This is a genomic window from Shewanella sp. 30m-14, assembly GCF_052977125.1.
This window is the reverse complement of sequence record NZ_JBRILW010000015.1, coordinates 57,672-115,342: the sequence shown is the minus strand read 5'-3', so window position 1 is coordinate 115,342 and position 57,671 is coordinate 57,672. Positions and strand designations below refer to the sequence as shown.

Genomic DNA, 57,671 nt, shown 5'->3' with positions numbered 1-57,671 from the left:
ATATAGCGACTCTTTTTCTTAGATTGATTACGCATGAGCACCTACAGACATCAATTACCCAAAATAAATGTTATCAGTCTTCATTCGAAGGCTAACCAACTTTGGGGCATTTTCAAGTCAGAAAACTAACTCTTCAGCCCAAATCGAAGAAGAAAATTAACCAGTGCAGATACGAATGAAGCCGTCGAAAACAGGGATGTTTTCGTTGAGCCTACAAGGATGTACTTGAGGCGTGCTTCAGCAGTGTCTGTACATACCCCGCTGGAGGCGATTGATAGCCATGAAGCTATAAGTTCAAACACTCTACTTGGTAACACCAACCCAAAATAAATGTAATTAAGCCTTCATTCGAAGGCTAACCAACTTTGGAGAAAAAGCTATTCACCACAGAGGACACGGAGATCACGGAGAAGAGCAACAATCGAGGCCTGTTAAGCTCTTCATCGTTAACTTTATCTTTAGCTATAGCTCCGTGAACTTGGTGAAAGCGCAGCGCTCCGAGGTGAGATTAGTGCTTTGTAAAAAAAGATGTAAATGCTAAATGTATGCGTTAGGTAAACACACTTTGGGGCATTTTCAAGCTAGATAGCAAACCACTACGGCCTAATAAACACACCAATTATCCCGTGTAGATACAGCTGCGGGCTTCGGTTTCAGGGTGAGGTATCTCAAAGAGATACTCTTCGAACGAGAGGCAGGATGCCGAACTGGCCTTTAAACATGGATGTTGTTTGTCATCGCAGAGCTTACAGGGATTGTACTTGCAGCGTCTCGCAGCAGTGTCTGCACATAAGGTCGTTCCTTCACATCCATGTGAACACGACATTCGGACGTCCTGTCCAGCACCCGCTGCAGGCGATTGATAACTCTAAAGCGACAATTGAGAACTCGCTTCCCCGTAGCAACTACCCAAAAAATGTAATCAGCCTTCACTTGAAGGTAAACATGTTTTGGGGCAAAAGTGAGTTACGACACTTATAGATAACACCAAGTACCCATCTGAGCCGTTAGGCGATTTTTATTGGAGTATGAGGCCCGTATCTAATGCATGTAACTTCACCGCTGTAAGCTCGGATGTGGTGCGAAGCGCCACGACGTTAATGTTCAAACGAAGTTTAAACCGCTATCCTTCAAGCGGAGCTTAACCCTAAGGTTATTAGCTAACCTCAACCACAGTTGAAGTCACACTACCATCTCGCAGACGCGTAGTTAGCGTGTCACCAATACGGGTATCACTCGGTGATTGCACCACTTTACCTTCACCGGTTAAGGTTATGCTGTAACCACGACTTAATGTGGCTAATGGGCTCACAGTGTCTAACTGCTGCGCTCGATGGACGAGACGCTGCTCACTCATCTTTAACTTATCAATCATGGCGTTATTTAACTTAGCGCTCAGATAACTTAAACGCTGGGTTTCAAGGTCAAGTCGATGTTGTGGTGACTGATTCGCTAAGCGATTACTTAAGTTCTGCTGCTTTAAGGTATAAGCATGTAACTTGGTTTGCATGGCTTGCTGTAAGCGTAACTGCATTTCATCGAAGCTTTGCTCATACATCTGTAGGCGGCGCTGCGGATCTTGCTTTTGCAGGCGGTGCTCGGTTGACTGTAGCTGGCTTTGCTTTTTTAACTGGTAATGCAGCCAAGCCTGCTTTAGGCGTGAAAGCTGTGATAACAGTTTTTGCGCTTTGTTGTCGGCATCTTTTGATAATAGCTCGGCGCCAGCAGAAGGCGTTGGCGCGCGAAGATCGGCCACATAATCACTGATGGTCATATCCACTTCATGGCCAACAGCTGATACCACCGGAAGACCACTGTTATAAATAGTGTGGGCTAAACCTTCGTCATTAAAGCTCCATAAATCCTCGAGTGAGCCACCACCGCGAGTCACCAGTAAAACGTCTACCTCGCTGCGGGCATTAGCCAGATTAATGGCATCGCAAATACTTTTTGCGGCGTCAGTGCCTTGTACAGGAGTGGGGTAGATGATGACTTCAATTGATGAGTCGCGGCGTGCCAGTACATGCAAAATATCGCGAATCGCAGCGCCAGTAGGTGAGGTCACCACACCGATTTTTTGGATATTTACAGGCAGTGGGCGTTTAGTGTCGCTGGCAAATAAGCCCTCGGCGGCAAGCTTCATCTTTAACGCTTCATATTGCTGGGCGAGCAGGCCATCACCTGCAGGCAGCATAGATTCAATTAGCAGTTGGTAGTCACCGCGAGGCTCATACACACTGATATTGCCTTTTACTAAAACCTGTTGGCCGTTCGCTGGGCGAAAGGTCACGGCCTGGTTACGGCCTTTAAACATGGCGCAGCGAATTTGTGAAAAATTATCTTTGAGGGTTAAATACCAGTGGCCAGAGCCCGGCGCTGCAAAGTTTGAAATTTCAGCATTTAGCCAAATTCGGCCAAGCTGCCCCTCTAAAAGTTGTCTAACTTCGCCGTTGAGGCGAGAGACGGTATAAACATCGTTTTTTGGGCTTTTCATAATTTTTTTACACACAAATGCGAATTAGTGTCTATTTTCCATTTACCAACCCATATATGCAAGGTATAATCTCGCCGCAATATTTCACCTCTAATTCCTACTCTCTTGGGGAGATGTTGCATGTTAAGATTGAAAAAAGAAGCGTTAACTTTTGATGATGTGTTGCTGGTTCCAGCGCACTCTACCGTCCTCCCAAATACTGCTGTGTTAAAAACACGCCTGACGAATAAGATTGAGTTGAATACTCCAATCGTGTCTGCTGCTATGGATACCGTTACCGAAGCTCGTTTAGCGATTGCGATTGCGCAAGAAGGTGGCTTAGGTTTTATTCATAAAAACATGACGATTGAGCAACAAGCTGAAGAAGTTCGCAAAGTAAAAATTTACGAAGCGGGCATCGTTCAGCAGCCTGTAACCGTGACCCCTACAACGACGTTAGCCGAGCTTAAGGCGCTAACTGAGAAAAATGGTTTCGCTGGCTATCCAGTCGTCAACGATGCACACGAATTAGTGGGTATTATTACTGGCCGTGACGTACGTTTTATCACTGACTGGTCACGTACGGTTGATCAAGTGATGACACCTAAAGATCGTCTAGTCACCGTACTAGAAGGGACTAAACTTGATGAAGTTCAAAAGCTAATGCATTCTCACCGCGTTGAGAAAGTGTTGGTTGTTGACGACAACTTCAAGCTTAAAGGTCTTATCACTGTAAAAGACTTCCAAAAAGCAGAGCGTAAGCCTAATGCATGTAAAGACGAGTTAGGTCGTTTACGTGTTGGTGCAGCTGTTGGCGCTGGTCCTGGTAACGAAGAGCGTGTTGATGCACTTGTACTAGCAGGTGTTGATGTGTTGCTTATTGACTCATCGCACGGGCATTCTGAAGGCGTTTTACAACGTATTCGTGATACTCGCGCTAAATATCCAGATTTACAAATCGTTGGTGGCAACGTAGCGACAGCTGAAGGTGCACTTGCACTGGTTGAAGCCGGTGTTAACGCGGTTAAAGTGGGTATTGGTCCAGGGTCAATCTGTACGACACGTATCGTAACTGGTGTAGGCGTACCGCAAATTACTGCAGTATCTGACGCCGCAGCTGCTGTTAAGCACCTTGATATTCCGGTTATCGCCGATGGCGGTATTCGCTTCTCTGGTGACTTAGCGAAAGCATTAGCAGCGGGCGCATCGTGTATCATGGCAGGCTCTATGTTCGCTGGTACTGATGAAGCACCGGGCGAAACTGAGTTATATAACGGCCGTGCTTATAAGTCATACCGCGGTATGGGCTCACTAGGCGCCATGACACAAACTCAAGGTTCGTCTGACCGTTATTTCCAAAGTGATAACGCAGCAGACAAGCTGGTACCTGAAGGTATTGAAGGTCGCGTAGCTTACAAAGGTAAGTTAAAAGAGATCATTCACCAGCACATGGGCGGTTTACGTTCATGTATGGGCCTAACGGGTTGTGCAACAATTAAAGAACTAAATGAAAAAGCGGAATTTGTGAAGATCACTGCAGCTGGCATGGGCGAGTCTCATGTTCACGATGTAACGATCAGCAAAGAAGCGCCTAACTATAGCACTCGTTCTTAATTCGTATTTTAGATATTAAAGGCGACAGTTGATGTCGCCTTTAAATTAAGCCAAGTAGAAGGTCCGCAGAGCACTCACTGCTTGGTTAGTTAACAATGAAAAAATAGAGATAAGGTACCCCATGAGCAACATTCATGAGCATAAGATCCTCATTTTAGATTTTGGATCGCAATACACTCAGCTAATCGCCCGTCGTATTCGTGAAATCGGTGTGTATTGTGAACTTTGGGCTTGGGATGTTTCTGAAGAGCAAATTCGTGAATTTGCACCCAACGGCATTATCTTAGCCGGTGGCCCAGAAAGTGTTACCGCTGAGAACTCACCACGCGCTCCAGAATATGTGTTTAACGCTGGCGTTCCTGTTCTAGGGATCTGTTACGGCATGCAAACCATGTCTGAGCAGCTTGGTGGTAAAGTAATTCAAGGCGTTGGCGAAGGTGAATTTGGTTATGCACAAGTAGAAGTGCAAACTGAGTCTTTACTTTTCAAAGCCATTGAAGACGCAGTAAGCGAAACGGGCAAGCCACTACTTGACGTGTGGATGAGCCATGGCGACAAAGTGTCTGCTATCCCAGAAGGTTTTGTTGCTGTTGCTAAAACTGAAACGTGTCCGTTTGCCGCTATGGCCAATGAAGACAAGCAGTTCTACGGCGTTCAGTTCCACCCTGAAGTGACTCACACTCGCCAAGGTAAGCGCATGCTTGAACATTTTGCGCTAGAAATTTGTGCTTGTGCTGCAAACTGGAAACCAGCTTCAATCATTGAAGATGCGATTGAGCGCTTAAAAGCACAGATCGGTGATGACGAAGTTATTCTAGGTCTATCAGGTGGTGTTGATTCATCTGTGGTGGCAATGCTGCTACACCGCGCGATTGGTGACAAGTTAACGTGTGTGTTTGTTGATAACGGCTTACTACGTCTTAACGAAGCTGAGCAAGTGATGGAGATGTTTGGTGACCACTTTGGTTTAAACATCATTCACGTTGACGCTGAAAACCGTTTCTTAGATGCAATGGCTGGCGAAGCGGAACCTGAAGCTAAGCGTAAGATCATTGGCCGCGTATTTGTTGAGATCTTCGACGAAGAATCTAAGAAATGCGTTAATGCTAAATGGCTTGCTCAAGGCACTATCTACCCAGACGTGATTGAGTCTGCTGGTAGCGTAACGGGTAAAGCGCATTGCATTAAGTCTCACCATAACGTTGGCGGTTTGCCAGATGATATGGAAATGGGTCTGGTTGAGCCACTGCGTGAACTGTTTAAAGATGAAGTACGTAAGATTGGTCTAGAATTAGGCCTGCCATACAATATGCTTTATCGTCACCCGTTCCCAGGACCTGGTCTTGGTGTGCGCGTACTAGGCGAAGTGAAGAAAGAATACTGTGACTTGCTACGTTTAGCCGATGCGATTTTCATCGAAGAGCTACACAAAGCTGACCTGTATAACAAAGTTAGCCAAGCATTTACTGTGTTCTTACCAGTGCGTTCAGTTGGCGTAATGGGCGATGGCCGTAAGTATGATTGGGTTGTATCGCTTCGTGCGGTAGAAACTATCGACTTTATGACGGCGCATTGGGCACATCTACCTTATGATTTCCTAGGTCGTGTATCTAACCGCATCATTAACGAAGTCGACGGTATTTCACGTGTGGTTTACGATATTTCTGGTAAGCCACCTGCAACGATTGAATGGGAATAAAGGCTAAGGCCTAACCCTAAAACGTTCAGACTAATACCGATGAGAAAGGCGCGCACATAGCAATATGAGCGCGCTTTTTTATTGGGCATTATTTGTCTAAAGTTAGTCACGCTTCTAATATAAATAATAAAGGGACTTATATGTATTAAAAGGAGTTTGCCTATGCGCTATAGAGCTGAAGTAGATGGATTAAGAGCGTTAGCGGTGATCCCCGTTATTTTGTTTCATGCAGGCTTTAGCGCGTTGAGTGGTGGCTTTGTTGGGGTAGACGTGTTTTTTGTGATCAGTGGTTACTTGATCACCAGCATTATTTTAACTGAACTTGAATCTAATCGATTTAGTATTATTAATTTCTATGAACGCCGGGCGAGAAGGATCTTACCGGTACTCTTCTTCGTGATCTTAGTGTGTATTCCTTTTGCCTGGCTTTGGTTAATGCCGCTGGATCTTAAGGACTTCTTTCAAAGCATTATTGCCGTTGCAACGTTTTCATCTAATATCCTTTTTTGGCTAGAAAGTGATTACTTTGACACAGCTGCTGAGCTCAAGCCTTTGCTGCACACATGGAGTTTGGCGGTTGAGGAGCAGTACTATATCTTTTTCCCGCTGCTGCTAATGTTCCTATGGGGGAGAGGAAAACGGGTTATTCTTGGGGCTTTGGCGATTATTTTCCTGCTGAGTTTATCGTTAGCCCAGTGGGCTGCTTACAATGCACCAACAGCGAATTTTTACTTGTTACCGACCCGAGGTTGGGAGTTATTAATTGGCGTTTTCGCGGCTTTTTTCTTAAATCAGCAGCAGGAGCTCCCCCAGTGGATGTCGCCAAAGCTTAATAATTTTGTGAGTCTATTTGGGTTACTGCTGATTTTATTTTCCGTATTGACCTTTGATTCAAGGCTCCCTTTTCCCAGCGTTTATGCTTTAGTTCCCACCGTTGGTACAGTGTTAATTATCGTATTTGCTCAACAAGGGACTTGGGTTCAGCGATTTTTAAGCTACAAGCTTTTTGTTGGTGTCGGCCTGATAAGCTATAGCGCTTATTTATGGCATCAACCAGTGTTTGCATTGGTAAAGTACCGCAGCTTTACCGAACCCTCTCATGAATTGATGCTATCGCTGTGTCTGGGTGTTGTTGTGTTGTCGTATCTGAGCTGGCGTTTTGTCGAGATCCCTTTTAGAAATAAGCAGGCCTTTAGCCGCAAATTCATTTTTGTCAGCGGTGGCGTACTGACTGCGTTGTTTGTGGTTGCGGCAGGTATTGCGGATAGTAAGCATCTCTATAGGTCAAACGAGGCTTATTTGGATCTAATGGTTAAATCTTATCAGCCTGATAACCGAGAGTTGGGGGCAAATAGTTGGGACTATTTACGCGCATTGAGTGGTAACCAAGATTACGGCGTGGATAAGAACCTCTATGACAGAACTCAGTGGTTTGACGCTGATGACGACAGGCAACGATTATTAATTGTTGGTAACTCTCACTCTAAAGATCTATTTAACGTGCTGTCGAGCAGTGAAGCGAGTTTAGCGCAGTTTCAATTAGCTCGCTTTGGCACTGAAATCGGTCATATCGATGAGTCATTTTTTAGTTCGCCTAACTATCGCTTAGCCGATACGATTATGTTGGCCTCACAGTATAAACCGCAGGATTTGCCGCAGATAGAAACGTTAGTGACGCGTTTGATAAAAGATAATAAAAAACCCATTTTAGTAAAAAATATCTATGAATTTGAAGAGTTTGGTCAGCGTACTTATGCCGACTTTCTGTTCCATCTTTTAGTAAAAGATCGTGGGGCTAATAATATTTCAAGCTTAGATATCTCAAAGATTAATCAAAAGCACTTTGAGCAGTTCTCGCACCGAGAGGTTAAGTTGTTTACTCAAGAAGCCAACCACACTCTTACTACGCTTGCAGACAAATACCCTCGCGTGACTCTGTTAGACCGAATGGATTATGTTTGTAATAAACATAAGCAAACTTGCTACGCTATTGATGATGACTACCAGAAGTACTTCTATGACTATGGCCATCATACTGTGGCGGGGGCGATGTTTTTTGGCGAGCGAGTTGATGAGGTAAAGTGGCTAGGCAGTATCTAGTGGCTTATTTGTGCGATTGATGTCACCCATAATATTTTGAGGCTGATATTTTGAGGCTAGTATCTAGAGCTAGTATTTAAATCCTAGTATTAGAGCCTAGTCTCTAGCACCAGAGTGTGATGAAAATTACCGATAGATAACTCGAAGGGTTTAAAGCTTGATATAATCGCGCCTCATGCAATCAAGCTAAGATTTTAAATAGTACGGTTAGCAGTATTTATAGGTTTTAGATAAAGGTTAGGGGCGTAAATTGTCACAAGAGCAGCAAGATATTCATTTCATGAAGATGGCGATGGATATGGCAATAAAGGCGGAAGAGAGAGGCGAAGTACCAGTCGGCGCGGTACTGGTTAAAGACGGTGACGTTGTCAGTGCTGGTTTTAACTTTAGTATCGGTTTGCATGATCCTAGCGCCCATGCCGAAATGCAGTGTTTGCGCCAAGCCGGGCAGATAATGCAGAACTACCGTTTACTCGATACCACCCTGTACGTAACTTTAGAACCCTGTGCCATGTGCGCTGGGGCTATTGTGCATTCAAGAGTGGGTCGATTGGTCTTTGGTGCTAAAGATGAAAAAACCGGCGCTGCTGGTACGGTTATCGATATTGTGCGTCATAGCGCGTTTAATCATCAGGTTGATGTTACATCAGGCGTGCTTGAAACTGAGTGTAGCGAGCAGCTCAGTGCTTTTTTTAGGCGCCGTAGAAAAGAGATCAAAGTGGCCAAGGCGCTAGCCAAACAGCAGGCTTTACAGTCTGATGCTAAGGGTTAAAAAACGCATCTTCTGCGGGTTTAATAAAAACAAAAAACTGCTTTTGTCTATTCAGTACTTTTTGGTGGCGTGTTTTCAATTGACTACGACGACGCGCTGCAACATTGTTAATTGTTCTTTTTCTCATATTTGCCTCACTTACATTGATGCGGTAGACATTTCTTAAATGGGTGTTGTTGATGCTGGCTAATCTTTTATTCACTGTTTAATTGTATTATTAATCTCCCTAAATGAGAGAGATTAAGCAATGTACCTTATCTTAATTTAGGTTTATCAAGTTGTAGTGTAAAAGTCTACGTGAGTGTTATTAATCTTTGATTAAATGAAGTGTTTGATTGAGTTTAAGCCGATATCTGACTTTTGCTGACGAGTTTTACTGAGCAGGGCTGTTAATTTGTAAAAGGCTGTTTATTGGCTCAAGGCTGTTTATACGCTCAGGGCTGTTTATTGGCTCAGGGCTGTTTATTGGCTCAAGGCTGTTTATACGCTCAAGGCTGTTTATTGGCTCAAGGCTGTCTATTGGCTTAAGGCTGCTGCGGCTGTGAAACGTCAAGCTTAGGCTCTTGAGTTTCGGCTGTTTGGAGGGGCTTTTTCTTGAGCTCAAGTAAGCTATTTTGATTATCAATCCACACTAAGGTGTCGTAATAACGACGAATGCTATCAACATAATGCACCGCCTCATTACCACGGGCATAACCGTAGCGGGTTTGCTTGTAGTACTGACGTTTTTGTAGCAGTGGTAATATGGTTTTTACATCACTCCATGCGCTCGGGTTTAACCCCTGAGCCTGAGCAAGCTTTCTGGCATCCTCAACATGGCCAAGGCCAATATTATAAGAGGCGAGAGCAAACCACATCCTTTGGCTTTCAGGAATCGAATCTGGCAGGCGCTCGAGCATGCTAGTCAGGTATTTCGCCCCCCCTTTAATACTTTGGTATGGGTCGAGTCGGTTTTTAATTCCAACCTGTTTTGCTGTCGGCAAGGTCAGCATCATTAAACCACGTACACCAGTGGGTGAGCGAGCATTAGGGTTCCAGTGCGATTCTTGATAGGCAGTCGCGGCCAATTTACGCCAGTCTATATCGCCAGCATGTTTTTCAAAGGTCGCCTGATATTTGGGTAACTTATTATCAATCGCGCGAATAAAAGCACGAGTATCAACATAATCAAAGCGCTCAACATGGGCAAAGTATTTTTCGTCAAGGTGAGCTAAGGTACCGTCACGCTTCTCTTTATGCCAAAACGCAAGGAGTTCGCTCATCAGCTTGTCACTATTGTTCGCAGGTAACAGCCAAACCACAGGTTGCTTACGCTTAAGAATTAATCCTTCACGCAGTTCTGGCATAAAACGTCTGTTGATATCGAAACTGGTAGAGTCGGCAATCGTATAGGGAATATCACCCGCGGCAATCATCATGAGTAGCTCTTCAGAATCTTTGTCTTTTTCTTGATTCCAGACTAAATCGGGATTGGATTTTTGCAGCTCTGTTAAGGTGTCGACAAAAGACGAGTCAGTCGTCACTGTGATTTTGCCATCAAGATGATTAATGTTTTTTGGCACAGGCGTACCTTGGCGATAGACCAAGACCTGATTAACACGATAAAGCGGTGGTCCAACTCTAAATTGTTCTCGCCTTGCTGGCGTATCTCCAAGACCTGCGGCGATGATATCAATTTCACCACTTCGCATCGCAGCGTATAGCTCACTAATCGTGGCGTAGGGCTGCATCTTTAATTCGAGATTAAGATACTTAGCAAAGCGCTCTGCCATCTCATAATCGTAGCCAGAATCGCCTTGGCCAGAGGTAAAGAAGATCTGTGGACCATATATGGTACCCACATTTAACTCAGTCGGTTCAGGGACAAAGACTGGCTTTTCTTGTTCCACGACAACCTTCTGGCAGGCAGCCAGTAAGGTGATACAGCATAGAATAAGTAACAGTCTTTTCATGGGTTATTTTTGTTAGCGCTTAACTTAAATTATAAGGAATATAAAGAAATAGCCGTCGATTATAACACATTCTTGGTTGCCGTAAAAAAATGGCATATTTGCTGTTGCTGTTAGATCCAGTATGAACCTAAATTGTTTTTTTGCTGGAAATCAGCGCATTCAATAGCAAATAAAATCGAGGCGCTTTTTCCTGTACAGGAAACACTGTTTTCTATAGCGACTGCTGATGATTTGTGACAAACATTTCCCTATAATAGCGCCAGATCTGACCCTGCAATTATAATATATAAGGTGAAAAGACGTGATGGAGATCATCCGCGGAGCCCCTGCACTTTCGGCGTTTAGAGTACAGAAGCTGATGCAAGCTTGTGAATCGGCAGCACTGCCAGTGCGCCAAATCTATGCCGAGTTTATCCATTTAGCTGATTTGAACGAGCAGTTAAATGAAAATGAAAGTCAACAGCTTGAAAAAATCTTAACCTACGGCCCCGCTATCGAAGCGCACACGCCAGAAGGCTATCTCCACTTTGTCACCCCCCGTCCCGGTACCATCTCTCCTTGGTCATCAAAAGCAACAGATATCGCCCACAATTGTGGTCTGAATAAGGTTAAGCGCCTAGAGCGTGGTATTGCCTATTATGTTGTGGCCGACGAGTTATCTACCGAACAAACTAAAGCGTTAACGGCGCTATTACACGACCGTATGGTTGAAGTAATGTTGCCAAATTTTGATAGCGCTAGCGTATTGTTTGCTCGCACTGAGCCGGCAAAGTTCACCAGCGTTGATGTGCTTGGCGAAGGTCGAGTTGCACTTGAGCAAGCTAACACTAAGCTAGGCTTGGCATTAGCCGATGATGAAATTGACTATCTAGTAGAGAACTTTACTCGCCTAGGTCGTAACCCAAATGACATCGAGCTAATGATGTTTGCTCAAGCAAACTCAGAGCATTGTCGTCATAAAATCTTTAACGCAGATTGGACAATCGATGGTGAAGTGCAGCCAAAGTCTTTGTTTAAGATGATTAAGAATACCTTCGAGAAGACCCCTGAAAACGTATTATCGGCTTATAAAGATAACGCTGCGGTAATGACAGGCTCAACAGCCGGTCGCTTCTTCCCGAAACAAGATGGTGTTTATGGCTACCACACAGAGCCGATGCACATCTTAATGAAAGTTGAAACCCACAATCACCCGACAGCTATTAGCCCATACCCTGGTGCAGCAACGGGCAGCGGCGGTGAAATTCGTGATGAAGGCGCGACAGGTCGAGGCTCTAAGCCAAAGGCCGGTTTAACAGGCTTTAGTGTTTCAAACCTTAAGATCCCAGGTTTTGTTCAGCCATGGGAAGCTGATTACGGTAAGCCAGATCGTATCGTAACCGCACTTGATATTATGACCGAGGGCCCACTTGGTGGCGCAGCGTTTAATAACGAATTTGGTCGCCCAGCCCTAGTGGGTTACTTCCGCACTTACGAGCAGGAAGTTAACAGCCACAACGGTGTTGAAGTTCGTGGTTACCACAAGCCCATTATGTTGGCGGGTGGTTTAGGTAATATCCGTGAAGAGCATGTACAAAAAGGTGAGATCACCGTTGGCGCTAAGCTAGTAGTGCTTGGCGGCCCTGCGATGAACATCGGTTTGGGCGGCGGCGCGGCGTCATCAATGACTTCAGGTCAGTCGAGTGAAGACTTAGACTTTGCTTCTGTGCAACGTGAAAACCCAGAGATGGAACGCCGTTGCCAAGAGGTTATCGACCGCTGCTGGCAGATGGGTGATGACAATCCGATTCAGTTTATCCACGATGTGGGCGCGGGCGGCCTATCAAATGCATTCCCAGAGCTTGTGAATGATGGTGAACGTGGCGGTAAGTTTGAGCTACGTAAAGTGCCCTCTGATGAGCCAGGCATGAGCCCATTAGAAATTTGGTGTAACGAGTCACAAGAGCGTTACGTGATGTCAATTGCGCCTGAAAACATTGAGCTGTTCAGCGCAATTTGTCAGCGTGAGCGCGCTCCATTTGCAGTTGTTGGCGTAGCGACGGAAGAAAAAGAACTTGTCCTTAGCGATGAGCACTTTGAAAACCACCCAATCGATTTGCCACTAGAAGTGCTATTAGGCAAAGCGCCTAAAATGAGCCGCGATGTGGTGAGTGCTAAAGCTAACTCTGCCGCGCTTGACCAAAGCGCGATTGAAGTTCAAGAAGCGGCGCACCGTTTACTGCGTTTACCTACTATTGCCGAGAAAACCTTCCTTATCACTATCGGTGATAGAACGGTAACAGGCCTTGTTAATCGTGACCAAATGGTTGGCCCCTGGCAGGTACCAGTGGCTGATTGTGCGGTTACTGCATCAAGCTATGACTCATACACAGGTGAAGCGATGTCTATGGGTGAGCGCACGCCGCTTGCACTACTGGACTTTGGCGCATCAGCGCGTATGGCAGTTGCTGAATCAATCTTAAACATTGCTGGTACTGATATTGGCTCGTTTAAGCACATTAAACTGTCTGCAAACTGGATGTCACCAGCGGGTCATCCAGGTGAAGACGCGGGTCTTTACCAAGCAGTAAAAGCCATTGGTGAAGAGCTTTGCCCTGATTTGTCTTTGACTATCCCAGTGGGTAAAGACTCAATGTCGATGAAAACGGCATGGGAAGATAACGGCGTTCAAAAGACCGTGACCTCTCCTATGTCGTTGGTTATCACCGCATTTGGAGTGGTGCAAGATGTGCGTAACACTGTCACGCCAGAGCTTCGCACCGATAAAGGCGAAACAGACCTGTTACTGCTTGACCTTGGTCTTGGCCAGAATCGCTTAGGTGGCTCTTGTTTAGCTCAGGTTTACAGTGAACTGGGCGATATCGCGCCAGATCTTGATAACTCTGCCACCCTAAAAGGCTTCTTCGAAACCATTCAGCCAATGATTGCCGATAAATCAATTATTGCGTACCACGACAGAAGTGATGGCGGTCTTTACACGACCTTAGTTGAGATGGCATTTGCCGGCCACACCGGTCTAAATGTTGACTTGAGTGCACTAACAGGTACTGACGTTGAACGTCTGTTTAACGAAGAGCTAGGTGCGGTTATTCAAGTTCGTCGTCAAGACGCTGCGATTATCACTGAAAAGTTTGCTGCGGCTGGCGTACCTTGCCACAAAGTTGCAGAGCTTAACGATAGCGACAGCATTGCAATCTTTGATGGGATGCGTGAAGTACTAACTGAAACCCGTACTTCACTACGCACTATTTGGGCTGAAACCACTTATCGCATGCAGGCGTTACGTGACAACCCAGAGTGTGCTAAAGAAGAGTTCGAGCTTAAGCAAGACGCTAGCGATTTAGGTCTAACTGTTGATTTAAGTTTTGACCCAAGTGAAGACGTTGCCGCGCCATTTATCCTAAAAGGCGCAGCGCCTAAGATGGCTATTTTGCGTGAGCAGGGCGTTAACTCGCATATTGAAATGGCAGCGGCATTTGATCGCGCAGGTTTCGAGGCGACAGACGTTCACATGAGTGACATCTTAAGCGGCCGCATTAGCTTAGAGGAGTTCCAGGGCTTAGTGGCGTGTGGCGGTTTCTCTTACGGTGACGTACTGGGCGCGGGGGAAGGCTGGGCTAAGTCAATTCTGTTTAACGAGCGTGCTCGTGAGCAGTTTAGCCAGTTCTTTGAACGTAATGACAGTTTCTCACTCGGTGTATGTAACGGTTGTCAGATGCTGTCTAACTTAAAAGACATCATTCCTGGTACTGAATTGTGGCCACACTTTGTGCGTAACCGCTCTGAGCGTTTTGAAGCCCGCTTTAGCCTAGTTGAAGTGCAAAAGAGTCCATCTTTGTTCTTCCAAGGTATGGAAGGCTCTCGCATGCCTATCGCTGTGTCACATGGTGAGGGGCGCGCTGAGTTTGCATCGCCTGAAGCGTTAGCGGCTGCAGAAGCGTCGGGTACGATTGCACTACGTTATGTTGATGGTAATGGGCAAATTGCAACTCAGTATCCACAGAACCCGAATGGCTCGCCAAATGCGATTACTGCATTGAGCTCAACTGACGGTCGAGTAACGATTATGATGCCGCATCCCGAGCGCGTATTTAGAACCGTTGCTAACTCATGGCATCCTGAGTCTTGGGGCGAAGATAGCCCTTGGATGAGAATGTTCCGCAACGTGAGAAAATCAGTCGGATAATATGCATCAATGCTGATGTAATACTGATTTGATACTAAGAAAGCCTCTAATATTTAGGGGCTTTTTTTTATATGAAATTTTTGATGGGTAAGTGTTTTAGTAAACAAGATTGACTAAACAAGAGATTAGTGGTTGTTTAGTCAATCATGGAATACTAATTTAATGTGTTTTGGCCTAGTCAGAGCAGCTTTATCGATAAGCAGAGGTTATTAGTAGTCTTTGAAAGTAGTGGGCTTTTTTCGATGAGGTACGAGAATAATGAGTGAAGCATAAAAAAGCCCCCCTTATTACTAAGGAGGGCCGCTTTGCGCTAACAAAACTTCAAGATAAATCTTGCATTAGAAAGCAGTGTTTATAGCTCTCTAGAAGTATAAAGTTCAACGAAAACACGCTGATAGCTAACAACTAGACGCTCGAATAATTTTGTCATAATGGTATCTCCACCAAGATTGATAATAATAAGCGGAGTAAGTCTTTACCGGGCTACATCACCGGGTTAATCAGACTGTCTCCTTAACTTGGTGCTCATTTTAGGCGAGGTCTAATTTTTGATCAAACGAGAAAAATTACACTTTGACATTATTAAAACTTATCCGAAAATGTAGGCCTTGAAATCAATTTCCGCAGGCTTTTTTGTAAGGTGTTGTTTTAAATGGCTTTACTATAGAAATTCAATTTTTGCATTACCTATTTGCACTATGATTACTGTTGCTGGGTTTGTTAAAGAATGGTGTTTTGCAAGGTTAGGTGTGAAATAGCTGCTTATTAGCTAAAACTGTCTACTTTGTTCACTTTTGAATCGTTCCTACCATGAGTGTTTTATGCTGTCAACGGTCTTCATGGTGGAACTGTGTGCTTCACCTCAAAACCCGTTGAAACCGAATGCTTTGATTGATTTGAATCAATTTTGAATGGTATAAAAACACTGCGGATAACCTTATTTCGTATTGCAAGTGACTGATATTAACTAATTTGTTTATTCTTTATTTGCGTTTTCGAGAAGGAAGTCACAACGGCCATTAAAAATGTGATCGCAAGCGTGGGCTTGCTAGTGTTTTTGGCTTTAAAATACAAAATTTATGAATTAAACAACGAAGCGCGGTTGAAGTTGGGGTTTTGTTATAAAACCTAACTATTTTACTGCATTAATATTCCTATATAGGCAGTCACTCTCGTTGATGGGGATCTAACGAAAGTGATTTGACGCACCACCTAAGGAGTCACAAATGATTTTAGAAGAGGTTGTTGAGCTGTCGCGTTTTCAGTTTGCGATGACAGCCATGTATCACTTCCTATTTGTTCCCTTGACCTTGGGGTTAGCATTCTTGCTAGCCATTATGGAATCACTTTATGTGATGACCAATAAGCAAATCTATAAAGATATGACCAAGTTCTGGGGTAAGTTATTCGGTATCAACTTTGCACTTGGCGTTGCAACTGGTTTGGCGATGGAGTTCCAGTTCGGAACTAACTGGTCATACTATTCGCACTACGTCGGTGACATCTTTGGTGCTCCACTTGCTATCGAAGGCCTAATGGCGTTCTTCCTAGAGTCTACCTTAGTCGGTATGTTCTTCTTCGGTTGGGATCGTTTCAGTAAACGCCAACATTTGGCGGTAACCTGGTTAGTTGCGCTAGGTTCTAACATGTCAGCATTGTGGATCTTAGTGGCTAACGGCTGGATGCAAAACCCAGTGGGTAGCACATTCAACTACGAAACCATGCGTATGGAAATGACCAGCTGGGGCGAAGTACTCTTTAACCCAGTTGCGCAGGTGAAGTTTGTTCACACTGTAGCGTCAGGTTATGTTGCCGGTGCGATGTTCGTTCTAGCAATCAGTGCTTACTACATCTTGAAGAAGCGTGACTTACCATTTGCACGTCGCTCGTTTGCGATTGCTGCAAGTTTCGGTATGGCATCTATCTTGTCTGTAATCGTTCTTGGTGACGAGTCAGGCTACAAGGTGGGTGAAGTACAACGTGTTAAGTTAGCAGCAATTGAAGCTGAGTGGCACACTGAGCCTGCTCCAGCAGCCTTTACTGCAGTAGGTTTCCCTAATCAGGAAACCCAGCACACTGATTACGCAATCAAAATTCCTTATGCTATGGGTATCATTGCCACTCGTTCACTTGATGAGCAAGTAACGGGTATCAAGGACTTAATTGCAGAGCATGAAGTGCGTATTCGTAACGGTATGGTTGCATACGGTCTGCTTGAGCAATTGCGTAACGGTAATGAAACGCCTGAAGTTAGAGCGGCATTTGAAGACGCTAAAGTTGACTTAGGTTATGGCTTACTACTGAAGCGTTACACTGACAAAGTGACTGACGCAACAGAAGAGCAAATCAAAGCCGCGGCTAATGACTCGATTCCAAACGTAGCACCTATGTTCTGGTCTTTCCGTGTCATGGTTGGTGCCGGTATGGTGATGTTATTAGTGTTTGCTGCTGCATTTTGGCAGAGCACGCGTCATCAAATCGAAGAGAAGAAATGGGTTCTTAAAGCGGCACTTTACAGCTTACCACTACCGTGGATTGCGATTGAGTGTGGTTGGTTTGTGGCTGAATACGGCCGTCAACCTTGGACGATTTCTGAAGTACTGCCGACATTTATGTCAGCCTCTAGCTTGTCTGTAGGCGATTTAATGTTCAGTATTATTTCTATCACGCTATTTTATTCAATCTTACTAGTGATTGAGCTTTATCTAATGATTAAGTTCGCGCGTATTGGCCCAAGCTGTTTGAAGACGGGTCGCTATCACTTTGAAAAGCTTGATGCCTAAACTGGAGATCTGATTATGTTTGATTATGAAATGTTAAGATTTATCTGGTGGGCACTGATTGGTGTGCTTTTCATCGGATTCGCTGTCACAGATGGCTTCGATATGGGTGTGGGTGCCTTATTACCGATTATCGGTAAAGACGACACTGATCGCCGTATCATGATTAACTCTATTGCACCGCATTGGGATGGTAACCAAGTTTGGTTGATCACCGCGGGTGGTGCATTGTTCGCAGCTTGGCCTATGGTCTACGGCGTGTCTTTCTCAGGTTTCTACGTGGCAATGATGTTAACACTGTTTGCATTATTCCTACGCCCTGTAGGTTTTGACTACCGTTCAAAGATTGAAGATCCAAGATGGCGTAAGTCTTGGGACTGGGCACTGTTTGTGGGTGGTTTTGTTCCGCCACTAATCATCGGTGTTGCGTTTGGTAACTTGCTACAAGGTGTTCCGTTTAACTTTGACGAATACTTGCGTGCGACATACCACGGCGGTTTCTTCGGTTTACTAAATGGCTTTGGTATTCTAGCTGGCCTAGTGAGCGTGAGCATGTTTATGCTACAGGGCTCAACCTGGCTACAAATGAAGACAGAAGGCGAGCTACGCGAACGCGCTGCTAAGATGTCGCAGTTGCTATCTGTAGCACTATTCGTATTCTTCGGCGCTGCGGGTGTGTGGTTAGTGAATGGTATTGACGGTTACGTGATTACTTCAGCTATCGACACGTATGGCGTTTCTGACCCAACCCTTAAAACAGTTGCTGTTGAAGCAGGCGCTTGGTTAGTGAACTACGATAAGTATCCACTGACTATGGCGTTCCCAGTGATTGGCCTACTTATGCCTATTTTAGTATTGCTATGTAGCCGCATTAACCGTTCAGGTTTTGCGTTCTTCTTTAGCTCAGTAGGTATTGCAGCGGTTATTCTAACGTGTGGCGCAGCAATGTTCCCATTCGTTATGCCATCTTCACTAGAGCCAAACGTCAGTTTGACTATGTGGGATTCGACAGCGAGTGAGATGTCACTAACCGTGATGACATGGGCTGCAATCATCTTTGTACCGATTGTACTTAGCTACACTGTTTGGACTTACTTGAAGATGTTTGGTCGTTTATCTCGCGACTTCATCGAAAAGAACAAGACCTCACTTTACTAATAGGAGCCTAGATTATGTGGTATTTTGCTTGGATTTTAGGCGTATTGTTAGCCTGTTCTTTCGGTATTATCAATGCTCTATGGCTTGAAACGACTGAGAATATGGACCGTGACGCTGAAAAAGAAGATTAATCTTTAAACAGTTGAATGGTTAAGTATGAGCCCCGCTAATGCGGGGCTTTTTGTTTTTAAAGAAGGTAGAAACAGGTGCTAGGGAAAGCAGGTTCTAGGAGCTAGGAAAAGCTGAGACGGTGAAAGCAAAGACGATGAAAGCGGAGCGGCCTACGGCCTTACGCTTGACGGAACGTTCGCTGGCTCACTTACGGAAAGCTAAGATGATACGAGCTAAGATAATACGAGCTAAGATGATGCAAGCTAAAACGGTATAAGCTGGGTAGGTAAGGAGTAAAGCCTAACTCTTGTTTATTGTAGGTTGAGCCTCAGCCCATCAATCTTTTAAGGGTAAGCTGAGATGGTAAAAGAAGGTGCTAAGAAAGGCTGGTACAGGCTAAGGGAAAGTAAAGGATTACTAGGCTTCAGCCGAAGCCTAGTGGCAGAACATGTCAATGAGTCAATTATTATAGCTCGGCGCGATAGATAAACAGCGAGGTGTCCATTACCATTTCTGATACGGGGGTGTCATTAAACTGCTCAGTTTTTTGGTCGACAATTTGATAGATTTTATCGCCTATTTTGTCTAGCTCTTTGACGCTATAGCAATTTTTAGAGGTGCGTAGATCGCAGCCTTTGACCATCAGATCAGTAGTGAAATACGTTGCGTAAACTGCAATTTCATTAACCTTATCATTTTTAGTATGCAGCACTTTTATTTCAGCGACACCATCAATGGTTTCGTCGGTCATCAAGCGGTTTACTGCGCGTTGATACTCTTGCTTATAGGTCGCCGAGTCTTTGCTGACAAACAGATAAGACTCAAAGCCAAACTCTTCCAGTTTATGACCAAGATCTGTGGCAAAGGTTTTACCTACTTCAAAAAGAAAACCATTTGCGGCGGGGCTATCTTCATAGGTGGTATTGAGTCCTTCACCGGCAATGATCAGTAATTTCTTACCCTGGACCGAATTAATTTGCGGACTGGCACAGCCGGCCATAATCAAGATGAAACAAACGATGAAAAAGTTGCGTAACATATAGGTACTCAATATGAATGGTCGTTGTGTTGTATAACAGTATTGTGAAACAACACTGTTATACATGAATGTGGCCGGATTATAGAACGCTGTTAGTTAAAAAATCTAGCAGTTAATCAGTTAAATATATTTAAAATCAGAGCTATAGCATGTGTCTTCAGCTTGTTTGAACAAAGAAAAAGGCAGCTCTCTCGGCTGCCTTTGTGACTTCATTGATGAGTCATTGTGCTCTTGGCTGAAACATTACGCCTTAAACACGCTGATCTTAGTATTAATCTCATTGGCAATAGAAGCTAAGCTTTCAGCTGAATCGACACTGTCTCCAGCGCGTTGTTCGCCGTCTCTAGCAAGTTCGGTAATTTGATGTAGATTGCGAGTGATCTCTTCGGCTACAGCACTTTGTTGCTCTGTCGCACTGGCAATACTACTGGCTGTTGTGGCGAGTTCTGCAATGCTGCTGTTGATCTCTATAAGCTGTACAATCGCTTCATTACCTTGAGCGGCAGAGGCATCACCAAGCTCATTACTTTGGTTCATCTGCCCAGCAGTCAGTTTCACTTGAGACTGCAGCTGAGTAATGGTTTTTCCAATCTCGGCTATAGACGTTTGAGTTCGCTGCGCTAGGGTGCGCACTTCATCGGCGACGACGGCAAAACCTCGACCTTGCTCACCCGCTCTCGCCGCTTCAATGGCTGCATTTAGTGCAAGCAGGTTGGTCTGCTCGGCAATGCTGTTAATGACTTCGGTAACTTGGCTGATTGCTTGACTCTCTTTATTGACCACTTCGACACTATTGTGGCTATCAGTCAGTTGATTACTTAGGCTTTGTAGGCCATTAACTAAGTCATTAAGAAGGGCTTGCCCACCTTTGGCTGCATCATCGACTCGCTGGCTCATGCTCGCACCTTCATTTGCATGGTTAGCAACATCGCGTACAGAGGCTGACATCTCTTCGATGGCTGTGGCGATTTGGTCTGTTTGTGCCATTAAGGATTGTGCTTCTTCACCATTTAAACGAGCGGTCTCTTGAGTGTGGTTAGAATGTGTTTGCAGTGCGGTGACCGACTGCTGCAAAGCTAATATAAGCTCCCTGAGATTCGTCGCCATCTTAGCGGTACTGTTAGTGATTAAATCTACCTCATTTTTGCTGTTAGCCTCGCTAGCAGCAAAGTGTTGGGACAGATCGCCCGAACCCAGCTTTTCAAGCTGATTTTGTAATGTTCCAAGTGGTTTGAGAGCTCGAACCAGAACCAAAGACAACAGCAAGGTAATGACCATCATGCCGATTAACGACACGCCCATATTAATGTTGAGTAAGGTAACACTTTCTTCGTTAAGCTCTGCGCCATCCACTTGCCCAATCAGCGACCAGTTCCAGCCTGGGATATCGATGGTATAGGCATAAGCGGTTTTTCCCTTACTATTGGTATATTCCCACGAGCCAAGGTGAGTTAGAGCTTGCTCTAGGGTTATCCCATCAAGGATGTCAGTGTTGACTTTGCTACCAGCAGAGTGCTTTGGATGAGCGACTATGGTGTGGTCTAATTTACGTACTAACAAATAGTGGCCAGACTCTTCTAACTGGAGCTTATTAATCGCACCGCGTAATTGTGCTAATGAACCACTGATATCGAAGCCTATGTATAAAATGCCGATTACGCTGCCACTACTATCTTTAATTGGGCGGTAGATAGTCATGTAGTCTTTACCAAACAGCTGAGCATAACCTTCATAGTCATTGCCCTTTAACATGGCATTATAAGCAGGATGCTGTTTATCAAGGTAGGTCGCTAATGCCCGTTTACCATCAGACTTTTTTAACGAAGTCGAGATGCGGATAAAGTTATCACCTTCGCGAACAAATACGGTTGCGTTGCCGCCAGTTAAGTTAGAGTAGCGGTCGACTTTACTCTTAGAGGCGTTAATTTGTTCCCTTTCATGCCTGAGCGCTGGCGTTTCAACTCCCATGACTCGGACCGTTTTATCTGGTTTATGGAAGTTACCAGGATACATGGCGCGAAACACGTCAGCATTACGCTTGGCGAGCGATAATAGACTCTCGTATTGCAGCTCGATTAAATCTGCAGTGCCTTTGGTTTGAGCCTGCATCGCGCTAATGCCCTTATCTCTTAACACATCTGATGCGGTTAAATAGGAAACGCAGCCAAGAAAGCCAAAAATGAGTACGGTGAGTAATAAAGCAAGCATGCCAATTTGCTTAGCAATCGGCCAATTTTTATAGTTCATACAGTTTCAATTTTTGCTGAGGGTTAAGTCAATGTAATTGAATTCTTTTTAAAAAGAATTGATGCAGGTCTATAAGTTAACCATTGATAACAAATTGGCTAAAGATATCTTTACAGTAAGCAGGATGTGAAATAACTGCGATCGCTAGCTAAGCGTTAAGCTAACGACGATAATGTCTACTGGTTGCATAATAATGAATACATAATAAGGAGAGAAATATGTTGGGTGAAAACCACTTGCTGACCCACGAGTTTCCAGAATACTTGTCAGCGATTATTGAGCTTAAGAGCCGCAATAAAGCATTTTGCGTGTTAGCGAAACGATATCATCAACTCGATCATCAAATTCGTGGTTTTGAAGAAAATGAAGTGCCGACCAGTGATGCGCACTTTATGGCGTTAAAGGCGGAGCGGGTGGCACTTAAGGATCAAATCTATCAGATATTAGTCGCACACTCCAAATTAGCTTAATTGTGCGCTTAGCTTTAATGATTAGCTTTAATGATTAGCTTTGATGTGTATTAGATTAACTTAGCTTTGATGTTCAACTGCTGTGCTTCCACAGCGACTTCTTATACACGGCTATATGTTATAGCCGTTAAATCGTGTTTGAATAGTGTTGAAATCTCTTTTTAATCTCACTTGAATACTCATAGCATCAGTCTGAATGCCCTTGAATGAGTCGTTCTTGCAGTACTCTTCTTAATATAACCACTCCCATTACTTATGTGAGTAAGGGAGTGATGCTCAATACCGAGGAACAAACCGTTAACGACTGACTTCGTCACTTGCTAGCGGGGCATTTGGGCTTAGCTGTTTAACTTTCTTAGGCCGCATAATCAAGTAATACATTGTTGGCACCCATACTAATGAAAGTAAGGTCGTCAGTAAGGTTCCGCCAGCTATCGCAATGGCAAAGGGCGGCCAAAAACCGCCTCCTGCAATGATTAACGGCAGGAATCCACCAATGGTTGTAATGGTCGTTGAACCGATATGGCGGCCACAGCTGGAGACAAGTTCGACAATCAAGTGGGTATCGCCATTTCGCGTGGCTGGCACCTCTTCAAGCTCGGCTAAAATGACGATAGCCGCATTAATCGCAAGCCCCATTAAACCTAATAAACCGATAATCACTGTAAAGCCAAACGGATAACCAAATGTATATACCGCGAGTAGGCCTAAGCCTGCAGACTGAATGGCGCTAAATAAAATGATCCCAGTGAGTCTAAACGAGTTGAACGACAATACTACCGTGGCCAACAGCAGAGTGATCACAAGGACCAGATTAGACATTAAGTTGCCTACCGCCTCATTACGTTTAGCACTTTCACCACCGAGCTCTAGGCGGTAGCCACTAGGCAGCTCAATCGCGTCGAGTTTAGCATTCACATTATCCACTACAGTTTGTGGTAACACGCCAGCTGTAATGTAAGCTTCAATCACGTTGACTCGCTGGCCATCACGTCTAGGGATCGCGCCGCGGCTCACCTCAATTTGACTGCTTGAAATCGCCGATAACGGGATACCAGTACCTTGACCCGACACTAGCGTGATAGCCGACAGTTTGGTTTGTTGCTCGCGGGTGCTGTCACCCAATCTAACGCGCACCGGCAGGGATTCAGTTTGCTCCAAAATACTGCCGCCTTTAATACCAGTGGTGGCCATTTCTATCTGTTTAGCGATATCGGTTAATGACAGACCGCTGATTAAGCTGGCGTCTTCATTGATCTGGAACCAGACTTTGGGCGCCCCAGCACTTAGGGTGGCACGGGTATGGATAACATCTTGAGTATCCGATAACGCTTTGCGAACTTGCTCGCCAAGTAGCTTAAGCTGGTCAAGATTGGGGCCAAAAATACGCACCTCTACAGGGGCATTAAATGGTGGACCTTGCTCGAGCTTACGCACAATAATTTGTGCGCCTGGATACTGTTTATCGAGTGAAATTTGCAGCTGAGGGATCAACTGATTTGCGGTAGCAAAATCTCGGGCTTTTACCATAGCCTGGGCATAATTACTCGCCCCTTGCTGGCGCTGTAATAGGTTGTAATAGAAAGAGGGCACATTGCCGCCGACGACCCAATCAATTCGAGTTATGCCATCCGTTTGGCGTAAGTTAGCATCGATTTTTGCCACTTGCGCTCGGGTATTGCTAATACTGGCTTGCGGAGCGAGATAGACTTCAATTTGAAACATATCTCTGTCAGATGGCGGAAAAAATTGCTCGGTCATCTTGCCTGCGGCAATAAAGCCCATCACGGGTAATACGCCGATGACCACAGCTGCTAGCAAAGGGCGTGATAACGCAAGCGTCAATGTTTGCCTAAAGGCATTGCTCATAAAGGGTAAGTTAATACCGTGGTGATACCAGTGAGTGCCTTTGCCATCAGCGCCAAAGCGGCCGGCAAGACCTGCAATAATCGTATGCGAGATAATAAAAGAGCCGAGTAAGGCAAACATGACCGAGATAGCAATGCCGCCAACAAACTCACCGGCAGCGCCAGGCATTAACACAATTGGCGCAAAGGCGAGCATCGTGGTAATGGTTGAGCCAGCTAAAGGTAACCATAGGTGCTGCAAGGTTTCTTTCACGGCACTGAGACTATCCATGCCTTTTTGGCGGCGCTGAGAGATGGCATCAACAATCACAATGGCGTTATCGACCATAATACCCAGCGCGACCACAAGACCTGTGACCGACATTTGGTGGATTGGTAGGCCAATATATTTCATACAGGCTAAGGTGAAAAGCGCGGTGAGAGGCAATGACAATGCGACTATAAGGGCATTTCTCAGTCCGAGTGTCAGCATCAACACCACTAAGATAATCACAAAGCCTAATAATAAGCTGCCCACTAAATCGCTTAGTCTATCTGTGGTGTAACCTTCTTGGTCAAATAGCCACTCAATCTCGATATTGGCAGGAATACTGCTTTGTAACTCATTAACTGACAGCCTAACTTGTTCAAGCCAAAGGTCGACACGGGTGTTACTGAGCATTCTTGCGGCGACCATCACGCCTTGTTGTTGCTCTATTAGCGCAATGCTGTTGGCGGGTTCTTTGGGTTGACGACTAATGTGTGCAATGTCACCTAAACGGATTATCTGCCCATTCTCGGTAACTTTTAACGGCACTTGGCCGATGCGTGCAATCGAGTCAAGTTCACCGGAGACTTCGATGAGCGCACGAAAGTTGTCGTTATTGATCTCACCTGCAGATACCTTAGCATCGGCATTTTGTAAAATTTGTGCGATAGACTGCGCTGATAGGGCTAACTGGTTAACTTTATTACCGTCCAGCTGGACCAAGATCTCTTCAGTTGGTTGGCCATAGATGTTAACAAAATCGGTGCCACTGAGTAGCCGTAGCTGACTTTGCAATTCTTTAGCGTAGCGGTTAAGCATATCGGTACGCACTTCGCCGCCACCGCGCCATGCGATGCCGAGTATAGCGGTATTGGCGTAACCGAGTTGGTCGTCAAGAGTGGGATTTTGTGCTGACGCTGGCAGCTGAGCTTTGGCATCTGCGATTAAATCTCGTGCTCTAGACCATACGGGCGCGGTTTCTACCACACTGTCTTTTAATTCAAGTTGGATGACAGAGATCCCGGGTCTTGATGTGGACTGCACCAGCTTTAACTCTTCAAGCCGTCTCAGCTCACTTTCAAGTTCCTCGGTAACTAATGCTTCGACTCGCTCGGCAGAGGCGCCAGGATAATGAGTGATCACCGATGCAAAGCGGTTGGTGATCTCAGGATCTTCCATACGTGGCAGGCTAGATATTGCGCCAAAGCCTGCGACAATCAGCAGGGCTATGATCAGACTGATTAGGCGTCCATTTTCAACTAATGACTTAACCATCTGCGTTACCTCGTCACGAGCTGAGTTTGGCGAGTGACCAATTGACCCGCGACCAGTTTATGTAACCCTTGTGAGACGTATTGTTCATTAGGGCTAACCGCGCCATTGATAAAGGCTTTATCTTTAGCGGTATAGATGATCTCAACATCCCGACGTTCGATGCTAAACAGTGGTTCATCAGTTTGAGTCAGGACATAAATATTCCATAATCCGCGCACACCATCGGTTAATGCACTTATCGGCACCCAATAGCCTTGATTGATGATGGTTTTATCGTAGTTTAAGTAACTTAGCTCACCGTTAATAACATTAGCGTCAGCGGGCAGAGTCAGCCTCACTTCAACTGTGCGAGTCACTGGGTTTAGCTCGGCACCAATACCAGCAATGCTTGCAGGGTAGTGTTGCTGCCTGACTCTTAAGTCGACACCTTGACCTGCCACCAAGTTATTGGCTATTTCGACTGGCACCCCTACATACGCCTGAACATTATTTTGCTCTATGATGGTGAAAACTGGGCTGCCGACACCGATGACCTCACCTAAGTTATGGCTTCGCTTGCTAATAACGCCATCAAAGGGGGCGAGTAAGTCTGACTTTTCAATTTTTAATTGGTTAGCAAGTAATGACGCATGTAAGCGGTTTTTGGCTGCCAGTAAACTGCTCAGTTGGCCTTTGAGTTCATCAAGCTGCTGCTCTGATACATAGCCTTGTTGTTGCAACCCTAGGCTTCTGTCTAATGTGGCCTTAGCTAAGTCTACGTCAGCTTTGTTTTGCGAGAGACTTGCATCTAACTCATTTTTTTCAGCCATTAACAGGCGAGTATCGAGTTTTGCCAGTAGTTGGCCTTGTTTGACTCTGTCACCACTATCAACGGCTAAGGTGTTAATTTTTCCCGCCAGTTCAAAACCTATACCAGTGGTGTTACCAGCACGAATGGTACCTGAAAATTCTTGAACAAATTCATAGCCCTCACTGAGATTTAACACCTCTGCATTAACAGACTGATAACTTGGCGTAGCAGCTTGCTCGACCGATGAGTCCTGGCATGCTGGCAATAGAGTGACTACAACTAAGCTAAGTAGCAGCTTACGACGAGTTATAACTCTTTTGATATTCATTACTTTCAGCCTGTATTGGTAACGCAATTTTGTGCATTAGGTTAAAAATTGGTTAAACTAGACTGCCTAGTCTAGTGATTCAAAACTAGACTGTCCAGTCCATTTGCGTGCTAAATGGACTGGATAGTCCATCTTATGCTTAAATAGCACGAGTGATTTACCAACAAGGCCTACCGCAGGAGTGAAGCCCTTTATGAATTCACCAGTATTGAGTCGAAGTGAGCAAAAGCGTGAGCAGATCTTGCAGGCTGCAAAAGATCTCTTTTGCGAGCAGGGTTTTCCCAATACCAGCATGGATGAAGTGGCTAAGTTAGCGGGGGTCTCGAAACAAACGGTGTACTCTCATTTTGGCTGTAAAGACGATCTCTTCGTTGCATCGATTGAGTCTAAGTGCCTAGTACATGGGGTCAATCAAGAGTTGTTGTCAGATCCATCAACGCCAGAGGCCAGCTTATCTTTGTTTGCCAAACACTTTGGCGAGGTGATAACCAGCCCCGAAGCTGTCACCGTTTTTAAAGCTTGCGTGTCACAAGCTGACTCGCACCCAGAGATCTCACAGTTATTCTATAGCGCGGGGCCTAAGCATATTTTAGGTTTATTGCGAGACTATTTAACACGGGTTTCTACACTTGGTGTGTATGAGTTCAATCATCCTCAGCATTGCGCGGTGCGCCTTTGTTTGATGATTTTTGGTGAGGTACGTATGAGACTTGATCTTGGCTTAGACGTGAGTGATTTACTTGCCGAACGTGAGCAGTACATTAACGAGACGGTAGAGATGTTCTTAAGGGCTTATAAAGTCAGTTAAGGATAAATAACAAGGCGCTTTAGCTCTTTGTTATTAGGGTCGTTCCGCTTTAGTAATAACCGAGCCATTGCGATGAGTGCTCGTGATGAACTAATGCTATAAACGAATGCTATAAACGATTAATTAGATACAAAATGATCCTGTAGCTAAGCTTTATCGTAAGGTAGAGTTGCAATGAACTAGTGTTATTACATGTTGCCTGAATAATGATTAGCTAATGGAGTTAGCAATATGAAAAAGCCTCTGGCAGTGAGCGTACTTGCCTTATCAACATTGATTGTGTCCCCAACAGTATTAGCTAAAGAGAACGGGAAACCATCATCTTATCGACCGAGCCCTTTTACATTAAGTGCTTCAAGGATAACAACGGGCACAGCATCTGTTGGTGATGACGGTAATGAGTTACAGCGTGACCAGTGGATGTTTGATTTTAAAGCTAATATGCGCCTCAGTAAGCAGTGGTCGATAGGTGCGGGTGTTGGTTATGATAATTTAGATTATGATTGGCGCTCGGCACGTCTAAAAGATAGCACTCAAACCTGGGATAAGATTGAACGTTACAAAGCGAGTTTATCTCTCTCTTATCGTCCCAACAAAAACTGGATGTTCATGCTTGCGCCAAAGTTGCAATATGCATATGCCGACAGCGCATCATCGAGTAATGCACAAAGTTATGGTGCCGTGTTATCCGGTATGTATCGTTTTGACTCGGGAAATGTATTAGGTATTGGGGTCGCGTATCTGAATGATATTGATGAAGTTAGAACCGTACCGTTTATTGCAGTTAACTGGCAGATCACTGAAAACTTGAAACTCGGAAATCCATTCTCAGCAGGTTTTAGTGGACCGGCAGGCTTAGAGCTTAGCTATCAGCTGGCATCTGATTGGAACGTCGGCCTTGGGGCATCTAAACGCACTAATCGTTTCTTAATTGCCGATAAACAAAATACTGCAGAAATTGACGAGTGGGTAAGCTTTGCAAGAGTCGGCTGGGATATCTCGCGCTCTGTAAGCGTTAATGCCTATGCGGGGTATTTCTTTAATGGTGAGTTAGAGCTCAATCCGCAAAACAGTGTTGAGGATATCGACAACCAAGGCGCAGCCGCCCTGGATGTCACATTTAAGTTTTAACTATTTATCGTCTACAAGTGGCTGCTATTGGCCCAGCATGGCTTCTTTCAAGCTGTTCTGGGCAGGCTCTTTACCTAACCAGATCTTTAGCAATGCCTGACGAAAGTCTTCACCCGCAATGGTTGCTTGAGCTTGACCATTTTTGTACGCGGTGACGCCGGTAGCTTTATCGGCTAATAAGGTAAATTGGTCACCTTCAACAATTTCAGCGCTAAACAGCCCCATAAATTGCTCGATTTGAGCGGCTATTGGCGTGGTATTGCCGTCAGTTGCATCAGAAAAACCTTCGGTGATGGCATCTTTCATCTTATCGGCGGTGATCATACCCGAAGTGATATTAAGACGAACGGCAGCGCTTGGCGCATCAAGTACCGCTTGGGCAGAGTCGAGGGCTGTTGGCACATATAAGCTGCCAACATACAAGTCGATAAAGAACTTACTGCGCACACCTGCGCCATTGAGCACCAATGTTTGGCTGGCGATATTGATTGAGTCATCTAACTGAACGCCAGAAACCTCTTTAGCTTGCAATGACGATGAAACCAACACACTGGTTGCTAATAATAGGGTCGAAATGAACTTCATAATAACCTCGAAATGGTAGGTAACGGCCGGCAATTAGCCACGAGAACCTAACTGGAACTGACCATTTTGGTGAAATAGTGCTGTCTGCTTTTGCTTTGCAGAGATCAGCAGTGGACCATCATCAAAGAACAGGAAAGACTTCCAGTTACGCACAAATACATCCCAGCGAGTTTCAATCACTTGGTACTTGTCGTAACAGAAATATACGGGGGCGTCGTCAGCCCAATCAAAATGCTCGCTAAAACCTTCAGGTAAAGCAGGATCTTCACTATCCCAAGCACTTTGCCAGTGTTCGGTTAACACCCAAGCAGTGTCTTTAGCTGCCCAGTCACCTTTAGTGAACTGTTCTGTGCGGCTACTTTTGTTGCTTATCCACTTATTCCAAACTTCCATTGATGACTTCTGATCAAGCGGCAAAATAAGCGCCTTGTCTTCATCGGTAACAGGAAGGTCTTTATGATTAAAAATCCATTTACGTTTGTATTGTTCAAATGGAATATAAGTATGTGCCAAGCGATGATCTCCAAAAACCAAATCACAGGAAAATTAATGAAGGCGATTATAAAACTTTGTATAGGAATTAGATACCGCTGCTAACAAATGTAGACAGCGGCGCATTCGTCTATATGATTTTCGTCAGTTGATTGGCGGCTATCTGGTTCGTAGGGTCTAGATTAAGCACTTGCTGAAAAACATCTTTAGCAGTTTGTATTTGCTCTATTTCAATCAGGAAAGAACCTAATTTTAGCCATACCAAAATATCGTCAGTATATTTATTTAAATAATCCATATAGGTGTTGAGAGCAAACTGAGCTTGCCCCTGAAGCTTGAGTATATGGGCATATTGAGGCAGATAATCATCACTAAAGGTGACTAACTGTTGCAATGCGATTGCTGCAAGTTCTAATTGTCCTAACCTAAGCGCTAATATACTGATTTGTTTGAATTCAACTTCAGTAAATTGCTCTGAACTCAGCTCTAATAAGGTTGATAATGCTTGCTGACTATCACCTTGCAACTCTAGGTAATAGGAATTTGCTAAGTGGTATAGGCGTTTTGCTAAGTCACTTTCAGTGACTCTTGTACTTAATGTGTTAACCATCAAGGCTAGACCTTGTAGGTTTTTATCTAACACCAAGGTAACCAATTTATCGAACACATCTTCTAGTGAGTAACCTGTGGCAAGCTTAGATTTATATCGCTGATGATCGGTTAATTGCAGTTTGAATTCATGAACTAAAGGCTCAGTGGCCTCAAGTTCACCAGGCGTTAGCTCGCGAGGTAAGTGATGTGCCCATACTAAGGCTCGACCGGGTTGATTGTCTTGCTGCCACTGTCTAATGAGTTGGGCTAATTCAGTTTGCGGGTTTAGTTCAGCAAGACGTGAATAACAACGTTTTTCAGCCTGTTTGATAATGGTAAGCAGTCGCTCTGATACGCTCACAAATGCTTGATAATAATCGATGCTCATCTGCTCTATCTGGCTTTGAGACCATTTAGAGCTATCAGAGGTAGATAAGAAGCGACTAAATGCCAAGTAGCCATAGAATTTGATGACTTTCGCTATTTTACTATGACGCTTATTAATCTTGTATTCAATTTTCTCCAGCAAGGCTGCATTTTTCGCTTTGTGAACAAGCGTTAAGGCTGATTGCGCTAATTGGGTTATCTCTTGTAAGTCCTTCACAACTTGGCTTACCTGTTTCAAACAATATTGGTAATGTTTTGTTGGTGACACCGTATAACTGTCTACAAAGGCCAATAGTGTTTTATGACAACAGTTCGCAGGTTCGATAATGATGTTATCTAAAGGCAGGTAGTCGATATTAGGAACGACTGCAGCATTGATTGATAAATTAATGACTTTACAATTATCAAGGGTATTAACTTGATACGCTAAGGCTTTCTTTGCTTCAGTTAACTGAAAAATCGTTTCGGCTTTATCTCCAGAATAGGTTTCGACCCATTCACCGATATGCCCCATATTGGGTCCAAGATTAGCCTCAAGCGTTCCACTTGTATGAGTATGGCCTGTTTGTGAATAACAAAAATCAGCTCCGGTTAACAATACTTGGGTAAAGCCGAGTTTTGCTGCTATTTCAATCGCGGCATTGGTGACCGTTGGGCCAACTGAGTCAATATTGCCTTTATCGTCAGTTTCATCCCAAAGTAATCGAGTGCCTGTAAAAAGGTGACGCCCAGACCACTGAGACAGAATGCGTGCGCATACGTGGTAGGAGTGGATCAATAAGCTCGTTTCATGTAGCGCCATCATCTCGCTGTTGACTTCTAGGCTTAATTCTTGAGGATCGACTGAAACAATAATTTGTGGCGCAACGCCTTCTTTAGTGAGTTTTGCAGCTACACGCGAGACGGCAATAATGAACAAATCGTCTCTATTGGCTTTAATCCAGCCTAAATGATCGTCTAAAGAGGGGCCGCCAGCAGTGACAATACAGGTTTTGCCTTGATACCGATGTTTAAGGATCGATGCCGGAATATGATTCTCGGTTAGGTTCAGTAGTTGCTGTTCAACAAACACTTCTTGGTTAAATGAGCTTTTATGCTCACATCTGGCTTGGTTTACAAGTTTTATTACATCGCTATTTAACTGCGAGTATTCTTGTAAATGCTGACTTTTAACGGCTAGAGATTGATGAACCTGGAGTTTATCTTTAGTGATAAAGATGGGGTTATTACGGCAATTAAGCTCTTCGTTTAATTCATTTATGGAGCAGATGGTTATCTTTTGTTTTAACTCATCGGGAATATCAACACTGAGTACATCTAGGACGGTTTCTAGTTCAACAAATATAAATTGGCTATCTTCAGGGAAGGCTAATTCAAGAACATAGTTAGCCAGTAATCCAGAATCTAGACCTATGATAATGTGGAGTTGATTTTCTCGTGTAAACGACGCTTTAAACATTTTGTCAAAATGGGTCTTTGAATCAACTTTTTCAAAGGCTTGGCGGTTTACACTAGGTAAGTAGTATTCATTAAACTGACTTATCGCAAAAGTATTAAAGGTATTTAGATTAGCGCTTTGCATTTTGTCCTCAGTGTATTCATCTTGAGTGCTTAGAAACCGTTATAGCACGAGCATTACAACTAGAAAGTCGGTATGCTTGGGCGAAGCAATTTTAATACCACATTTTTATGTAAGCAGTGCTAAATTGCCATGATATAGCTTAATTAGTGGTATAAATAAGCAATTTTAGTTATTCGATTGAGTGATGAGTTTGTTTTCGCTAGTGAAGGGGTGATCGAATCGATTAGACTAGCATTTAGCGGTTTTATTTTTGGCACGCATATTGCGATAATCATAATTAAGCAGGTGCCAGTGATATTTTTTTGACAGCTTATATTTTGAAGGGCGATGGTGGAAAGTAATGTTTAATAATAAATCAATATTGATAACGGGTGGCACGGGTTCATTCGGAAGAATGTACACAAGAACCATTCTTGAACGTTATAAGCCAAAACGCCTTATTATCTTTTCACGCGATGAGCTAAAACAGTACGAGATGCAGCAAGAGTTTAATCAATCTTGTATGCGCTATTTTATTGGCGACGTTCGCGATGGTGATAGATTAAAACAAGCTTTTCGTGATGTAGATTTTGTTATCCATGCCGCTGCGCTTAAGCAGGTTCCTGCTGCTGAATACAATCCAATGGAATGTATTAAAACGAACATCCATGGTGCAGAGAATGTGATTAAAGCAGCCATTGAAAATGATGTTGAAAAAGTCATAGCGTTATCAACAGATAAAGCCGCCAATCCGATTAATTTGTATGGCGCTACTAAGCTGGCTTCTGACAAGTTGTTTGTGGCTGCTAATAATATTGTTGGTGAAGGAAAGACCCGCTTTTCTGCTGTTCGGTATGGCAATGTGGTTGGTTCACGTGGCTCAGTAGTACCCCTGTTTAAATCGATTGTAGCAAGAGGCGAAACCTGTTTACCCATCACCCATGAAGAGATGACTCGCTTTTGGATTTCGCTGCAAGATGGCGTCGACTTTGTGCTTAAGAATTTCTCGCGCATGCAAGGCGGTGAGATTTTTGTTCCTAAGATCCCCTCAGTACGAGTGACTGATTTAGCACAGGCCTACGCCCCCGATTTAGAACATAAAATCATTGGTATTCGTCCTGGCGAAAAAATGCATGAAATCATGTGTCCTGCCGATGACTCGCACCACACCATTGAGTTTGACGACCATTTTGTGATCACCCCAAGCATTACCTTTTTTGGCCGAAGTAATGAATACTCAACCAACATGTTAGGTGAGCAAGGTCAGTTAGTTGAGCTAGGTTACGAATACCACTCAGGTAACAATCCTCACTTTTTGAACTCGGATGAAATTTTAGCTTTGGATGAGAACCTAGGTTTATGATCCAATACGGCAAACAGCATATCACTCAAAGTGATATTGATGCTGTAGTACAGGTCCTGCAATCAGACTTTTTGACTCAAGGCCCGCAAGTGCCTCTTTTCGAGTCACGCATTTGCCAGTTTACAGGAGCTCAATATGCCATCGCTGTCAATAGCGCGACGTCAGCTCTTCATATTGCCTGTTTAGCGTTGGGTGTTGGCGACGGTGACTGTGTTTGGACGAGCCCTATCACATTTGTCGCTTCGGCTAACTGCGCCCTGTACTGTGGTGCTTCGGTTGATTTTGTCGATGTAGAACCCGCTACTGGCAACATGGATATGGTTAAGTTGCGTTTAAAACTGATACAGGCTGAGGCGTTGGGGGGCTTACCTAAAGTGGTGATCCCCGTGCATTTAGCTGGTCACAGTTGTGATATGCAGACCTTGGCAAGCTTGGCTCAAGAGTTTGACTTTAAAGTGATTGAAGATGCATCGCATTGCATTGGTGCCAGTTATTTAAACCGTCCGCTTGGAAGCTGCCAATACAGTGACATTACAGTATTTAGTTTTCACCCTGTAAAGATTATCACCACGGCCGAGGGCGGCGCGGCAACAACCAATGATGCCGCTTTGGCCAAAGCGATGAAACTGTTGCGTAGCCATGGCGTGACTCGAGATGAGCTTATTTGCGAAAACGTAGACGAGCCTTGGTATTATGAGCAGCAAGTTCTGGGCTTTAATTATCGTATGACCGAGTTACAAGCGGCGCTAGGTGTGAGTCAATTTGACAAGCTTGAGCAGTTAGTTGCGTGTCGAAACGAGTTAGCCGATTATTACGCTAAACGTTTACAGTTGCTGAGTGTTGATTTTGTTCAACCACGCGATGATAGCTATAGTGCATGGCACTTGATGATAATCAAACTACCCGAGAACATCGCTCGAAAGCAGGTCTTTAATCATCTGCGTAAGGCTAATATTGGTACCAATGTTAATTATATTCCTGTCCACACCCAACCTTATTACAGCTCCTTAGGGTTTAAACGCGGTGATTTTCCTGCTGCCGAAGCTTTTTACCAAGGGATTGTGACCTTACCACTGCACCCACTGCTCGACACCACTCAAGTTGATTATATTTGTGACCAGCTTGCACTCGCATTAGCGCAATAGCCACGCATTATTATCTTTAGCCAGAGTGTATTCAATCTGGCTATTCGTTCGACAATAAATGTAATCCTGAACAGCCTATAACAGACTCGTTATGAGCTGCTTTAGCTGGTTGACACTTAATGCCTCAATTACATTGTTATTGCTGGTGGTCGAGTTTTGGGGCGTATTTTGCTGTGGGTTTGAACTGCAACATATAGGCGTGACGGTCACTGTGTTAGGCTCGATTGAGGCAGAGCTTATCTCACTCAACTCAACATTAAAGCAATGACCGAGTTCACTCCTTGATAGCTTCTTTGCTAATTGTTGCCCATTAGGAAATAAGCAAAGACCTAACGCTTTATCATCATTCTCTAATGCACTAATAAACAGCTCTTTATCGTTATAAATTAGGCAGTTTTGAGACTGGATTGACTCAAGAAGCTCATTCGCTAGCACATGGAGTTGAGTCCCAAAAGCATAACGCTCTTGAAGGGCGGCGCCGAGCTTGACGCTCAGTTGATAGATGGCATCATCTTCGGCGTCGTAAATGCTGTATAGCGAGATAGATTGATATTTCTTATTCGCTTTTTTCTGGGTGACATGGGCATTTACCTGCCGCAGCGAACCTTCCGCTATAAGGGTTTTCATCACCCAACTAAGCGACACGATAGAGTCTGCGGGTTGCTCTAAATACCAGCGCTGATAAAGCTGCTGCATAAAGCGATAGTCTGCATCTGTATCCACCGAAATTCGATGTTTGACACCAGAAAAGTCATCACTGTCTTGAATCACTGTCGCATTGAGGCAGCAAGCTCTTTTGTCTGCGTAACCCACATGCTCCTTTTCCATCTCGCTTAGGCTATTGGCAAACAAACTATTCCAACCTTGGCGAGTGTAAAAGGCCATCCCTTCGTGAATAGAACTAACACTTGGGTCGAGAGTAATGCTGTTCGATTCTGGGCTTTGGCGCAAAGCGTTAACTGCATGGTCGATAAAGCCCGGATCAATAAGCGGACAATCACCACAGATATATACCACAAGGTCAGCCTGATATTGCTCAACAACACGGTTAATGCGTCCCATCAAGTCATTAACGTCACCTGAGTAGGCAACGACTTGGCTATTATGGTTAGCCCAATCGATGAGAGGCTGGTTATAGTCATCGAGTGTGGTCGCAAGCACTATGTCTGTTAATGTTTCACATTTTTCAAGACGATTTTGAATATGCTGAATGATGGGTTTGCCAGCCAAAGGGAGTAGGTGCTTACCGGGAAGACGGCTCGAATTAAGCCGAGCCCCAATAATTGCGATGATATTCATAAGCTAGCAAAGCTCCGTTTTTAAGCAAGGTGTGATGCAGTAGCTAAAGTTTAGTAAGTCGCCGTCAGCTTTGAGTGTTTCATCAGCTTCGGCAAGAGAAAACCAGGCTCGATTTAAATAACGCTGTTCAATTGCCTGACTCGAAAGCATCGGCAGCGCGGCGCACAGGCCTGGAGACCAGTCAATTCTGAGGCCTAAATTATCGCTGCCCATGTAGAAAACACCTTCAGTGGCGCCTAATGCGCTATTGGCAGAGACTATCGAGGAAACAGGAGTACCGTGATTAAAATCTTGGTCGGCATGATAGGTTTCTAATAATGCGCCGCCATTATGGCAAGCAAACCAGCTTCGCCTCTCGCAGTTCAATAGCGTCAGATAACCCAGTCTTATGGTGGCTTCTGGTCTGGTGAGGTGGTCAAAGTCAAAACCACACTCCACTTTGTCACCTTCTAAGCGGTACCACTTACAGAGTCCCCCTTGAGGAGTCATAAAGTTCGCTGTGATTAGCAGACCCGTTTTAGAGGCGGTGATAGTAAAATCACATGAACTTAAATCGGTAACACGGTCACGGTGACTATATCGCTCCATCACTAAATGGTTGGAATAAAAGTCAGCGGCGTAACTGATATGGTCGAAAAAACCATGGGGTAGAGTACCGATAATCGGCTCGAAGTTATGACGCGCAAAAGCCAATGATTTAATACTCATGCCGCGCTTACCATTTAACACCAATGTCAGTTTTGGGTGTGTAATGCTTAGCGTGTTTCGTTCTTGGCAAAACTGGACGTGATACTCACTCTTTTCCAGATTTGATAGCGTATGTTTGGCCCTGATATTAGCTAACAGACTTGTCGTAGTGGTTAGTGGGTAACGACGGGTTAAATCTTGATAGCGATTAAGGGTTAAGTGCGTTCGTAAGTCGCTTGCCCAAAGGCGGCAAAGTGCACGCCATTGCTGTTCGCTTGTTTGGGTTGAACCATTTAATTTATCATAATGTTGATAACATAGGCTGTTAAGCATCAGGTCGTTGCGACCACTTAATGCCCAGCGGGTGACATTATATTTCGCCTGCTTTTTAACCGAGATAGGATGGGCAGCTGTTTGGACTTTGAGTGCTGAATATTGGCGTTCTTCTGCTAATAACTGCGAGGGCGTTACCCAATGATAATCGACATTGTGTTTAAGGGTGATAAACAGCTTTGCGATCCGTTGCCATTCATTAATATTGAGCTTACTTTCAGTGCTAAAACGGCCTGGGCGGTAATCGAATACTTCGGCATCGCTGCCATAAAGCGAAAACGCGCAGCAGTCGACGACAGCCTTATCTAGATATTCTAGGTACTCAACCAATGGGATCTCGTCATGGGCGTAACGCTGAAACTTTTGAAATGCAACAGCATGATTCCAAATAACTTTGATAGTACGGCCTGACGCTGCAATGAGCTTTTGGGGCTGGTAACGAGAAGATTTGTCCCAATCATTGTTGTGTGAAAATGGGTTGTCCCATTCAACGACGACAGCCTCGAAGCCACAATCGATATAGCAATCGAGTAATCCTGCCGAGACCGCTTGTTCATTGATATAGGCAATCTTAGGCTGGTAAGCTAACAAGTCCTGATAACTGCTTTGGCCCAGTTGTAAGTTTTGCATGTTAACTTTACATGGGATCAATGGGCCGATAATTTGGCTATCACCACTGGCAATCAGCTCACAGCAGCCATCATGAAGTAGGGATGTAAATTTTGCTATCCAGCTTGGATCCACTGCTTGAATGCACTCTAATGTGTAAGCGGTTAGCTCAATACCCAGTGGAATCGCATCTGATTCAATTAAGTGTAGTAGCGGCCAATAACACAGATCAACGACTCGCTGATGTTCACTGCTATCGATAGAAGAAAACGCGAGGTTTAAATGGAAAATTGCGTAGATATTTGGGATCTTGGTATTAGCCATAAGGATTCTTAGCGCGATTTCAGTTTTATTATTGTGATGATATGCAGCGAGTTTGCCTGCTTTATGGGCTCAAGTTTAAGCATAAACTCAAAGATACTCAATCACTAGTCACTGCACGGTTTTCTGCTTTTAGCCGAGCCAATAGGATAAATTGACATAGATTGTGTTTTTTAGCAGCACATCTTCATTTTACCCTAGCCAATTCACGTCGCTAAGCTACCGTTTAGTGGCTAAAAATGTTAAAAATGCACTTCATTTTGTGTTAAAGCAAACGGTAGATTTTAATCTGCAAGGGTTGTTTTAAGCAGGCCAGTCACATTCAATTTATGAGTATTAAATCTATATGAGTGTTCAGCATGTGATGTTTCGTTGCGATGCGTCAAACCAAGTCGGAATGGGCCACATTGTACGTTGTATCTGCCTCGCGAAGGCTTTTACCAACGCTGGGCATAAAGTGACTTTTGCTATCAACAATCATCCTCTAGCAATACAGACATTAGAAGGGCTCGATTTTGCGATAATGCTCGTGGAACAGGAATACACGCTGTGGTGCCAGCATGTAATTGAGCAGCGCTGCCCAGATATTTTTATCGGTGATATTCGCGACGGCTTGCCAATAGCAGCGATTGAGATGATGAAGCGAGCAAACATTTTGACCGTCGCAATCGATGAACCTAGTGACTACCGCATCGGGTGTGATTTACTCTTTTATCCTCCAAGTCCCTTGGTTGAACAGCTGGATTGGCAAGGCTTTAGTGGCCAGCGATTTTCTGGCTGGGAATATTTATTATTAAGAGAAGAGTTCTTTGTTTCGGTTGAGAAAAAACAACATAGTGCGACAAATGTATTGGTCATGATGGGGGGCACCGACCCGAATCAATTAACGCTCGCAGTAATAGCGCATTTGCGTCTATTAGACGCTGATCTAGCCCTGCATGTTGTAATTAAAGACACACATCCAGATCTGACTCAAATCAAGCAATTGCAAATACCTTTAGCCAGGTTAACCCTACATTCAAATGTCACCAATATGGCCAAGTTAATGGCGCAGATGGACTTTGCCGTGGTCACATTTGGGATGAGCGCTTATGAGTTGGCCGCCCTCAAGGTGCCTGCAATACATGTTTGTACGGAGTTTGATCACCACATTGCCAGTCAGAGCTTCGTTAATGAAGGGATTGCCCAGTCGGTCGCTATGAATGAGCTTGAAAAAATTTGCCTATTCGAATCTAAAGGGATTTCAATTAGCAATGGGGTTGATAATATCGTGGCCAAAATACTCGAAACGCGATATTCACCTCGTGGTTTGGCCAAATAGTTAAGTATTTTAGAAGATTTAGTCTGTTAGCTAACACTGAGTCCAGCGCTATAGTCTGCGCACTTTAATCGTCAAAAAAATATCGGTATGCATTTTGCTTAATAGAGCGAAGAATGCGTATAGGAGAAATTAACATGGCTGGCGTAAACAGCGAAGCCCAACAGCACAGCGGTAAAGTCATCGATTCTCGTCATGGTTATGATGTTATCGATTGCGAAGAGTGTGGTTTTAAACATGTGATGCCTATGCCGACTCCAGAAGAGTTAGAGCAAGTTTATCGCGAAGAGTATTACAGCAAAGATAAACCACTATTTTTGAGCCAAAGTAATGAAGATGCTGCTTGGTGGGAACGAGTTTTCGCCGACCGGTTCGACACTTTTGAAGCCAATTTGCCTCAGAAAAGTAGAAGGGTGTTTGATGTTGGTGCTGGCCCTGGTTTTTTCCTTCACCATGGATTACAGCGTGGCTGGACAACACAAGGCATTGAGCCATCAAAGCAAGCAAGTGAGCATGCTAAAGAACTTGGCGTTGATGTCGTCACAGACTTTTTAAGCCCAACCAGCGTCGCTAACTTTGAGCCCTTCGATGTGGTTCATGCTTGTAATGTATTGGAGCATATCCCAAACCCTATTGAGCTATTAGCTTGTATAAGCGAACTGGTAAAAGATGAAGGGCTTTTGTGTATTTCAGTACCTAACGATTACAACCCTTTTCAAAAAACAGTAAGAGAGGTTGATGGCCTTGAACCATGGTGGTTAGCGCCGCCACATCACCTTAATTACTTTGATGTGAATTCATTGACGCAATTACTCAATAATTCTGGGTTCGAAGTCTTTTTAAAGGAGTCGAGCTTTCCTATCGATATGTTTTTATTGATGGGGGATAACTACGTCGGTAATGACGAGTTAGGCAGAGCTTGCCATAAGAAAAGAATGAAGTTTGAAATGAGCCTAATTGAATCAGGCCAAAACGATTTAAAAAGGGCGTGGTATCAATCGATGGCTGAAGTAGGGATTGGTAGAGAGATCTGCCTATATGCCCGTAAGCGCAGCAAATAACGCAAAGTGAACCCGCTTTAATAGGAATAGAAAATGATAAAAACAAAAGTACTCGTACAAGCCAGTTCGCGTTCATGGGCGGGTGGTGTCGATATCTGTATGGGCATGGTTGAAGACGAAATAGCCGTTGTTCGTACTATTCGACGCGTGTTGAGCCACTTTGTCGGTTTAGATGTTGTGTTAGTTGCGCCTGAATTTGATCGTGGCGGCGAGCTAGATGATATCGTTAAACTTATTGATGACCAGCGTTTGTCTCTTTATTACGGTCATAATGCCAGTCCGCTTAACCGAATGATCGAAGCGAGCCACGACTTAAGTGACACCGACTATGTGATCCGCGTTGACGGTATTCATTTTTGCTTCGATCCACAGGCGAGCTTGAACATGCTCGATACTGCCATCAGCAAGCAACTCGACTGCATAAAATTACCGGATGATTTTCCGGTGCATTTCACTTCTGAAATCTTCCGTGTGGGCGCGCTTAAAGCGATAGATGCTGAACTAACACAAGCTGAAGATGCAAAGTATCGTGTGCACCCTAAGTGCTATTTCTCAATGAATGCTCAGCGTTTTAGCGTCGAGTTTTTAACTGACTTACCTTGCTATAGTGATGAATACCTTACCGAGTGTCGCCGCTTGGCAACACAAATTTATGCAATTCCGCGCCAAGAGGTAAACGAGCATCGAATCGTTTCTGGTGACAGGCTTGGATTCCATTATGAGCTCGCACTGCAACACCTTAAGCCTGATATGAAGATTATCGACATTGCCTGCGCCGATGGCTACGGCGTGAATATCATGTCGAGTCACCTAAAAGAGGTGCACGGAGCCGATTTAGACGAACTCAGTGTTGAATTTGCAAAGCAGCACAACAGCGCGGTTAATACCGAATACTTTGTCGAAGACATTACTAAGTTGTCATTTAGCGATGAGTCTTACGATGCGGTCACCAGTTTTGAAACTTTAGAGCATGTGCCTGAACATGAGTGCTTAAGTGAAATTAAGCGCGTACTGAAACCCGGCGGTGTGTTGGTATTAAGCACCCCTCAAAACAGCATTGGTCATATTCCAGTTAACTCATGTCATTTAATCGAATACTCACTAGACGAGTTACTGGCATTAGTGAATCAATACTTTATTGTCGTTAAAGTGATCGGTATTAAAGCTGGCATTATTTATGATGAAACAGACCCCTACGGCACCAATACTGTGCTTATCTGCGTAAAGCCTAATAGTAAGGATTGATAATGAATACCCATCAATTGATTGTGCCGACCCTCGATGCACTCAAGCAACAATCTAGCGCACAATTAACGCAGCTAGCCGAAGACATTAGACAGTTTTTGATCAGCAATATTTCGGCGACAGGCGGGCATATTGGCGCTAATTTATCAGTGGTTGAACTTACCATAGCGATTCATGCACTGTTTGATTCACCTGCAGATAAGATTATTTTCGATACAGGCCATCAAGGCTATACCCATAAGATTTTAACCGGCCGAGTTGATAACTTTGCCACTTTGAATCAATACCGCGGCATGAATCGTTTTGTGGCCCGTGATGAAAGTGATCACGATGCAATTGATGCCTCACATGCAGGCACTTCTTTGTCTATCGCATCGGGTTACGCTAAAGCACTTAAGCTCACATCGCCGGCTAACTATGTGGTATCAATGATTGGTGATGGTTCACTGGTTGAAGGTATGGCATTTGAAGGGCTGAACTATTGCGCGGAAGATAAAGACAATAAGCTTGTTATTGTGATTAATGATAACGAGATGGCGATTGCTAAATCTGTTGGCGGTATGCGTAACCTGACCTCGGGTGAAAACTGGCAGCAAAATAGCCGCGCATTTTTTGAAGGCATGGGATTTGGCTATTTACTCGTAGAAGATGGCCACGATATCGCCTGCTTACTCGAACAGTTAGCGGCTGCTAAACAGTTAGCTCGCCCTGTTGTTGTGCATGTTAAAACAGAGAAGGGTAAGGGCTTAGCTTGCGCTAAAGAACATCCATACAAGATGCACTTCTCTATGCCTTTCGATGCTCAAACCGGTAAAGGTGCCGCCGCAACCGTTGTTGGCCGCACTTATGCTGTTGTGGCTGCAGAAGCGTTAAAACAAAAGATGGCGACCGATGAAGATGTATTTGCCATGACACCAGCCACGCCTTATGCATCATCAATGGATGAGTGTTTAGCACTGTATCCAGATCGTGCGCTTGACGTGGGCATGGCAGAGCAGCAAGCGGTAGGCATGGCTTGCGGTTTAGCGTTAGGCGGTAAAAAGCCCGTAGTATGCATGCAAACCACCTTTATGCAGCGCGCATATGATCAGCTTATTCACGATGCTTGTTACATGGACTTACCTGTCACGGTATTTGGTGTCAGAGCAGGTTTTGCAGGCTATGACGGCGCCACTCATCACGGTATTTACGATATCCCTTACTTGCGATCATTCCCTAACATGCAAGTGGTGTATCCAGTCAGTTCTGGCGACTTAACTGCATTAATTGAGAAACGCCTTGCTAACCCGAAAGGGCCGATGGTGATTTTGTATCCGTATGAGCCTATCCCAAGTCCAGAACCTGACGCTGGCATCGTTGAGTCTTGTGGCTTATCGGTGGCTGCAAAGGGAAGTGATGGCTACTTGGTGTGTTTGGGTAATCGTTTAGCGGCAGCATATGAGCTTAAAGCATTACTCAAAGCGCAGGGGAAAGACTACGGTATCATCTGCGTTCAGTCGATAAAGCCATTCCCAGCAGCGCGATTTATTGAGCTAGTTGAACACACTAAGCATCTAATCACACTAGAAGAAAGCGTGCTTAATGGCGGCTTTGGTTCACTGATCCTTGAAACTCTGGCAGACGCAAACGTGTCAAAGCAAGTACTTAGAAGTGGCGTCAATGACAAGTTCGTTTACCCAGGCAGTAAGGATGAGTGCAGCACTGAGTGCGGTATGATGCCAGGGCAGATCATAGAGCAAATAGCGCAGCAATGGCCAGATTATTTAGGAGTAAACAAGTGATGCGTTTAGCCGGTAAAGTTGCCGTTATTACGGGATCTTCCAGAGGTATTGGGGCTGCGATTGCGCAAGAATATTGCGCTCAAGGTGCCAAAGTCGTAATTAACTATGTTCATAGCGCAGAGCAAGCTCAGGCGTTAGCCGATAAGCTAAATCTAGAGGGGCATAATGCCATTGCGGTTAAGGCCGACGTTTCAGTGCGTTCGGAAATAAAGCAGCTGTTTAAGCAAGCGGTCTCGGCCTTTGGCAAGATAGATATCTTGGTTAATAATGCCGGGATCAACAAGCGCGGCTGGTTTGACGAAGTCACCGATGAAGCTTGGGATGAGATAATGGGAGTTAACCTTAAAGGCCCCTTTATTTGCTGCCAAGAAGTTTTTCCGTATATGCAAGCGCAGCAAGGTGGCCGCATTATTAATATCTCATCAGTGGCGGGGCAATATCATGGGCCTAAAACCGTTCATTACGCAGTGTCTAAAGCTGGGCTAAACAGCTTAACAAAAGTGATTGCAAGATACGGTGCAGAGCACAATATTTTAGTCAACGCAGTTGCTCCTGGAATAGTACGTACTGACCAAACTGCCGATGAGATCGATAGCCCAGCAGGTCAAAAGGTGATTGATATGACGCTGCTAAAAAAGGCGGCTCGCATGGAGGATATTACCAGTGCGTGCGTTATGCTGGCCTCTGATGAGCAGCAATATATGACGGCTCAAGTATTAGCAGTGAGCGGCGGCGCCATTTTAGGAGCTTAATGCATGTCGGTAATGCAAAATCAAAAAACGGTATTGTTACTCGGTGGCAGTCGCGATCAGTTATTTCTGATTAAAACGGCCAATAAAATGGGGTTATACACAGTCGTTGTGGATGGCAATCCAGCGTCGGCAGGCTTTGATATTGCCGACGATTACAGCGTTGTCAGCACCATGGATCTCGATGCGCTAAAGGCCTTTGTCGATGAGTATCAAAGCCAGCAACGTAAAATTGATGCCGTATGTGTGATGGGCAGTGATATATCGCAATATGTGGCGCAACTGGCCGCCTATATTAACGTGCCACACATACCGATTGAAGCGGCAACGATTGCCACTAATAAGCTTAAAATGAAGCAATGCTTTGAACACCATGGCGTGGCAATTCCATGGTTTAGCTTATTGGCATCAGCTAAACATTTGGCTGATATCGTTGCACAAAGAGGCCTGCCACTCATCATCAAGCCGCTTGATCGCTCGGGGGCAAGAGGTGTATTTTTATTGACTGAAGCGTCAGATTTAAACGCTTTATACAATACGGCTAAAGCAGAGTCTTTTTGTGGCGAGGTGATGGTAGAAGAGTATTTAGCGGGGCCACAAATTAGTACTGAAACCATCATGTACCAAGGACGCGCTTATACTCCAGGATATGTCGATCGCAATTATGAGATGCTCAGTCGCTTTGCACCCAATATTATTGAGAACGGTGGTTGGCAGCCCAGTTTAATCCAAGGTGAACAGAGGCAAAAAGTCGAAACCTTGGTTGAACAAGCGGCACTGGCGTTAGGGGTGACCGATGGCGTGATCAAAGGCGATATCGTTTACACCGAATCGGGCCCTAAGGTTATTGAGGTTGCAACCCGTTTAAGTGGCGGTGACTTTTCAGAAAGCCTGGTGCCACTCGGTTTAGGTATTAACTACGTGGAGGCGGCGCTAAAAATAGCCCTCGGTGAGCAGCCAGAGCTCGAAAAGTTAACCCCTGTTATTGATACAGCAGTCGCCAATCGCTACTTTTTTCCAGCACCAGGCAAGGTTATTTCAATCTCTGGTATTGAGACGGTTCGTGCAAAGGATTTCGTTAAAAAGCTCGATATTTGGTATCAAGTGGGCGATATCGTGCCAGAGACCACGAGCCATGCAAGTCGATTCGGTGTGTTTATTGTCACGGCGGATAATCGACAACAGCTAGAGCAAAGAGTGAAGTGGGTATACGATACGCTTAACATTGAAACTAGCGTTTAATCAGTTTTGAGCTTGGCTGTCTCGTCTTAAAATAAAAGCCCTTTTAAATGTATTAAAAGGGCTTTTTTGTTTGTGTCGAATGATGGCTATTAATACTAAAACTATCCTTGAAAGCTTGCTCTAATCTTCTTAAAAGGTCGCAGGCCATCAACCGGATCGGCGCGCCACTCTCTATCTGAGGTTTCACAGGGTACAAACTGTTTAATCGGGTTACCATCAATGGCTTCAATCATCTTAGCACCATGGATCACTGGCGCTATTTGCTGAGGTAACCAGCAGTGACCCGCAGCGTATTCAGCGCCTTGCTCATCAAGGTCTAGGTGAAACTCAATCGTATCGGCCTGCCATTTATGAATCGCGCGGTTTAGCACAGCAGGCGACACCGTATGATCAGACCAGCCAACCTTAATCCCGTATCGTTCTCTAAAGCTTTGTAATACTGAAAGGTTACATTGATCTTCTGGCGTTGGATAAGCAGAGACGCAGTGCAGCAAGGTGATATCTTCTGCGCCGTGTTCCTTTAAGGTCGCGATAGCAGCGTCAATCTCTTCAATTGTCGCCATACCACTTGATATAACAATGGGGAGTTGAGTTTTGGCACACTCAATCAATAAGTCAGTCCACAGTAGTTCGTATGAGGCAATTTTAAAAAAGTGCACATAAGGTTCGAGCTCTTTCACAGCTTTAAGATAGAAAGGAGTGCAAGAGAACTGGATGTTAAAATGCTCGCAGGCCTCTCTAAGCGCAGGAATAAACTCAACAGGTAGCTCCCACTCTTTTCTGTCACGATGCATTGCGCTTTTCTCTAAAATTTCAGCAGAAAATAGCTGATCAATTTTAAAAAGTTGAAATTTGACGGCATCACAGCCAATCGCAGCAGAAGTTTCGATAAACTCGATACAGCGATCTAAGCTTTTATGGTGGTTGCTAGAGACTTCTGCAATAAATAGGGGGTGACTCATATTTTATACTTCCTATTTTCGAGGATGATTTTAGTGCTGCTTGCTTCAGTTAAAGTAAGCATATTGATTGCACTGGGATAATCGGCAGAGGATAGCACACTCTTTGATGTTCATTCTGGCCTTCGACTCCGTTATCCTAACGCATATCGTATTTAACGCTATCGGCAGGTTTTCGTGCAGTTTTAGTCGTTTTGGCAAAAAATATTGATGATAGGTGAGAGCACTGGTTAATGGCTCTGGTTAAAAGGCTCTGTTTTAATAAGCGCATAAGCAATATTGTGAGAAGCCAATTATTATGGAGAGTCAATTATTATGGAAGATAGTTGTTATGGAAGTGCGGAGGGTAGCAGTTATAGAGGAGCGTTGCGATAAAGTTGGCTATCGGTTTTTTTGGTAGTTAAAGTCCATCTTTTGGTTTAGTGCACTGAACTGTACGCTTAAATTGACTCTCCTTGTAAGGTTTTATCGTGCACACATAACTTTCCGTAATTGTGGCGCAATGTCAGGGAGAATGGGCTGCTTTGCCTATAATGAACAAAATGTGAGAACTGTGCTTAAAGTGAGCATTTATCTGCTTCGCAAATATCGACAATTAGTATAGTATGCGCCACCCAAAAAATTCACGGTAAACCCCCTTGCTGACAACGCAAACTAACGCGCTATACACCGACCTGTCTGGTTATTATGATTTGATGTGTGCCGATATTAACTATCAAGCACAAAGTGACTGCATTCGCCGTCTGCATCAATTATTCGGCAATAGAGGCGTCCGCCATCTCGACTTAGCCTGTGGTACAGGTCCCCATGTTCAATATTTTATTGAAAATGGATTTCAAAGTAGCGGCCTAGATATCAATCAGCCGATGCTCGATATTGCTAAGCTACGTTGCCCTGAAGCCGATTTTGTGTGTCATGACATGGCCAATTTCACGGTCGATGAGCCATTAGACTTGATCACCTGTTTTCTGTATTCCATCCACTACAGCGATGGTATTGAAAAACTGAAAGAGTGCATTAGCAGCGTACATCGCGCGTTAGCAACGGGCGGTATGTTTTGTTTTAACGCCGTAAAAAAGACCCGAATAGACAACAGCTCAGTGGTTAGCCATAGCGCAGCTCATGAAGACAGTCAGTTTGTGTTTAGCTCAGGTTGGTATTACTCGGGTGACGGTGAAAAACAGGCGCTTAAACTCAGCATTCAAAAAATAACCGGCGATATCACCCAGTCTTGGCAAGATGAACACCCTATGGTCGCGGTCGGATTTGCACAATTGCAGCAGTTACTGCAGCCTTACTTTGAAGTGCATATCCTTGAACATGACTACGACAGGCTGACGCCTTGGGATGGCATTTCAGGCAACGCTATTTTTGCCTGTGTGAAAATCTAGTCATCGCGATAATATTCGCCGCGCAGTATTATTTGAGCAAACTTAAATGAAAAATGATCCTGCGCGTAAAGCAGAACGTGAATAGATAAAGTGCATGCTCAAAGTCCCATCGTAAACAACCTACTTAGCTTAAGCTTGTTTAATCTAGCGAAATTTTATTTTAGATACTGAAACGTTTAAGACGGTGGTGCTTATTGAATAGCATATACAAAGGAGTGTATATGGTCTCCCCACAGGGACTCGAACCCCGATCGATCGCTTAGGAGGCGACTGCTCTATCCTGTTGAGCTATAGGGAGACGATGCTGATTATACTGGTTTTACACTAGATGAAAAGAGCTGATGAAAAGTCTTTAAATTTAGTTGCTTAATAAATGTTCTGCGGCTGAGCATTTTGCAGGCTAATCCCATTTATTTAGTGATTAACCTGCAATTTACGCCAGTAATGTTAGCCAGTCATTTTAGTGCAGTCCTGTCGTTCAGTTAGTGCAGGCTTAAGCCTGCTCCAGTTATAGCTTTATCGCCAAGTCATTAATTTGAATATTGAGCGATGCGGCGATGCCATCTAATACCGCTGTAGCACTTTCTTCTGTCACTTGATCTATGGTGATGGTCGCTTTACTTTTTCCTGCCACCGCGCGCATGTTATCGAGTCTATCGGGCATATTTTGCTGCAATACTAGTTGAAGCGTGTCACCGACTCGAATGCCGTGGCGTCTGCCTAGGTTGAGGATAATCCTATCGGCCTGTTTAGATACCACCTGACCGAGTAGTGGGCGGCAATTTAAGCTGTTATCTAAATCATTGCTAACTTGAGCCAAAATTTGATCAATTACCTGGCCGTAGTCAGAACTCCAGAAACTGGTGCTATTAGAGTTAACCGTTTGCTGGCGCTTAAACTCCCATTCTGCCGCTTGGCTGTATTGTTGACTCCAGACTTTCTCGCCGCTAATACCATGAAAGAGCGATACTCGAATTTGAAAATTACGCATGGGGTCGTTGTCCCACAGCCCAAGGGTACTGGTGAAATCTTCAGTTGATATATCGATGATCTCTGGCAGCAGAATATATTGGCTGTCTGTTATCTCACTCAACCAGCTAGGTAAGCGATAGCCACGCACATCAATTAAAGCTTGGTCTATGTCTAAACGCTCATTGGCATGGGTCAGTGGAAAGCTACTGTTAGAGTGTTGCTCTAGCGTGAAGGCTAAACGCTCTGACAGGTTTTGCTCGAACAGACCAATATTGCCGACTCTAAGCTGGGTTCTGTCTTTGATTAATGCCTGGGGGATTAAAATGGCCGCTTTAAGCTGGCTACTTTGGCAAGTGTCGTTGAGCGGTTCAATGATATCGATACGAACATTGACGGTGATTTCATTGTTTTCAATACGCTCACTGATAAGTTCAACATTTTGGCTTTGCGCCTGATGTGCCATGGCAAAAGTGTCATTGATTAATTGGCCGTTACTGACGGTTTGTTGGCTACTAAAGCGTGCACCGGACTGTAACGTGGCATAACTTACGGCTTGGTGAATGGCGTTTTCTCTTGCTTGAGTGACGTTGTTATCGGTAATTTTTGCTTGGCCACTGGCAGTGATCCACTTGGCTTGTGCTGGCAACGTGACAACGGATGACATTAAGCACACGAGTGCTGTGATTGAATATAGCGCTGGTTTCATCTTACCTGTCCAGTTTTCGAGAAATTGATGGCATGGTTATTGTGCATAGTTACTCTGCATATTTGTTTGACATAGCTTTTTGCATAGCTTTGTGCCGGATAACTGACAAACCTGCCTTTTAGCAATGAGTTAAGCAATTAACGTGCCTGTATCGGCAGATTTGTGGCTATCCTTTAGCAGGAGTACTCGATGATTTTTTATTAACAGCTGTGTAGAAGAGGACACTGAGCTAGGTCTGAGAAGTTTAGGGCCAAAATAGATAAAGTTTTGGGCTGCTTTGCCGATATGAATTTAATAGCATTTATGCGTACGGATAAGGTCGGAACGATTACTGCAACTCGTTGTAGTGATTAACGTCTGATAGGAAGTTTAAACATGTATAAGCCCATTATTTTTCTATCTTTACTGCTGACTATCGGCTGTGCAAGCACCGAGGGCGATAATCCCGCTGAGCAGCAGATGGCTAACGGTTATGGTTTGCCGCATACCGCTGCGATAAATCATTTGTCTCAACAGATGGCCAATGAACTGGTTCGGCAAAACGACAGCTTGCGCCCAAATCAGCCATTGCTGGTGGCAACCCCGGTATTGGTATCAGATATGACATCGACCAATGCGCTTGCTTTGCAATATCAACAAGGTTTGATTGCGGCGTTACATGATCATCAGTTCAATTTAGTTGATATTAATGTCAGTGATGCCCTTAAGGTCACTGCTGATGGTGAGTTTATTATGAGTCGTGATTGGCAGCAATTGTCCTCAGACTTACCGGTTGAGAATGTGGTGGTTTCGACGATGAGTTTATCGACCCAAGGGGTGGCAATTAATAGCCGAATCGTCAATGTGACTAATAACCGTGTGGTATCGGCGGCGCAAGGTTTTGTTAATGCCGCTGCGATGCCTGGTTATATTCGCGTTTCAGAAAAGGTAGTGTCAGAAAATGGGTTACTTTATCGCAATAACCAAGGCGGGCTGCAATCGGTGAAAATAGTAGGGGATAAATAGATGAAAGCCGTTATTTTATGTGCCGCGTTAACCCTTTGTGCATGCTCGGCACAAGACCGCTATGTGCAGTATGAAACAGAGGCGCCACGCTCTTTTCCCAAGTTGAGCGCAATCGGTTATGCACCGCTGGACACTCAACCTGCAGCTGAACATTCTCAGCGTGTATTAATGGCAATGCAAGCCTCGAAAATTGCGGCGTATCGCGAACTTGCAGAGCAGGTTTATGGTCAACAATTGAGTGCAAGTAGCCAGATGAGTGACTGGATGTTATCTAGTGATGAAATTCAAGCGTCTGTATCGGGCGTTATTCGTGGTGCTAAAATAGTAAAAAGTTATCCTGCTGGTGAGCATTATGTGACGGAACTAGAGTTAGATTTTGAGCAAGTATGGGCACTATATCAGCAGCAACACCGCTCGCAACGAGTGAAAGAAATTACGTATTTTTAAGGGGCAGGGCGTTCGCAGGCTCACTTCGAGGACGCTTCGCTTCTAGGTCCTAGGAAAAGCGCAAGAAAAGTCAAAAGCTTGCATTGGTTTTATTTATGCAATTGCTTTGATCTTTATGCTTTGCTAGAACCTAGAACCTAGAACCTAGAACCTAGAACCTAGAACCTTCTTTTTTCGTAGGTCGGCATTAATGCCGTCGTTTTTCTTTTCCTTAAGCGAAGCGCTCCGTAGTGACCTTCAATTAAATTAAACAGTCACGTGCCGTAAGGCCGAAGGCCGTTCGTCTTCGCGTTTCCCGTCTTAGCTTTAACCTAGTACCTGCCTTTCCTCGTACCTTCTTTATAAAGTAGGTCGGCCTTTATGCCGTCAGTTTTGAAGTGATACGTAAGCTTTGATGGGCTAAAGCCGAAGCTACAGCTCAAGCTACAGCTCAAGCTACAATTGCGATGATACGTTATGTTAGTTGTTACGGTGGGCTCTGTAATGTCTAGGCTCTTTGCTTTTGTGTAAGCGAAGCGTTCTGTAGTGACCTTCAATTAAATTAAACAGTCATGTTGCCGTAAGGCCGAAGGCCGTTCGTCTTCGCGTTTCCTGTCTTAGCTTTAACCTAGGATCTAGAAGTCGCAACGCGACGCTCTCGAAGTGACATTCAATTGAGACAAAGTCACGTCCTCGCAGCGAAGCGTCCTTCATTTAAAACCGTTAAGCTTTTAAATTATTTCCAAGCGTTGAAATACTAGAGGTTTTTCCTTTGCCATCGTAAGTTAGGCTCGACGCATTTCGGCTTACCTGTAGCGCTTGTGAGAATCGATTTAAGCTGGCTAAACTTAATTCAATCAGTGACTCATTTTCAGCATTGAGTTGTTGGCACTCGGCTAATAAGACTTTGGTGTCGGTCACTTGTGTAGATAATGTAGGATCGGTTTTTAATAAGGCTAGATCAGGCTGAACGGCAATCATCTCATCATTTTGTTTAAGGCTAGCCAATAGGTTTGCCTTAGTGCTGGCTAACGACAACAAAACATCGGCTTGCTGAGCATGCAAGGCTTGTTTTTCTTGGCTAATAACCGCGTTTAGCTCAGTCAACACTTGGTGTTGTGAGCTAAGGAGTTGAGATAAATTTGTCATAATGGCCTTGTTAATTTTCGCTCTATTGAGTTCGCTGCTTTGACCCGTTATGTCCTACTTTGCACATAAGCTAGCACATAGCGCTTACTTTAAATCTTTAAGATTATTTTCAAAGTTTGCGATGTTACTTGCAAGCTTATCTGGATCGATTTTGTAACGCCCTTCGGCAATTGCGGCTTTAATTTCGTCTACTTTCTTTTGGTCTATTTCTGGCATGTCAGCCATCTTAGTTTGTACATTTTGGATCTGTTGAGCCTGTGCGGTAATCGACACCGAGTCGCCTTTCTGTGCGGCGGGAGTGGGTGTTGTTGGCGCAGTTTGTGCTGATGTTGCTTTGGTACTCGCACCCGTACTAATTCGCGTATTGGCGTGAGGGTTTACTTGTTTAATATCAATAGCCATTTTGAAATCCAACAGTTAAAAAAGAGTTTCTTACCCATGCTATCGGCAGCATCACTGGTTACTTTAGGACTTTTTACATTCTTCTATTCGTACATTCTTACATTCTTACTTCGACTTGGCCAACGCCAGTGACGCGAGCATCGAGTTTTTTATGGGAGTGGCTATTTTTTATGCGAACTTTATCACCCACGTTGCCATCATGCAGTGCTTCACCAACGGTTTTAATTTCAAAATTGTCAGAGCGCGCATATATCGACACGCTATCGCCTTTACACACAATACAGAGTTGGTTGGCAAAAATGGGGTGCCCCGGTGCGACACGTCGTTTTAATCTCGCCCCTATCACTTCGGAGATACTTTCAAACTGTTGGCCCCGCAAAGTGGTTTGCTCAATATATTCGAGTGCAATATCGTCTCTAGATAACAGATCACCCGGCCCCATGGTCGATTTTGCGACTACAACAGGGTACAGGATCTCCACTCTTACCGATAAGAACATCTGCCATGGATAACTTAAATCTGGACTGTTGCAGCTAATTTTAACTGTATTGTTACGGCGGATAGCACGATCGCTGGCGATTTCGGCGGTGATGGGTAAGTAGCAGTTGGGTAAGTTGACACGCGTATCTAGGCTCTGAGGGCTGATATTAATCTTTGCCTTATCAGGCGCTTCAATTTTTTCTTCAATAGCCGCTATAGCTAATTGAGAAATGGTCGATACAGATGGAATACTGGCAGCTGTAGTGGCAGTTGCCGCCATTGGGGTCAAAAGTACAACTAAAATGATGCAAAAGTAGATTTTCATAATGAATGCAGTGGCTTGATTCGCTAATATGCGACAATATTGTGTTATGTGCTGAACTGCAGTCATCTTTATCCTTTTGGATTGGTTGGCGTCATTAGTTTGACTGAAAAGGCCGTACTCGCTTGGATAGCTCCAAGTAAGCAATTAATGTGCCTAAAAGTGATGGTTGTGTGAAATATGGCGTGAAACCTTGTGTGAAATACACCGAGTGTAGCCAAATTATAACGACTATTTACACACACTAATTAAATTGAAATAGATATCGCCTACATGAGTAGGTACAAGGCAAAAAATGTATGTCGAATATTCTCGAATCAGTCAATAAACGGACTCAATTGGTTGGACAAAACCGCCTAGAATTATTGTTATTTAAGCTAAATGGACGTCAACGATTTGGTATTAATGTTTTTAAAGTCAAAGAGGTGTTGCAGTGTCCACCTTTAACAAACTTACCAAAATTGAACTCCAAGGTGCGCGGCGTTGCTCATGTTCGCGGTATGATGATTTCGGTGATTGACTTGAGTGCGGCAACCGGTGGTCGTCCAATCGAGAATATTGAAAACAGCTTCATTATTATCTCAGAATATAACCGCAGTGTGCAGGGCTTCTTGGTCAGTTCAGTTGAGCGAATTATTAATATGAACTGGGAAGCCATTATGCCGCCACCACAAGGGGCGGGCAAATCCTCTTATCTGACCGCGGTGACTGAAATTGAAAACGAATTAGTTGAGATTTTAGATGTTGAGAGAATTCTTGATGAAATTTCACCCGTTAACACTAACACCAGTAAAGAGCTGGATGATGCCTTAACGATTGACCGTGATAAGCATTACCACATTATGGTGATTGATGACTCATCGGTCGCTCGTAAGCAAATTATTCGCGCGCTCACTTCGCTCGATTTACAAATAGATACAGCCAAAGACGGTAGAGAAGCGTTGAATAAACTGCGGGCGATATCGGCAGAGCTTGATGACGTATCAACTGAGATCCCATTGATTATTTCTGACATTGAAATGCCAGAGATGGATGGTTATACCTTAACCGCCGAAATTCGTGATGATCCTAAGCTAAGAAACATTAAAGTGGTATTACACACTTCATTAAGCGGTGTGTTTAATCAGGCGATGGTGCAAAAGGTGGGGGCTAACGATTTTATCGCTAAGTTTAACCCTGATGAGTTAGCCGCAGCGGTAAACAAGCATTTAAGCCTGTAGTTGCCATTAGTTGCCGTTATTTAGTATCAGCATAAACCATAGCTTGCTTGTGTTTGTGTTGATGCTAAGGTATAAACCTGCGTTCGTTTTTACCCGTGGTCGATGTTGATTGACCACTGTGGTTTGTTTTACTGAATTAGGATATTAGAGTGGCGAATAAATCTCTTGCTGAGAATGAGTACAATCAATTTAGATTATTCTTAGAACAGCACAGCGGTATTGTGTTGGGAGAAAATAAGCAGTATCTGGTGCGTAGCCGACTAGCACCTCTTATGGGCAAATATAATTTGCCATCCTTATCAGACGTGGTTAAGCATTCGATGAAACCGACTGAGCGCCAATTGCGCACTGAAGTTATCGATGCTATGACGACAAATGAAACCTTATGGTTTCGCGACCGTTATCCTTTCGAGTTATTGTCGAGTACGATTTTACCCACATTTAGTCGTTTAGGCCGACCGGTAAAAATCTGGTCTGCAGCCTGTTCTTCAGGTCAAGAGCCGTATTCGTTAGCCATGACAATATTAGAGCATCAACAGCGCAAGCCTGGCAGCTTACCCGCCAGTGCAAGTATTCTGGCAACAGATTTGTCACCCTCTATGCTTGAGCGCTGTAAAAATGCGCAATACGATAATCTTGCCTTAGGTCGTGGTTTGTCTGATGAACGCAAACGTCAGTTTTTTGATGCTTTGCCCTCAGGCAACATGGTTGTTAAAGACAACGTTAAGCGCTTAGTCAATTTTCGCGCCCATAACCTGCTAGAAAGTTATACCTTACTAGGCAAGTTCGATATTATTTTTTGCCGTAATGTGTTGATCTATTTTTCACCAGAGGCAAAGCGGAAAATCCTACGGCAATTTGCTGCCGCGTTAAATCCTAACGGCATACTGTTTCTAGGCGCGTCCGAGTCTATAGCGGGTCTGTCTGATGAATTTGATATGGTGCGTTGTAACCCTGGGATCTACTATCAAAAACGAGGCTAATGCTTTGTTTGCTCGACTCTGCTCCTACTAACGCGTCTTTGTGACGCGTTTTTTATCTCTAGCATTCGATGTTGAATGTGTCTCCTAGCTAATCTTTCAAGTATCTCTCTAATTTGGCACAACTATTGCTTTGTTCTAACTATCGAGCTGAGGAGGCAATTTTATGGCGATTAGTTTTGACAAAGCATTAGGGGTTCATCAATACACTTTGGGCGTTCGCTCCCAGCGTGCAGAGATCCTGTCTTCAAATATTGCAAATGCTGATACGCCAAATTATAAAGCCCGTGATATCGATTTTTCTAAAGCGATGGGGGCGGCTCAATCTCAGCAATCGGGTTTAGCTATGGCTAAAAACGATACTAAACACTTCGATATGGCGGCATTAACTCAGCAACATGTGGGCTACCGGGTGCCAAATCAGCCTGATACGGGTGACGGTAACACGGTTGATATTCAGCAAGAGCAGTCTTCTTTTATGCAAAACGCACTGGAATATCAAATGTCACTGGGTTTTCTTGACAGTAAGTTCGCCGGTATGAAAAAAGCACTTAGAGGCAGTTAATCATGAGCTTATTTAATATTTTTAACGTTGCAGGTTCTGGTATGTCGGCCCAATCGGTCAGACTTAACACCACGGCGAGTAATATTGCCAATGCTGATTCTGTATCAAGCAGTGTGGGTGAAACCTACCGTGCGCGTCATCCTATCTTTGAAGCTGAAATGAGTAAGGCGCAGCAGCATCAAAGTGCAGCGCAGTCAGTTGCCGTTAAAGGGATTGTTGAAAGTGATATGCCACTGAATAAAGAGTTTTCGCCAGGTCACCCTATGGCGGACACCGATGGCTTTATCTACAAGCCTAATGTGAATGTAATGGAGGAGATGGCTAACATGATTTCAGCCTCTCGCTCTTATCAAATGAACGTACAAGTCACTGAAGCAGCAAAATCGATGCTTCAGCAGACATTAAAAATGGGCAAATAAACTCAGTGAAAGCTGGAGGTAAATTTTGAGCCTTATTAATCCGCTCACCGCAACACAGCCGGCTGCTAGCCAGCCACAACAGGCTAATGCTATTTCGCCACAAACAGCGCAGGCTGCGGCTCAGAGTACGGCTGCATCGGCGACTAACACTGAGCAGACATCAACGGGTAACCCGTTTCTTGATGGCTTACGTTTGCCTGAAGAAAGCGCTATTCCTGAACCCAATAGCCAGGAGTTAACCCAAGAGGATTTCTTCTCGCTATTGAGTCAACAGCTGTCGATGCAAGATCCCTTTAAGCCTGTTGAAAATGATCAGATGATCCAGCAGATGGCGTCTTTCTCAACGGTAGACGGGATCAGCAAACTGAACGAAGAGATTGTTAATCTAAATGCGTTAACCAGCTCAAGTCAGGCGTTACAGGCCTCAGGCCTTGTTGGCCAAAAGGTACTTATCCCGTCGGATACAGCGCATATCTCTGCTGAAGATCCGAACATGAAAGGCATCATCAGTACGCCGGAACCTGTCGAATCAATCATCGTCCGTATCGAAGATGAAAAAGGTCAGCTAATCACTACCTACAATGTCGATGGCAGTGCGGGTGGCAATATCGATGTCAGTTGGGATGGTTTAGATAAGAACGGCCAGCCCGTAGCTGATGGTAACTATACCTTCAAAGCCAGCGGTAAAGTTAACGGCACAAGCGAAGAGCTACCGGTATCGACTTACGCACATGTTACTAGCGTTTCACTTGGCACAGCAGCGACAGGCGCTATCTTAAACTTACGTGGCGTTGGCGGAATTAAGATCAGTGATGTGTTAGCTGTATCTGAAACCTAATAGCTAGAAACTCATTTTGC

At 44.4% G+C, this 57,671-nt stretch carries 44 protein-coding genes and 1 tRNA gene; 27 read left to right on the top strand and 18 right to left on the bottom strand.

The window, feature by feature from the left end:
* Positions 1-1,156: 1,156 nt before the first annotated feature.
* Positions 1,157-2,494 (bottom strand): exodeoxyribonuclease VII large subunit, encoded by a 1,338-nt coding sequence (gene xseA, locus ACVBIU_RS12795; protein WP_447163899.1) that lies wholly within the window; start codon positions 2,492-2,494, stop codon positions 1,157-1,159.
* Between the two features lie 120 nt (positions 2,495-2,614).
* On the opposite strand from xseA, the gene guaB reads away from it, so the two are divergent.
* From guaB to tadA, 4 genes are all read left to right on the top strand, one after another.
* Positions 2,615-4,087, top strand: a complete 1,473-nt coding sequence (gene guaB, locus ACVBIU_RS12790) for an IMP dehydrogenase (RefSeq protein ID WP_447163900.1) — start codon at positions 2,615-2,617, stop codon at positions 4,085-4,087.
* A 121-nt stretch (positions 4,088-4,208) separates the two neighbouring features.
* A complete protein-coding gene (gene guaA / locus ACVBIU_RS12785) occupies positions 4,209-5,786 on the top strand; it encodes a glutamine-hydrolyzing GMP synthase (RefSeq protein ID WP_447163901.1) in 1,578 nt (525 codons plus the stop codon).
* A gap of 162 nt (positions 5,787-5,948) precedes the next feature.
* A complete protein-coding gene (locus tag ACVBIU_RS12780) occupies positions 5,949-7,886 on the top strand; it encodes an acyltransferase family protein (RefSeq protein WP_447163902.1) in 1,938 nt (645 codons plus the stop codon).
* A 250-nt stretch (positions 7,887-8,136) separates the two neighbouring features.
* Positions 8,137-8,658 carry a tRNA adenosine(34) deaminase TadA gene (tadA, locus tag ACVBIU_RS12775; RefSeq protein WP_447163903.1) on the top strand — a complete coding sequence of 174 codons (522 nt, stop codon included), beginning with the start codon at positions 8,137-8,139 and terminating at the stop codon, positions 8,656-8,658.
* On the opposite strand, the gene ACVBIU_RS12770 is transcribed toward tadA, so the two are convergent.
* Together ACVBIU_RS12770 and mltF are read right to left on the bottom strand one after the other, a co-directional pair.
* On the bottom strand, positions 8,648-8,785 hold the full coding sequence (locus tag ACVBIU_RS12770; RefSeq protein WP_447161200.1) for a hypothetical protein: 138 nt from the start codon (positions 8,783-8,785) through the stop codon (positions 8,648-8,650). The two genes, tadA and ACVBIU_RS12770, sit on opposite strands and share 11 nt — an antisense overlap.
* A 397-nt stretch (positions 8,786-9,182) precedes the next feature.
* The gene (gene mltF / locus ACVBIU_RS12765) at positions 9,183-10,610 is read right to left on the bottom strand and encodes a membrane-bound lytic murein transglycosylase MltF (RefSeq protein WP_447161201.1); all 1,428 of its coding nucleotides are present in this window, start codon (positions 10,608-10,610) and stop codon (positions 9,183-9,185) included.
* Positions 10,611-10,914: 304 nt separating this feature from the next.
* Between mltF and purL the strand changes: the two genes are divergently transcribed.
* From purL to cydX, 4 genes are all read left to right on the top strand, one after another.
* The gene (gene purL, locus ACVBIU_RS12760) at positions 10,915-14,796 is read left to right on the top strand and encodes a phosphoribosylformylglycinamidine synthase (protein ID WP_447163937.1); all 3,882 of its coding nucleotides are present in this window, start codon (positions 10,915-10,917) and stop codon (positions 14,794-14,796) included.
* Positions 14,797-16,022: 1,226 nt separating this feature from the next.
* Positions 16,023-17,579 (top strand): cytochrome ubiquinol oxidase subunit I, encoded by a 1,557-nt coding sequence (locus tag ACVBIU_RS12755; protein ID WP_447161462.1) that lies wholly within the window; start codon positions 16,023-16,025, stop codon positions 17,577-17,579.
* Positions 17,580-17,594: 15 nt separating this feature from the next.
* A complete protein-coding gene (cydB, locus tag ACVBIU_RS12750) occupies positions 17,595-18,734 on the top strand; it encodes a cytochrome d ubiquinol oxidase subunit II (protein WP_447161461.1) in 1,140 nt (379 codons plus the stop codon).
* Positions 18,735-18,748: 14 nt separating this feature from the next.
* Entirely contained in the window at positions 18,749-18,865 is a 117-nt protein-coding gene (gene cydX / locus ACVBIU_RS12745; protein ID WP_447161460.1) for a cytochrome bd-I oxidase subunit CydX, read from the top strand.
* Between the two features lie 446 nt (positions 18,866-19,311).
* On the opposite strand, the gene ACVBIU_RS12740 is transcribed toward cydX, so the two are convergent.
* Positions 19,312-19,884 carry a hypothetical protein gene (locus tag ACVBIU_RS12740; protein WP_447161459.1) on the bottom strand — a complete coding sequence of 191 codons (573 nt, stop codon included), beginning with the start codon at positions 19,882-19,884 and terminating at the stop codon, positions 19,312-19,314.
* Between the two features lie 243 nt (positions 19,885-20,127).
* On the bottom strand, positions 20,128-22,131 hold the full coding sequence (locus ACVBIU_RS12735; RefSeq protein ID WP_447163904.1) for a methyl-accepting chemotaxis protein: 2,004 nt from the start codon (positions 22,129-22,131) through the stop codon (positions 20,128-20,130).
* Between the two features lie 218 nt (positions 22,132-22,349).
* Here ACVBIU_RS12735 and ACVBIU_RS12730 point away from each other — a divergent pair, with 218 nt between their 5' ends.
* Positions 22,350-22,601, top strand: coding sequence for a YdcH family protein (locus tag ACVBIU_RS12730; RefSeq protein ID WP_447161457.1), 252 nt, complete (start codon positions 22,350-22,352; stop codon positions 22,599-22,601).
* A 297-nt stretch (positions 22,602-22,898) separates the two neighbouring features.
* Here the strand turns inward: ACVBIU_RS12730 and ACVBIU_RS12725 are convergent, their stop codons facing one another.
* Both ACVBIU_RS12725 and ACVBIU_RS12720 read right to left on the bottom strand, forming a co-directional pair.
* Positions 22,899-25,991: an efflux RND transporter permease subunit gene (locus tag ACVBIU_RS12725; RefSeq protein ID WP_447163905.1), complete on the bottom strand. Its 3,093-nt coding sequence runs from the start codon at positions 25,989-25,991 to the stop codon at positions 22,899-22,901.
* 5 nt (positions 25,992-25,996) lie between these two features.
* The gene (locus ACVBIU_RS12720; protein ID WP_447161455.1) at positions 25,997-27,109 is read right to left on the bottom strand and encodes an efflux RND transporter periplasmic adaptor subunit; all 1,113 of its coding nucleotides are present in this window, start codon (positions 27,107-27,109) and stop codon (positions 25,997-25,999) included.
* Between the two features lie 193 nt (positions 27,110-27,302).
* On the opposite strand from ACVBIU_RS12720, the gene ACVBIU_RS12715 reads away from it, so the two are divergent.
* Positions 27,303-27,917 carry a TetR/AcrR family transcriptional regulator gene (locus tag ACVBIU_RS12715; protein WP_447161454.1) on the top strand — a complete coding sequence of 205 codons (615 nt, stop codon included), beginning with the start codon at positions 27,303-27,305 and terminating at the stop codon, positions 27,915-27,917.
* 231 nt (positions 27,918-28,148) lie between these two features.
* The gene (locus tag ACVBIU_RS12710; protein WP_447161453.1) at positions 28,149-29,048 is read left to right on the top strand and encodes an autotransporter outer membrane beta-barrel domain-containing protein; all 900 of its coding nucleotides are present in this window, start codon (positions 28,149-28,151) and stop codon (positions 29,046-29,048) included.
* Between the two features lie 24 nt (positions 29,049-29,072).
* Here the strand turns inward: ACVBIU_RS12710 and ACVBIU_RS12705 are convergent, their stop codons facing one another.
* The 3 genes from ACVBIU_RS12705 to ACVBIU_RS12695 form a co-directional block, all read right to left on the bottom strand.
* Positions 29,073-29,633 (bottom strand): chalcone isomerase family protein, encoded by a 561-nt coding sequence (locus ACVBIU_RS12705; protein WP_447163906.1) that lies wholly within the window; start codon positions 29,631-29,633, stop codon positions 29,073-29,075.
* Positions 29,634-29,666: 33 nt separating this feature from the next.
* Positions 29,667-30,146 (bottom strand): DUF2947 domain-containing protein, encoded by a 480-nt coding sequence (locus ACVBIU_RS12700; RefSeq protein WP_447163907.1) that lies wholly within the window; start codon positions 30,144-30,146, stop codon positions 29,667-29,669.
* Between the two features lie 109 nt (positions 30,147-30,255).
* Positions 30,256-32,685, bottom strand: a complete 2,430-nt coding sequence (locus tag ACVBIU_RS12695; RefSeq protein WP_447163908.1) for a 6-hydroxymethylpterin diphosphokinase MptE-like protein — start codon at positions 32,683-32,685, stop codon at positions 30,256-30,258.
* A gap of 340 nt (positions 32,686-33,025) precedes the next feature.
* Here ACVBIU_RS12695 and pseB point away from each other — a divergent pair, with 340 nt between their 5' ends.
* Positions 33,026-34,027, top strand: a complete 1,002-nt coding sequence (gene pseB, locus ACVBIU_RS12690; RefSeq protein WP_447161449.1) for a UDP-N-acetylglucosamine 4,6-dehydratase (inverting) — start codon at positions 33,026-33,028, stop codon at positions 34,025-34,027.
* Entirely contained in the window at positions 34,024-35,172 is a 1,149-nt protein-coding gene (pseC, locus tag ACVBIU_RS12685) for a UDP-4-amino-4,6-dideoxy-N-acetyl-beta-L-altrosamine transaminase (RefSeq protein WP_447163909.1), read from the top strand. The genes pseB and pseC overlap by 4 nt, the downstream gene beginning before the upstream one ends.
* Positions 35,173-35,247: 75 nt before the next feature.
* Here the strand turns inward: pseC and ACVBIU_RS12680 are convergent, their stop codons facing one another.
* Both ACVBIU_RS12680 and ACVBIU_RS12675 read right to left on the bottom strand, forming a co-directional pair.
* A complete protein-coding gene (locus ACVBIU_RS12680; RefSeq protein ID WP_447163910.1) occupies positions 35,248-36,471 on the bottom strand; it encodes a cytidylyltransferase domain-containing protein in 1,224 nt (407 codons plus the stop codon).
* A gap of 3 nt (positions 36,472-36,474) precedes the next feature.
* Positions 36,475-38,424: a glycoside hydrolase gene (locus tag ACVBIU_RS12675; RefSeq protein ID WP_447161446.1), complete on the bottom strand. Its 1,950-nt coding sequence runs from the start codon at positions 38,422-38,424 to the stop codon at positions 36,475-36,477.
* Positions 38,425-38,767: 343 nt separating this feature from the next.
* On the opposite strand from ACVBIU_RS12675, the gene ACVBIU_RS12670 reads away from it, so the two are divergent.
* From ACVBIU_RS12670 to ACVBIU_RS12645, 6 genes are all read left to right on the top strand, one after another.
* Positions 38,768-39,742, top strand: coding sequence for a hypothetical protein (locus ACVBIU_RS12670; RefSeq protein ID WP_447163911.1), 975 nt, complete (start codon positions 38,768-38,770; stop codon positions 39,740-39,742).
* 113 nt (positions 39,743-39,855) lie between these two features.
* Positions 39,856-40,800 carry a class I SAM-dependent methyltransferase gene (locus ACVBIU_RS12665; RefSeq protein ID WP_447163912.1) on the top strand — a complete coding sequence of 315 codons (945 nt, stop codon included), beginning with the start codon at positions 39,856-39,858 and terminating at the stop codon, positions 40,798-40,800.
* A 33-nt stretch (positions 40,801-40,833) separates the two neighbouring features.
* Positions 40,834-42,045: a methyltransferase domain-containing protein gene (locus tag ACVBIU_RS12660; RefSeq protein WP_447163913.1), complete on the top strand. Its 1,212-nt coding sequence runs from the start codon at positions 40,834-40,836 to the stop codon at positions 42,043-42,045.
* Between the two features lie 2 nt (positions 42,046-42,047).
* Complete coding sequence (locus tag ACVBIU_RS12655) at positions 42,048-43,826, top strand: 1-deoxy-D-xylulose-5-phosphate synthase (RefSeq protein WP_447163914.1); 1,779 nt, start codon at positions 42,048-42,050, stop codon at positions 43,824-43,826.
* Entirely contained in the window at positions 43,826-44,578 is a 753-nt protein-coding gene (locus ACVBIU_RS12650; RefSeq protein WP_447163938.1) for an SDR family NAD(P)-dependent oxidoreductase, read from the top strand. The genes ACVBIU_RS12655 and ACVBIU_RS12650 overlap by 1 nt, the downstream gene beginning before the upstream one ends.
* A 3-nt stretch (positions 44,579-44,581) precedes the next feature.
* A complete protein-coding gene (locus ACVBIU_RS12645; RefSeq protein WP_447163915.1) occupies positions 44,582-45,817 on the top strand; it encodes an ATP-grasp domain-containing protein in 1,236 nt (411 codons plus the stop codon).
* 101 nt (positions 45,818-45,918) lie between these two features.
* On the opposite strand, the gene ACVBIU_RS12640 is transcribed toward ACVBIU_RS12645, so the two are convergent.
* Entirely contained in the window at positions 45,919-46,779 is an 861-nt protein-coding gene (locus tag ACVBIU_RS12640) for an N-acetylneuraminate synthase family protein (protein ID WP_447161440.1), read from the bottom strand.
* Positions 46,780-47,414: 635 nt separating this feature from the next.
* On the opposite strand from ACVBIU_RS12640, the gene ACVBIU_RS12635 reads away from it, so the two are divergent.
* Positions 47,415-48,167, top strand: a complete 753-nt coding sequence (locus ACVBIU_RS12635; protein ID WP_447161439.1) for a class I SAM-dependent DNA methyltransferase — start codon at positions 47,415-47,417, stop codon at positions 48,165-48,167.
* A gap of 222 nt (positions 48,168-48,389) precedes the next feature.
* Here ACVBIU_RS12635 and ACVBIU_RS12630 read toward each other — a convergent pair.
* A tRNA-Arg gene (locus ACVBIU_RS12630) sits at positions 48,390-48,465 on the bottom strand.
* Positions 48,466-48,675: 210 nt separating this feature from the next.
* A complete protein-coding gene (locus tag ACVBIU_RS12625) occupies positions 48,676-49,845 on the bottom strand; it encodes a flagellar assembly protein FlgT (protein WP_447163916.1) in 1,170 nt (389 codons plus the stop codon).
* Positions 49,846-50,220: 375 nt separating this feature from the next.
* On the opposite strand from ACVBIU_RS12625, the gene ACVBIU_RS12620 reads away from it, so the two are divergent.
* Together ACVBIU_RS12620 and ACVBIU_RS12615 are read left to right on the top strand one after the other, a co-directional pair.
* Positions 50,221-50,850: a FlgO family outer membrane protein gene (locus ACVBIU_RS12620; protein WP_447163917.1), complete on the top strand. Its 630-nt coding sequence runs from the start codon at positions 50,221-50,223 to the stop codon at positions 50,848-50,850.
* The gene (locus ACVBIU_RS12615) at positions 50,851-51,297 is read left to right on the top strand and encodes an LPP20 family lipoprotein (protein ID WP_447161436.1); all 447 of its coding nucleotides are present in this window, start codon (positions 50,851-50,853) and stop codon (positions 51,295-51,297) included. It abuts the gene before it with no gap.
* A 702-nt stretch (positions 51,298-51,999) separates the two neighbouring features.
* Here the strand turns inward: ACVBIU_RS12615 and ACVBIU_RS12610 are convergent.
* The 3 genes from ACVBIU_RS12610 to flgA all read right to left on the bottom strand — a co-directional run bounded on the left by ACVBIU_RS12610 (position 52,000) and on the right by flgA (position 53,632).
* Positions 52,000-52,425, bottom strand: a complete 426-nt coding sequence (locus tag ACVBIU_RS12610) for a flagella synthesis protein FlgN (RefSeq protein WP_447161435.1) — start codon at positions 52,423-52,425, stop codon at positions 52,000-52,002.
* Between the two features lie 84 nt (positions 52,426-52,509).
* A complete protein-coding gene (flgM, locus tag ACVBIU_RS12605) occupies positions 52,510-52,827 on the bottom strand; it encodes a flagellar biosynthesis anti-sigma factor FlgM (RefSeq protein WP_447163918.1) in 318 nt (105 codons plus the stop codon).
* 97 nt (positions 52,828-52,924) lie between these two features.
* Complete coding sequence (gene flgA / locus ACVBIU_RS12600; protein WP_447161433.1) at positions 52,925-53,632, bottom strand: flagellar basal body P-ring formation chaperone FlgA; 708 nt, start codon at positions 53,630-53,632, stop codon at positions 52,925-52,927.
* Positions 53,633-53,928: 296 nt separating this feature from the next.
* Between flgA and ACVBIU_RS12595 the strand changes: the two genes are divergently transcribed.
* From ACVBIU_RS12595 to flgD, 5 genes are all read left to right on the top strand, one after another.
* Positions 53,929-54,849, top strand: coding sequence for a chemotaxis protein CheV (locus tag ACVBIU_RS12595; protein WP_447161432.1), 921 nt, complete (start codon positions 53,929-53,931; stop codon positions 54,847-54,849).
* Positions 54,850-54,992: 143 nt separating this feature from the next.
* Positions 54,993-55,832 carry a CheR family methyltransferase gene (locus ACVBIU_RS12590; RefSeq protein ID WP_447161467.1) on the top strand — a complete coding sequence of 280 codons (840 nt, stop codon included), beginning with the start codon at positions 54,993-54,995 and terminating at the stop codon, positions 55,830-55,832.
* Positions 55,833-55,995: 163 nt separating this feature from the next.
* On the top strand, positions 55,996-56,394 hold the full coding sequence (flgB, locus tag ACVBIU_RS12585) for a flagellar basal body rod protein FlgB (protein WP_447163919.1): 399 nt from the start codon (positions 55,996-55,998) through the stop codon (positions 56,392-56,394).
* Positions 56,395-56,396: 2 nt separating this feature from the next.
* Positions 56,397-56,813 (top strand): flagellar basal body rod protein FlgC, encoded by a 417-nt coding sequence (gene flgC / locus ACVBIU_RS12580; protein ID WP_447161430.1) that lies wholly within the window; start codon positions 56,397-56,399, stop codon positions 56,811-56,813.
* A 25-nt stretch (positions 56,814-56,838) separates the two neighbouring features.
* Entirely contained in the window at positions 56,839-57,651 is an 813-nt protein-coding gene (gene flgD / locus ACVBIU_RS12575; RefSeq protein ID WP_447161429.1) for a flagellar hook assembly protein FlgD, read from the top strand.
* Positions 57,652-57,671 lie beyond the last annotated feature (20 nt).

Coding starts and splice junctions, on each gene's coding strand:
- xseA (WP_447163899.1), bottom strand. CDS start 2,494: ATGAAAAGCCCAAAAAACGATGTTTATACCGTCTCTCGCCTCAACGGC.
- guaB (WP_447163900.1), top strand. CDS start 2,615: ATGTTAAGATTGAAAAAAGAAGCGTTAACTTTTGATGATGTGTTGCTG.
- guaA (WP_447163901.1), top strand. CDS start 4,209: ATGAGCAACATTCATGAGCATAAGATCCTCATTTTAGATTTTGGATCG.
- ACVBIU_RS12780 (WP_447163902.1), top strand. CDS start 5,949: ATGCGCTATAGAGCTGAAGTAGATGGATTAAGAGCGTTAGCGGTGATC.
- ACVBIU_RS12770 (WP_447161200.1), bottom strand. CDS start 8,785: ATGAGAAAAAGAACAATTAACAATGTTGCAGCGCGTCGTCGTAGTCAA.
- mltF (WP_447161201.1), bottom strand. CDS start 10,610: ATGAAAAGACTGTTACTTATTCTATGCTGTATCACCTTACTGGCTGCC.
- purL (WP_447163937.1), top strand. CDS start 10,915: ATGGAGATCATCCGCGGAGCCCCTGCACTTTCGGCGTTTAGAGTACAG.
- ACVBIU_RS12755 (WP_447161462.1), top strand. CDS start 16,023: ATGATTTTAGAAGAGGTTGTTGAGCTGTCGCGTTTTCAGTTTGCGATG.
- cydB (WP_447161461.1), top strand. CDS start 17,595: ATGTTTGATTATGAAATGTTAAGATTTATCTGGTGGGCACTGATTGGT.
- cydX (WP_447161460.1), top strand. CDS start 18,749: ATGTGGTATTTTGCTTGGATTTTAGGCGTATTGTTAGCCTGTTCTTTC.
- ACVBIU_RS12740 (WP_447161459.1), bottom strand. CDS start 19,884: ATGTTACGCAACTTTTTCATCGTTTGTTTCATCTTGATTATGGCCGGC.
- ACVBIU_RS12735 (WP_447163904.1), bottom strand. CDS start 22,131: ATGAACTATAAAAATTGGCCGATTGCTAAGCAAATTGGCATGCTTGCT.
- ACVBIU_RS12730 (WP_447161457.1), top strand. CDS start 22,350: ATGTTGGGTGAAAACCACTTGCTGACCCACGAGTTTCCAGAATACTTG.
- ACVBIU_RS12725 (WP_447163905.1), bottom strand. CDS start 25,991: ATGGTTAAGTCATTAGTTGAAAATGGACGCCTAATCAGTCTGATCATA.
- ACVBIU_RS12720 (WP_447161455.1), bottom strand. CDS start 27,109: ATGAATATCAAAAGAGTTATAACTCGTCGTAAGCTGCTACTTAGCTTA.
- ACVBIU_RS12715 (WP_447161454.1), top strand. CDS start 27,303: ATGAATTCACCAGTATTGAGTCGAAGTGAGCAAAAGCGTGAGCAGATC.
- ACVBIU_RS12710 (WP_447161453.1), top strand. CDS start 28,149: ATGAAAAAGCCTCTGGCAGTGAGCGTACTTGCCTTATCAACATTGATT.
- ACVBIU_RS12705 (WP_447163906.1), bottom strand. CDS start 29,633: ATGAAGTTCATTTCGACCCTATTATTAGCAACCAGTGTGTTGGTTTCA.
- ACVBIU_RS12695 (WP_447163908.1), bottom strand. CDS start 32,685: ATGCAAAGCGCTAATCTAAATACCTTTAATACTTTTGCGATAAGTCAG.
- pseB (WP_447161449.1), top strand. CDS start 33,026: ATGTTTAATAATAAATCAATATTGATAACGGGTGGCACGGGTTCATTC.
- pseC (WP_447163909.1), top strand. CDS start 34,024: ATGATCCAATACGGCAAACAGCATATCACTCAAAGTGATATTGATGCT.
- ACVBIU_RS12680 (WP_447163910.1), bottom strand. CDS start 36,471: ATGAATATCATCGCAATTATTGGGGCTCGGCTTAATTCGAGCCGTCTT.
- ACVBIU_RS12675 (WP_447161446.1), bottom strand. CDS start 38,424: ATGGCTAATACCAAGATCCCAAATATCTACGCAATTTTCCATTTAAAC.
- ACVBIU_RS12670 (WP_447163911.1), top strand. CDS start 38,768: ATGAGTGTTCAGCATGTGATGTTTCGTTGCGATGCGTCAAACCAAGTC.
- ACVBIU_RS12665 (WP_447163912.1), top strand. CDS start 39,856: ATGCGTATAGGAGAAATTAACATGGCTGGCGTAAACAGCGAAGCCCAA.
- ACVBIU_RS12660 (WP_447163913.1), top strand. CDS start 40,834: ATGATAAAAACAAAAGTACTCGTACAAGCCAGTTCGCGTTCATGGGCG.
- ACVBIU_RS12655 (WP_447163914.1), top strand. CDS start 42,048: ATGAATACCCATCAATTGATTGTGCCGACCCTCGATGCACTCAAGCAA.
- ACVBIU_RS12650 (WP_447163938.1), top strand. CDS start 43,826: ATGCGTTTAGCCGGTAAAGTTGCCGTTATTACGGGATCTTCCAGAGGT.
- ACVBIU_RS12645 (WP_447163915.1), top strand. CDS start 44,582: ATGTCGGTAATGCAAAATCAAAAAACGGTATTGTTACTCGGTGGCAGT.
- ACVBIU_RS12640 (WP_447161440.1), bottom strand. CDS start 46,779: ATGAGTCACCCCCTATTTATTGCAGAAGTCTCTAGCAACCACCATAAA.
- ACVBIU_RS12625 (WP_447163916.1), bottom strand. CDS start 49,845: ATGAAACCAGCGCTATATTCAATCACAGCACTCGTGTGCTTAATGTCA.
- ACVBIU_RS12620 (WP_447163917.1), top strand. CDS start 50,221: ATGTATAAGCCCATTATTTTTCTATCTTTACTGCTGACTATCGGCTGT.
- ACVBIU_RS12615 (WP_447161436.1), top strand. CDS start 50,851: ATGAAAGCCGTTATTTTATGTGCCGCGTTAACCCTTTGTGCATGCTCG.
- ACVBIU_RS12610 (WP_447161435.1), bottom strand. CDS start 52,425: ATGACAAATTTATCTCAACTCCTTAGCTCACAACACCAAGTGTTGACT.
- flgM (WP_447163918.1), bottom strand. CDS start 52,827: ATGGCTATTGATATTAAACAAGTAAACCCTCACGCCAATACGCGAATT.
- flgA (WP_447161433.1), bottom strand. CDS start 53,632: ATGAAAATCTACTTTTGCATCATTTTAGTTGTACTTTTGACCCCAATG.
- ACVBIU_RS12595 (WP_447161432.1), top strand. CDS start 53,929: ATGTCGAATATTCTCGAATCAGTCAATAAACGGACTCAATTGGTTGGA.
- flgB (WP_447163919.1), top strand. CDS start 55,996: ATGGCGATTAGTTTTGACAAAGCATTAGGGGTTCATCAATACACTTTG.
- flgC (WP_447161430.1), top strand. CDS start 56,397: ATGAGCTTATTTAATATTTTTAACGTTGCAGGTTCTGGTATGTCGGCC.